General features: G+C 64.9%; 53 protein-coding genes and 5 pseudogenes (1 of these 58 only partly in view). 31 read left to right on the top strand and 27 right to left on the bottom strand.

Annotated features, from left to right (window positions below; all coding sequences use genetic code 11):
• Window positions 1-887 carry the 5' portion of a cyanuric acid amidohydrolase gene (atzD, locus tag IG194_RS32590; protein WP_011117191.1) on the bottom strand. Its footprint begins 205 nt before the window's first position, so the window shows 887 of its 1,092 coding nt (coding positions 1-887); it begins with the start codon at window positions 885-887; the stop codon falls past the left edge of the window.
• Between the two features lie 265 nt (window positions 888-1,152).
• Here atzD and IG194_RS32585 point away from each other — a divergent pair, with 265 nt between their 5' ends.
• The 8 genes from IG194_RS32585 (at window position 1,153) to IG194_RS32550 (ending at window position 11,145) form a co-directional block, all read left to right on the top strand.
• Window positions 1,153-2,055, top strand: a complete 903-nt coding sequence (locus tag IG194_RS32585; protein WP_058487128.1) for a LysR family transcriptional regulator — start codon at window positions 1,153-1,155, stop codon at window positions 2,053-2,055.
• A gap of 326 nt (window positions 2,056-2,381) precedes the next feature.
• Window positions 2,382-3,164 (top strand): hypothetical protein, encoded by a 783-nt coding sequence (locus IG194_RS32580; RefSeq protein ID WP_306106513.1) that lies wholly within the window; start codon window positions 2,382-2,384, stop codon window positions 3,162-3,164.
• Between the two features lie 38 nt (window positions 3,165-3,202).
• Window positions 3,203-4,285, top strand: a complete 1,083-nt coding sequence (locus tag IG194_RS32575) for a BMP family ABC transporter substrate-binding protein (protein ID WP_011117188.1) — start codon at window positions 3,203-3,205, stop codon at window positions 4,283-4,285.
• A gap of 54 nt (window positions 4,286-4,339) precedes the next feature.
• Complete coding sequence (locus IG194_RS32570) at window positions 4,340-5,914, top strand: ABC transporter ATP-binding protein (protein ID WP_058487129.1); 1,575 nt, start codon at window positions 4,340-4,342, stop codon at window positions 5,912-5,914.
• A complete protein-coding gene (locus IG194_RS32565) occupies window positions 5,901-7,022 on the top strand; it encodes an ABC transporter permease (RefSeq protein ID WP_011117186.1) in 1,122 nt (373 codons plus the stop codon). Before IG194_RS32570 ends, IG194_RS32565 begins: the two co-directional genes overlap by 14 nt.
• Entirely contained in the window at window positions 7,012-7,935 is a 924-nt protein-coding gene (locus IG194_RS32560; RefSeq protein ID WP_011117185.1) for an ABC transporter permease, read from the top strand. Before IG194_RS32565 ends, IG194_RS32560 begins: the two co-directional genes overlap by 11 nt.
• 375 nt (window positions 7,936-8,310) lie before the next feature.
• Window positions 8,311-9,450 (top strand): amidohydrolase family protein, encoded by a 1,140-nt coding sequence (locus tag IG194_RS32555; protein ID WP_225617258.1) that lies wholly within the window; start codon window positions 8,311-8,313, stop codon window positions 9,448-9,450.
• Window positions 9,451-9,774: 324 nt separating this feature from the next.
• The gene (locus tag IG194_RS32550) at window positions 9,775-11,145 is read left to right on the top strand and encodes an IS1182-like element ISPsp5 family transposase (RefSeq protein WP_011117183.1); all 1,371 of its coding nucleotides are present in this window, start codon (window positions 9,775-9,777) and stop codon (window positions 11,143-11,145) included.
• Window positions 11,146-11,540: 395 nt separating this feature from the next.
• On the opposite strand, the gene trfA is transcribed toward IG194_RS32550, so the two are convergent.
• Window positions 11,541-12,761 carry a plasmid replication initiator TrfA gene (trfA, locus tag IG194_RS32545; RefSeq protein WP_011114072.1) on the bottom strand — a complete coding sequence of 407 codons (1,221 nt, stop codon included), beginning with the start codon at window positions 12,759-12,761 and terminating at the stop codon, window positions 11,541-11,543.
• A 46-nt stretch (window positions 12,762-12,807) separates the two neighbouring features.
• Window positions 12,808-13,149: a single-stranded DNA-binding protein gene (locus IG194_RS32540; RefSeq protein ID WP_000019167.1), complete on the bottom strand. Its 342-nt coding sequence runs from the start codon at window positions 13,147-13,149 to the stop codon at window positions 12,808-12,810.
• A gap of 113 nt (window positions 13,150-13,262) precedes the next feature.
• Between IG194_RS32540 and IG194_RS32535 the strand changes: the two genes are divergently transcribed.
• The 14 genes from IG194_RS32535 to IG194_RS32470 all read left to right on the top strand — a co-directional run bounded on the left by IG194_RS32535 (window position 13,263) and on the right by IG194_RS32470 (window position 25,866).
• Window positions 13,263-13,625 carry a transcriptional regulator gene (locus IG194_RS32535; RefSeq protein WP_011114045.1) on the top strand — a complete coding sequence of 121 codons (363 nt, stop codon included), beginning with the start codon at window positions 13,263-13,265 and terminating at the stop codon, window positions 13,623-13,625.
• 309 nt (window positions 13,626-13,934) lie between these two features.
• A complete protein-coding gene (gene trbB / locus IG194_RS32530; protein ID WP_000132020.1) occupies window positions 13,935-14,897 on the top strand; it encodes a P-type conjugative transfer ATPase TrbB in 963 nt (320 codons plus the stop codon).
• Between the two features lie 16 nt (window positions 14,898-14,913).
• A complete protein-coding gene (gene trbC, locus IG194_RS32525; protein ID WP_011114046.1) occupies window positions 14,914-15,378 on the top strand; it encodes a conjugal transfer system pilin TrbC in 465 nt (154 codons plus the stop codon).
• Window positions 15,379-15,381: 3 nt separating this feature from the next.
• Window positions 15,382-15,693, top strand: coding sequence for a conjugal transfer protein TrbD (locus IG194_RS32520; RefSeq protein WP_001207961.1), 312 nt, complete (start codon window positions 15,382-15,384; stop codon window positions 15,691-15,693).
• Window positions 15,690-18,248: a VirB4 family type IV secretion/conjugal transfer ATPase gene (locus IG194_RS32515; protein ID WP_011114047.1), complete on the top strand. Its 2,559-nt coding sequence runs from the start codon at window positions 15,690-15,692 to the stop codon at window positions 18,246-18,248. The genes IG194_RS32520 and IG194_RS32515 overlap by 4 nt, the downstream gene beginning before the upstream one ends.
• The gene (locus IG194_RS32510; protein ID WP_011114048.1) at window positions 18,245-19,027 is read left to right on the top strand and encodes a conjugal transfer protein TrbF; all 783 of its coding nucleotides are present in this window, start codon (window positions 18,245-18,247) and stop codon (window positions 19,025-19,027) included. The genes IG194_RS32515 and IG194_RS32510 overlap by 4 nt, the downstream gene beginning before the upstream one ends.
• A gap of 17 nt (window positions 19,028-19,044) precedes the next feature.
• A complete protein-coding gene (gene trbG, locus IG194_RS32505; protein ID WP_006122480.1) occupies window positions 19,045-19,944 on the top strand; it encodes a P-type conjugative transfer protein TrbG in 900 nt (299 codons plus the stop codon).
• 2 nt (window positions 19,945-19,946) lie between these two features.
• The gene (locus IG194_RS32500; protein WP_006122479.1) at window positions 19,947-20,435 is read left to right on the top strand and encodes a conjugal transfer protein TrbH; all 489 of its coding nucleotides are present in this window, start codon (window positions 19,947-19,949) and stop codon (window positions 20,433-20,435) included.
• 4 nt (window positions 20,436-20,439) lie between these two features.
• Window positions 20,440-21,861 carry a TrbI/VirB10 family protein gene (locus tag IG194_RS32495; RefSeq protein WP_011114050.1) on the top strand — a complete coding sequence of 474 codons (1,422 nt, stop codon included), beginning with the start codon at window positions 20,440-20,442 and terminating at the stop codon, window positions 21,859-21,861.
• A gap of 20 nt (window positions 21,862-21,881) precedes the next feature.
• Window positions 21,882-22,646, top strand: a complete 765-nt coding sequence (trbJ, locus tag IG194_RS32490) for a P-type conjugative transfer protein TrbJ (protein WP_010890135.1) — start codon at window positions 21,882-21,884, stop codon at window positions 22,644-22,646.
• Between the two features lie 9 nt (window positions 22,647-22,655).
• Window positions 22,656-22,883 carry an entry exclusion lipoprotein TrbK gene (trbK, locus tag IG194_RS32485; RefSeq protein ID WP_011117181.1) on the top strand — a complete coding sequence of 76 codons (228 nt, stop codon included), beginning with the start codon at window positions 22,656-22,658 and terminating at the stop codon, window positions 22,881-22,883.
• A gap of 10 nt (window positions 22,884-22,893) precedes the next feature.
• Window positions 22,894-24,612, top strand: a complete 1,719-nt coding sequence (trbL, locus tag IG194_RS32480) for a P-type conjugative transfer protein TrbL (RefSeq protein WP_011114051.1) — start codon at window positions 22,894-22,896, stop codon at window positions 24,610-24,612.
• A gap of 17 nt (window positions 24,613-24,629) precedes the next feature.
• Window positions 24,630-25,217, top strand: coding sequence for a TrbM/KikA/MpfK family conjugal transfer protein (locus IG194_RS32475; RefSeq protein ID WP_010890138.1), 588 nt, complete (start codon window positions 24,630-24,632; stop codon window positions 25,215-25,217).
• 13 nt (window positions 25,218-25,230) lie between these two features.
• A complete protein-coding gene (locus IG194_RS32470; RefSeq protein WP_011114052.1) occupies window positions 25,231-25,866 on the top strand; it encodes a transglycosylase SLT domain-containing protein in 636 nt (211 codons plus the stop codon).
• Window positions 25,867-25,908: 42 nt separating this feature from the next.
• Here the strand turns inward: IG194_RS32470 and IG194_RS32465 are convergent.
• Window positions 25,909-26,238, bottom strand: a pseudogene (locus IG194_RS32465) (DUF4158 domain-containing protein); the annotation flags it as partial.
• Window positions 26,239-26,374: 136 nt separating this feature from the next.
• Here IG194_RS32465 and IG194_RS32460 point away from each other — a divergent pair.
• Window positions 26,375-27,355, top strand: a pseudogene (locus IG194_RS32460) (dihydrolipoyl dehydrogenase family protein); the annotation flags it as partial.
• A pseudogene (locus IG194_RS32455) lies at window positions 27,356-28,270 on the top strand (IS91-like element ISPps1 family transposase); the annotation flags it as partial. It abuts the pseudogene before it with no gap.
• 107 nt (window positions 28,271-28,377) lie between these two features.
• On the opposite strand, the gene IG194_RS32450 reads toward IG194_RS32455, so the two are convergent.
• The 3 genes from IG194_RS32450 to IG194_RS32440 all read right to left on the bottom strand — a co-directional run bounded on the left by IG194_RS32450 (window position 28,378) and on the right by IG194_RS32440 (window position 30,352).
• Entirely contained in the window at window positions 28,378-28,758 is a 381-nt protein-coding gene (locus IG194_RS32450) for a ring-opening amidohydrolase (protein ID WP_064987548.1), read from the bottom strand.
• A 261-nt stretch (window positions 28,759-29,019) separates the two neighbouring features.
• Window positions 29,020-29,469, bottom strand: coding sequence for a nucleoside deaminase (locus IG194_RS32445; RefSeq protein ID WP_040435306.1), 450 nt, complete (start codon window positions 29,467-29,469; stop codon window positions 29,020-29,022).
• Window positions 29,470-29,476: 7 nt separating this feature from the next.
• A complete protein-coding gene (locus tag IG194_RS32440; RefSeq protein ID WP_058487124.1) occupies window positions 29,477-30,352 on the bottom strand; it encodes a hypothetical protein in 876 nt (291 codons plus the stop codon).
• Here IG194_RS32440 and IG194_RS32435 point away from each other — a divergent pair.
• Window positions 30,329-30,625, top strand: a pseudogene (locus IG194_RS32435) (IS21 family transposase); the annotation flags it as partial. The gene IG194_RS32440 and the pseudogene IG194_RS32435 overlap by 24 nt on opposite strands.
• Window positions 30,615-31,457 (top strand): IS21-like element ISAav1 family helper ATPase IstB, encoded by an 843-nt coding sequence (istB, locus tag IG194_RS32430; protein WP_019372643.1) that lies wholly within the window; start codon window positions 30,615-30,617, stop codon window positions 31,455-31,457. The pseudogene IG194_RS32435 and the gene istB, both read left to right, overlap by 11 nt.
• A 264-nt stretch (window positions 31,458-31,721) precedes the next feature.
• On the opposite strand, the gene IG194_RS32425 is transcribed toward istB, so the two are convergent.
• The 7 genes from IG194_RS32425 to traJ are packed head-to-tail and all read right to left on the bottom strand — an operon-like array spanning window position 31,722 to window position 43,650.
• A complete protein-coding gene (locus tag IG194_RS32425; protein ID WP_011117147.1) occupies window positions 31,722-36,068 on the bottom strand; it encodes a zincin-like metallopeptidase domain-containing protein in 4,347 nt (1,448 codons plus the stop codon).
• 3 nt (window positions 36,069-36,071) lie between these two features.
• Window positions 36,072-36,461 carry a protein TraD gene (locus IG194_RS32420; protein WP_006122510.1) on the bottom strand — a complete coding sequence of 130 codons (390 nt, stop codon included), beginning with the start codon at window positions 36,459-36,461 and terminating at the stop codon, window positions 36,072-36,074.
• A gap of 21 nt (window positions 36,462-36,482) precedes the next feature.
• The gene (locus tag IG194_RS32415; protein ID WP_011114056.1) at window positions 36,483-38,546 is read right to left on the bottom strand and encodes a DNA topoisomerase III; all 2,064 of its coding nucleotides are present in this window, start codon (window positions 38,544-38,546) and stop codon (window positions 36,483-36,485) included.
• Between the two features lie 11 nt (window positions 38,547-38,557).
• On the bottom strand, window positions 38,558-39,094 hold the full coding sequence (gene traF / locus IG194_RS32410; RefSeq protein WP_006122512.1) for a conjugative transfer signal peptidase TraF: 537 nt from the start codon (window positions 39,092-39,094) through the stop codon (window positions 38,558-38,560).
• On the bottom strand, window positions 39,091-41,004 hold the full coding sequence (locus IG194_RS32405; protein ID WP_000694765.1) for a type IV secretory system conjugative DNA transfer family protein: 1,914 nt from the start codon (window positions 41,002-41,004) through the stop codon (window positions 39,091-39,093). Before IG194_RS32405 ends, traF begins: the two co-directional genes overlap by 4 nt.
• Entirely contained in the window at window positions 41,001-43,241 is a 2,241-nt protein-coding gene (traI, locus tag IG194_RS32400; RefSeq protein ID WP_011117146.1) for a TraI/MobA(P) family conjugative relaxase, read from the bottom strand. The genes IG194_RS32405 and traI overlap by 4 nt, the downstream gene beginning before the upstream one ends.
• A gap of 34 nt (window positions 43,242-43,275) precedes the next feature.
• A complete protein-coding gene (gene traJ, locus IG194_RS32395) occupies window positions 43,276-43,650 on the bottom strand; it encodes a conjugal transfer transcriptional regulator TraJ (RefSeq protein ID WP_000426567.1) in 375 nt (124 codons plus the stop codon).
• 373 nt (window positions 43,651-44,023) lie between these two features.
• On the opposite strand from traJ, the gene IG194_RS32390 reads away from it, so the two are divergent.
• From IG194_RS32390 to IG194_RS32380, 3 genes are read left to right on the top strand one after another with little or no spacing between them, the layout of a single operon-like run.
• Window positions 44,024-44,422 (top strand): TraK family protein, encoded by a 399-nt coding sequence (locus tag IG194_RS32390; RefSeq protein ID WP_001127128.1) that lies wholly within the window; start codon window positions 44,024-44,026, stop codon window positions 44,420-44,422.
• Window positions 44,422-45,147, top strand: coding sequence for an ArsA-related P-loop ATPase (locus tag IG194_RS32385; RefSeq protein ID WP_001062597.1), 726 nt, complete (start codon window positions 44,422-44,424; stop codon window positions 45,145-45,147). The genes IG194_RS32390 and IG194_RS32385 overlap by 1 nt, the downstream gene beginning before the upstream one ends.
• Window positions 45,147-45,587, top strand: coding sequence for a conjugal transfer protein TraM (locus IG194_RS32380; RefSeq protein ID WP_000718516.1), 441 nt, complete (start codon window positions 45,147-45,149; stop codon window positions 45,585-45,587). The genes IG194_RS32385 and IG194_RS32380 overlap by 1 nt, the downstream gene beginning before the upstream one ends.
• A 202-nt stretch (window positions 45,588-45,789) precedes the next feature.
• On the opposite strand, the gene kfrC is transcribed toward IG194_RS32380, so the two are convergent.
• The 13 genes and pseudogenes from kfrC to IG194_RS32315 all read right to left on the bottom strand — a co-directional run bounded on the left by kfrC (window position 45,790) and on the right by IG194_RS32315 (window position 54,060).
• A complete protein-coding gene (gene kfrC, locus IG194_RS32375) occupies window positions 45,790-46,443 on the bottom strand; it encodes an IncP plasmid survival protein KfrC (protein WP_000826922.1) in 654 nt (217 codons plus the stop codon).
• A 28-nt stretch (window positions 46,444-46,471) separates the two neighbouring features.
• Window positions 46,472-46,819 carry an IncP plasmid survival protein KfrB gene (gene kfrB / locus IG194_RS32370; protein ID WP_000664557.1) on the bottom strand — a complete coding sequence of 116 codons (348 nt, stop codon included), beginning with the start codon at window positions 46,817-46,819 and terminating at the stop codon, window positions 46,472-46,474.
• Window positions 46,820-46,989: 170 nt separating this feature from the next.
• The gene (locus tag IG194_RS32365) at window positions 46,990-48,021 is read right to left on the bottom strand and encodes a DNA-binding protein (protein WP_011117145.1); all 1,032 of its coding nucleotides are present in this window, start codon (window positions 48,019-48,021) and stop codon (window positions 46,990-46,992) included.
• Between the two features lie 179 nt (window positions 48,022-48,200).
• Entirely contained in the window at window positions 48,201-49,250 is a 1,050-nt protein-coding gene (locus IG194_RS32360) for a transcriptional repressor gene korB (RefSeq protein WP_011117144.1), read from the bottom strand.
• Window positions 49,247-50,011, bottom strand: a complete 765-nt coding sequence (locus IG194_RS32355; RefSeq protein ID WP_000855329.1) for a ParA family protein — start codon at window positions 50,009-50,011, stop codon at window positions 49,247-49,249. Before IG194_RS32355 ends, IG194_RS32360 begins: the two co-directional genes overlap by 4 nt.
• The gene (locus IG194_RS32350) at window positions 50,008-50,310 is read right to left on the bottom strand and encodes a transcriptional regulator KorA (RefSeq protein ID WP_010890110.1); all 303 of its coding nucleotides are present in this window, start codon (window positions 50,308-50,310) and stop codon (window positions 50,008-50,010) included. The genes IG194_RS32355 and IG194_RS32350 overlap by 4 nt, the downstream gene beginning before the upstream one ends.
• Before the next feature lie 113 nt (window positions 50,311-50,423).
• Window positions 50,424-50,954, bottom strand: coding sequence for a DUF2761 domain-containing protein (locus IG194_RS32345; RefSeq protein WP_011117143.1), 531 nt, complete (start codon window positions 50,952-50,954; stop codon window positions 50,424-50,426).
• A 1-nt stretch (window position 50,955) separates the two neighbouring features.
• Window positions 50,956-51,285 (bottom strand): KleE stable inheritance protein, encoded by a 330-nt coding sequence (gene kleE / locus IG194_RS32340; protein WP_010890113.1) that lies wholly within the window; start codon window positions 51,283-51,285, stop codon window positions 50,956-50,958.
• Between the two features lie 144 nt (window positions 51,286-51,429).
• A complete protein-coding gene (locus IG194_RS32335; protein WP_010890114.1) occupies window positions 51,430-51,645 on the bottom strand; it encodes a DUF2688 domain-containing protein in 216 nt (71 codons plus the stop codon).
• A gap of 58 nt (window positions 51,646-51,703) precedes the next feature.
• Window positions 51,704-51,940, bottom strand: coding sequence for a stable inheritance protein KleA (gene kleA, locus IG194_RS32330; protein WP_000041932.1), 237 nt, complete (start codon window positions 51,938-51,940; stop codon window positions 51,704-51,706).
• A gap of 159 nt (window positions 51,941-52,099) precedes the next feature.
• On the bottom strand, window positions 52,100-52,357 hold the full coding sequence (korC, locus tag IG194_RS32325) for a transcriptional repressor KorC (protein ID WP_011117141.1): 258 nt from the start codon (window positions 52,355-52,357) through the stop codon (window positions 52,100-52,102).
• Window positions 52,358-52,373: 16 nt separating this feature from the next.
• Window positions 52,374-53,580 (bottom strand): annotated as a pseudogene (locus tag IG194_RS32320) (klcB).
• 51 nt (window positions 53,581-53,631) lie between these two features.
• Window positions 53,632-54,060, bottom strand: coding sequence for an antirestriction protein (locus IG194_RS32315; RefSeq protein WP_001095942.1), 429 nt, complete (start codon window positions 54,058-54,060; stop codon window positions 53,632-53,634).
• 168 nt (window positions 54,061-54,228) lie between these two features.
• Between IG194_RS32315 and IG194_RS32310 the strand changes: the two genes are divergently transcribed.
• Both IG194_RS32310 and IG194_RS32305 read left to right on the top strand, forming a co-directional pair.
• Window positions 54,229-54,498: a type II toxin-antitoxin system ParD family antitoxin gene (locus tag IG194_RS32310; protein ID WP_001260984.1), complete on the top strand. Its 270-nt coding sequence runs from the start codon at window positions 54,229-54,231 to the stop codon at window positions 54,496-54,498.
• Window positions 54,495-54,809 (top strand): type II toxin-antitoxin system RelE/ParE family toxin, encoded by a 315-nt coding sequence (locus tag IG194_RS32305; RefSeq protein ID WP_011117139.1) that lies wholly within the window; start codon window positions 54,495-54,497, stop codon window positions 54,807-54,809. The genes IG194_RS32310 and IG194_RS32305 overlap by 4 nt, the downstream gene beginning before the upstream one ends.
• Window positions 54,810-55,677: the final 868 nt, after the last annotated feature.

Here is a 55,677-nt window from a genome sequence, read left to right as displayed (position 1 = left end):
GCTTTGGCGAATACGTTGACGATGCGATCCATCTCGTCATCGCTACGTATGCCCAGCGATTCAATCGTTCGCCGCACCGAGGCCGCGTCGATCGCGTCGCTCATCACGCCGTGGGCAATGACCAGTTCACTGGTGGCCTGCTCGCTCATGCCAATAGCGATCACCACGTTGTGCTCCAGTTCGATGCCTGCAGACGCCGACGCCAGTGACGATGAGAGACTCCAGTCATTCAGCACTGATTCGTCTACGAGCATCGAGGAGGGCACCTCTTCTGTAGCGAGAGCGATGCCCAGGGCCGAAGCGCCGCGCGAATAGCCCATCGATTCATACGTATCCGTCGTGACTGGAGCGCATCCGCGTGATCGCGCCGAGGCGATCTTTGCTGGTGTCAGCAGCGGACACTTCACCTGCACAAAATGCAGATCGTCAATCGAAGCGATCCCGGCATCTCGCATTGCGCGTTTGACGGCGCCGGCTGTCTCCGTTATCTGAGCGTGGCGGCCAATTTCCTCCGGCAGAAAATCACGCGTGAAGGCGATTCCAAGCGTGAGACGTTTGCCAGCGGGACGATGCGCGTCGATTGCCGGACGTCTTGCGAATACCGTGTGGTGGGGGGACAGCACGCCTTCCGTCCCACCTGACATCACAAACGCGACCCGCTTTTCCACCTCATGGGGTGGGAGTTGCAAATGACGCCCAAGGCACGCAGCAAGCATGGCGGTGGCGTATTCACGCGTGTAATCGTTGACGCAGCCATTGCCCTCGGTCTTGCCCATTACCGCGACGATGTCGGCGGGGGCAACGCGGCCTGTTTCAATCAAATCCTCGAGACCCGATGTATCACCAGGGCTGTGGCAAGGGATTCGGAAAACGTCGATGTGATACATGATCTGGCAATTCTCAAAAAGGTTAATAGGACGGATGGCTGTTCCCTGTACATGCACCGAGCGACGTCACTACACGGCCTGGCGCAACTGCGCCCAGGCAGAACATTTCGTTCAAGCTTAACGCCGCCCTGCGCACTTGACTGCCGCCTTTTTCCGACCTAACTGGTGCCGATCCGGCACCGATCTTGCTTTGACTCGCATGCGGGCACAGCGGCCGTCAGCGATACAGGCCATCTCTATTCCATCCTTTTTACTTCGACCACCTATGCAACATTTACGCTTTCTTCATTACATCGATGCCGTGGCTCGCTGCGGCTCCATTCGGGCGGCCGCAGAACAGCTGCACGTCGCCGCATCAGCGGTAAATCGCCGCGTCCAGGATCTGGAATACGAGTTAGGTACGCCGATTTTCGAGCGTCTGCCGCGTGGTGTACGCCTGACTGCGGCAGGCGAACTGTTCGTTGCCTACGCTCGTCGCCGCAATGCCGATCTGGAACAAGTCCAGTCACAGATCCAGGATCTCAGCGGCATGAAACGCGGCCGTGTGACATTGGCAGCCAGCCAGGCGCTGGCTCCGGAATTCCTGCCCCGCGTAATACACGCGTTCCAGGCCCAACGTCCAGGTATTGCCTTCGACGTAAAGGTGCTGGACCGCGAGCGTGCTGTTCTCGCCGTGACGGATTTCGCGGCCGACCTGGCGCTGGTCTTCAATCCCCCGGACCTGCGCGGTTTGACTGTCATTGCACAAGCGCGGCAACGCATCTGTGCCGTCGTTGCTTCCGACCATCCGCTCGCGAAGCGTACGAGTCTGCGTCTGAAAGATTGCCTGGACTACCCCCTTGCGCTACCGGACAGCAGTCTCTCCGGGCGCAACGTGTTGGACGAGTTATTCGACAAATCATCAGCTCGACCGCGGCCTCAACTGGTCTCGAATTCCTACGAAATGATGCGCGGTTTTGCCCGCGAAACCGGTGGGGTGAGCTTTCAGATCGAGATCGGTGCTGGTTCCACGGAGGGTGAGGTTGCAATTCCAATCGACGAGCGCAGCCTGGCTTCCGGACGCGTCGTACTGGTCGCATTGCGTGAGAGGGTGCTGCCTGTGGCATCGGCGGCATTTGCGGAATTCGTCGCCGGCAAGCTCGCTGATACGACCCACAATGCAACGTGACATCACCAGTAAGGTGCGTGTGGCATTTCCCTGCACCATTTTGAGATCCGGTGCCGTTTCGGCACCGGTGTGATTCAAAAAACCTTTTTTATGTGTTCGGTCAACAGGTTCTATTGCTTCGCTTATCGGCTTTGTTGAGGCTGGCCCGCTCTTTGCTAACAAGGCATTTAAAGATTGCATCCGATCGCCCCGCCTTGCGGCTGCAATCTCAACGCAGTGCCTTTCATAACGATAAGCCAAGGAACCCGCATGAAGTCCAAGACGACCGTCCGCACCGCCTGTCTCACCCTGCTCGCCTCCACCGCCTGTGTCGCCCACGCGGCCGATTGGGCGACACCGCGCTCAGCTACCGCTACGGCACCAAGTTCGCCGAGCCCTACATCGACGCCGACATCAGCAAGCAGGTGATCAACTTCAGCAACGTCAGCGGCTACAAGTACGGCAAGAACTTCTTCAGCATCGACTTCCTGCTGTCCGACGACAAGGATCCGTCCGCGGTCGGCGCCCACGGCGGCGCGCACGAAGCCTATGCCGTGTACCGCAACACGGTCGACCTGGGCGCGGTGACCGGCGCCAAGCTCGGCTTCGGGCCGGTGCGCAGCTACGGCGTGACCGTCGGCTTCGACATGAACAGCAAGACCGACGCCGGCTACAACTCCAAGAAGCGCATGCTGGTCGCCGGCCCGACGCTGATGTTCGACGTGCCGGGCTTCCTCGACCTGAGCCTCCTGGCCCTGCGCGAAAGCAACGCGCCGTTCAACGGCTTCACCCAGACCAGCACCGACCGCTACACCTACAAGACGCACGCGATGCTGTCGGCGGCCTGGGGCATCCCGTTCTCGCTCGGCAGCATCCCGCTGTCCTTCGAGGGCTACGCGGACTACATCGGCACCAAGGGCAGGAACGAGTTCGGCGGCCCGACCGCAGTCGAGATCAACGTCGACATGCAGATCATGTACGACCTGAGCCCGGCCATCGGCGCGGCCAAGAACACGCTCAAGCTGGGCGCCGAATACCAGTACTGGAAGAACAAGTTCGGCAACCCGAGCGACACCGTGCCGGGCGCCACCGCCAGGACCCCGATGGTCCGCCTCGAATACCACTTCTGAGCCACGCCATCACTGAACCGTAAAGAAAGAGGAACCCCATGAATCGTCGCAAGCTCATCACCCTGGCCGCGCTGGCCGTCCCGTTCACCTTTAGCGCTGCCCTGCCGGCGCAGGCGCAGGAACCGCTGAAAGTCGCCTTCGTCTACGCCGGTCCGGTCAGTGACGCCGGCTATACCTATGCCCACGATCAGGGGCGCCTGGCGATGGAGAAGAACCTGGGCGCCAAGGTCAAGTCGAGCTATGTCGAGAACGTGCCGGAAGGCGCGGACGCCGAGCGCGTCATCCGCAAGCTGGCCGCCGACGGCAACAAGCTGATCTTCACGACCTCGTTCGGCTTCATGAACCCGACCGAGCGGGTCGCCAAGGCCTTCCCCAATGTCGTCTTCGAACACGCGACCGGCGTCAAGCTGGCGAAGAATCTCGGCGTGTACGAGAGCCGCCAATACGAGGGCACTTACCTGCAAGGCGTGCTCGCCGCGAAGATGACCAAGACCGGTGTGATCGGCTTCGTCGGCTCCTTCCCGGTGCCCGAGGTGATCCGCAACATCAACGCCTACACGCTCGGCGCACAGAGCGTCAACCCAAAGATCAAGACCAAGGTCATCTGGGTGAGCACCTGGTACGACCCGGCCAAGGAACGCCAGGCCGCCGAGACCCTGATTGCGCAGGGTGCCGACGTGCTGACGCAAAATACGAATTCGCCCGCGACCCTGCAGGTGGCGCAGGAAAAAGGCAAGTACGCCTTCGGCTGTGACGCTGACATGAGCAAGTTCGCACCCAAGGCCCACCTGACCGCCAGCATCAGCAACTGGGGCGACTTCTACACGAAAACCGCGCAAGCGGTGATGGCCGGGACCTGGAAGAGCGAAGAAGTGCACTGGGGCATGGCCGAGGGGATGGTCAAGATGGCGCCGCTGAACGCGGCCGTCCCGCCCGACGCCGCCAAACTGTTCGAGGAAAAGAAGGCGGCCATGGTGAGCGGGAAGATCAAGCCATTCCAGGGTCCGCTGAAGGACCAGTCGGGCGCGGTCAAGGTGGCGGCCGGCTCGGACCTGCCACTGGCGAGCCTGAAGGGGATGAACTGGTACGTGCAAGGCGTCGAAGGCACGATCCCGAAGTGATGCGCGATGCGGGACCGGCCGGTCGCCCGTCCCGCATGCGCTTGTGTACAACAGATGGAGCGGGCAAGAATGAACCAACAACCGAGGCTGCAGCTGCTCGGGATCTCGAAGATCTACCCGTCGGTGGTGGCCAACGCCGACGTCGACCTGCGCGTGATGCCGGGCGAGATCCATGCGGTGCTGGGCGAGAACGGGGCCGGCAAGAGCACCCTGATGAAGATGATCTACGGCGTGGTGAAGCCGGACGCCGGCGAGATCATGTGGGAAGGCCGCCAGGTGCGCATCGATTCGCCATCGCACGCGCGCCGGCTCGGCATCGGCATGGTGTTCCAGCACTTCGCGCTGTTCGAAACCTTGACCGTGGCCGAGAACATCGCGCTGGCGCTGGACGAGCGCGTGACCCCGGCGGCGCTGGCGCCGCGCATTCGCGCCGTGTCCGAGCAGTACGGCCTGCCGCTCGATCCGGACCGCCTGGTGCACAGCATGTCGGTCGGTGAGCGCCAGCGGGTCGAGATCGTGCGCTGCCTGCTGCAGTCGCCGCGCCTCCTGATCATGGACGAGCCGACCTCGGTGCTGACACCGGACGCCGTGCAGCGCCTGTTCGTGTCGCTGCGCCGCCTGCGCGATGACGGCGTCAGCATCCTGTACATCAGCCACAAGCTCGACGAGATCCAGGCGCTGTGCGACCGCGCCACGGTGCTGCGCGCCGGACGCGTGGCGGGTGTGGCCAACCCGCGCGAGGAGACCGCGCACTCGCTGGCCGAACTGATGATCGGCGGCGAGCTGCCGGGCTGCAGCCTGAGCCCGCGTGAACCTGGCGAGGTACGGCTCGAACTGCGCGGGCTGGACCTGCCGAGCCCCGATCCGTTCGGCACCCACCTCTCAAGCATCGGACTGACGGTGCGCGCCGGCGAGATCGTCGGCCTGGCCGGCGTGTCCGGCAACGGCCAGCAGGAGCTGCTCAAGGCGATCTCCGGCGAGCAGGCGGCGCCACGGCCGGATTGCGTGCGCATCCTCGGGCGCGACGCCGGCCGGCTCGACGCGGCCGCGCGCCGGCGCCTCGGCCTGGGTTTCGTACCGGAGGAGCGGCTCGGACGCGGTGCGGTGCCGGCGCTGTCGCTGGCCGAGAACGCACTGCTGACCGGCTACCTGGGGCGCGCTGCCGGGATGGTCGAACGCGGCATCGTGCGCGGCAAGGCGGTGACCGGCTTCGCGGCCCGGATCATCGAGCGCTTCAAGGTCAAATGCGGCGGGGCGCAGTCCGCCGCCGGCAGCCTGTCGGGCGGCAACCTGCAGAAGTTCATCGTTGGTCGCGAGATCGGCCTGGCGCCCAAGGTGATGGTGCTGGCCCAGCCGACCTGGGGCGTCGACATCGGCGCGGCGATGCTGATCCGCCAGGCGATCATCGACCTGCGCGACGCCGGCGTGGCGGTGCTGGTCCTGTCGGAGGAACTGGACGAGCTGTTCATGATGTGCGACCGCATCGCGGTGCTGGCCAAGGGCCGGCTGTCGCGCGCGGTGCCGGTGGCGGAAACCTCGGTCAACCAGATCGGCGTATGGATGAGCGGCGACTTCGGCGCCGAACCGACAACACAAGGAAAACAAGGAGCGCACCATGTCCCGGCTTGAAGCCCGTCCCGAACCCTCGCGCGCGATGATGCTCGCCTCGCCGCTGATCGCGGCCGGCGCGATGCTGCTCACGGGGTCCTTGCTGTTCCTGTTCCTCGGCCATGCGCCGCTGCACGCCTTCTACGTGTACTTCATCCAGCCGTGCACCAGCCTGTACGGCATCGGCGAGCTGCTGCTCAAGGCGACCCCGCTGATCCTGTGCGGCGTGGGTCTCGCGATCGGATTCAGGGCCAACGTCCACAACATCGGCGCCGACGGCCAGCTCACCATGGGCGCGGTGGCGGCCGGCTGCGTGGCGCTGTATTTCGACGGCGTGAACGCGCCCTGGCTGCTGCCGTTGATGCTGGTCGCCGGGGCGCTCGGCGGCATGGCCTGGGCCGCCGTGCCGGCGCTGCTGCGCACGCGCTTCAACACCAACGAGATCATGGTCAGCCTGATGCTGGTGTACGTGGCCTACCTGTTCCTCGGCTACCTGGTGCACGGTCCGCTGCGCGATCCGGCCGGCTTCAACTTTCCGCAATCGAAGATGTTCGGCGACGCCGCCATGCTGCCATTGCTCAAGGAAGGGCTGCGCGTGAACGCGGCCTTCCCGCTGTCGCTGGTCGCGGTGGCGGGGGCCTGGTTCTTCTGCCGCCACAGCTTCGCCGGCTACCGCATGCGCGTGAGCGGCATGGCGCCGGCGGCCGCGCTCTACGCCGGCTTTTCCGAGCCGAAGAACGTCTGGATCGCCTTTCTCGCCAGCGGCGGCCTGGCCGGGCTGGCCGGGGTGGGCGAGGTGGCCGGGCCGCTCGGCCAGCTGCAGGCCTCGGTCTCGCCCGGCTACGGCTTCGCCGCCATCATCGTGGCCTACGTCGGCCGCCTGCACCCGGCCGGCGTGCTTCTGGCCTCGCTGCTGATGTCGCTGCTGTACATCGGCGGGGAGACCGCCCAGGTCGAGCTGCAACTGCCGTCCGCGATCACCGGCCTGTTCCAGGGCCTGCTGCTGTTCTACCTGCTCGCCGCCGACCTGTTCATCCATTACCGCATCAAGCCGCGCCATGCGGCGCTGGCTGTCAAGCCGGCGCCCGCCGCATCGACTCTCACGGAGACCGTCCAGCATGAATCCTGATTACCTGATCGCCATCCTGGCCAGCACCGCGGGCGCGGCCACGCCGCTGGTGCTGGCGTCGACCGGCGAACTGGTCGCCGAGCGTTCCGGCGTCCTCAACCTCGGGCTCGAGGGCATCATGCTGGTCGGCGCCGTGGCCGGCTTCTCGACCACGCTGCACAGCGGATCGAGCGTGCTGGGGCTGGGCGCCGCGCTGCTGGCCGGGATGGCGCTGGCCCTGGTATTCGCCTTCCTGGTGCTGACCCTGCAGACCAACCAGGTCGCCACAGGCCTGGCCCTGACCCTGTTCGGCACCGGCCTGTCGGCCTTCCTCGGACGCGACCTGGTCGGGCAGACGGTGGCGCCGCTGCCCGCGCTGCACCTGCCGCTGCTGTCCGACCTGCCGTTCGTGGGCCCGTTGCTGTTCCGCTTCGACGCCATGGTGTACGCCTCGCTGGCGCTGGTCGCCGTGGTCGCCTGGTTGCTGGCGCGCACCCGGGTGGGCCTGCTGATCCGCGCGGTCGGCGAGGCGCCGCACAGCGCCCACGCCATCGGCATGCCGGTCGTGAAGCTGCGCTACGCGGCGGTACTCTCCGGCGGCGCCCTGGCCGGCCTGGGCGGCGCCTACCTGTCGCTGGCGCTGACCCCGATGTGGGTCGAGGGCATGACGGCAGGGCGCGGCTGGATCGCGCTGGCCCAGGTGGTGTTCGCGACCTGGAAGCCGCGTGGGCTGCTGCTCGGCGCCTACCTGTTCGGCGGCGTCACCGTATTGCAGTTTCACGGCCAGGGCCTGGGCGTGCCGATCCCGTCCGAATTCCTGTCGATGCTGCCCTATCTGGCGACCATCCTGGTGCTGGTCATCATCTGCCGCAATCCGCAGACCATCCTGCTGAACAAGCCGATGTCGCTGGGCCAGAACTTCAAGGCTGACTAGGCAAGGCCCGAGCCCTCCATGCGCCATTCGATACCACCCCACATGCCAACGCCTGGCAGGTACACATCAAGTGGCATGTCTGGTAGTTGCTACCTTCCAAAAGATAATCCTCTACGTCGCCGCACTCGTGTTCTTCATGCGCGTAGGCAGAGGTAGCAAGTTGACACAAAGGATTGATAAGCTATGCAGATAACAGGCACCAACCCTCACCACTTGGATGGCATATCCCCGAGCGAGTTACACAATGCACGCCTGCCTCGCTGGCTGCTGCGGCACGATTGGCCGAACCTGCAGGGCGCGCCGGCCCTCGCACGCGTTGTCTTGCGCGCTGGCGTGGTTGATTCGATCGAGCCCATGCCTCCAGAGAACACGCCCATGCCTGCCGACGCATGGGACCTGCGAGGCGCGCCAGTACTGCCGGCCTTCGTTGACGCGCATGTCCACCTTGACAAGACCTTCACCTTGCAGCGGGTGGGACCTATTCCGCCCGGGCTGCTGGCCGCTATCGATGCCGAGCAACGGGACGCGCTGCTGTGGACGGCGGACGACGTCGCCGGGCGCGCAGCGCAGGGGCTGTGCTGGGGGCATGCTGCGGGAACGCGCTACATGCGCAGCCATGTCAATTGGCAGGTGCACGAGCCACCTCTGGCCTGGAGCGTGTTGAACGAATTGGCGGCACGATGGGCCGACCGCGTGACACTGGATCTGGTTGCATTTCCTAGTCTCTCGCTTTTTTCCAGCTTGGAGGACGCCCGACGAATCGCCCAGCACGTCGCTCGGAGCGGGCCACACGCGCGCCTCGGCGGCTTCGTGCACAGCGTAAGCTGGAGCCGAGAGGCATTGCGGAATCTTCTGATGGTTGCGCAGGAATTCGGCTTGGATGTAGATCTTCACGTCGACGAAGAGTTGAACCCGGACGCAGTCGGATTGTTAGCAGTGGCGGAGATCGTGAAAGAGATCAACTTCGCCGGACGTGTGGTGTGCGGTCATGTTTGCGCTCTGGCTGCCAAGCCACCCGCCCAAGCCCTGGCGACGCTCGACGCCGTCGCTGAGTTGCCGATTACGCTCGTTTGCCTGCCCACGACCAATTTGCTGTTGCAAGATGCTGCGGTTGGGCGGACACCGCTGATGCGGGGCATCACGCTGATCAAGGAGGCGCGTGCCCGCGCAATCCCTGTGCTGTTCGGTAGCGACAACGTCCAGGATCCATTCTGCCGAGTCGGGAGCTATGATCCAGTCGACAGCTTCATGGCCGCCGTTTTGGCCGCGCAATTGGATGAACCCTTCGACGATTGGTCCCAATCGATCTGCCGTGGCGACTGGCTCCAGAAGCAGGCGTCCAATCCGGGTAACAAATTCGCTTGGCCAGCCGACCTTGTGATATTCACCGGAGCGGACGCGCAAAGCTGGCCGGCGAGGGCTCATGAGCGGGTCCTGCTGCGACAGGGACGACTGCTTGCCGGTAGGGTTCCAGCGCATTGGTGTGCACCCTGGATGGGGCCGAGTAAGATATAGCGGAACCGGAACGTACGAGCGTAGGAGAGAGATTGCTTGCGAGAGCTGTCCATTTTTTTCGAATCCCATCGATGCTGGAGAGCTGCGCCAAGAAAGGCCGAGTGGGCGTTGCCACAGCCGATGCCGTCGACCGGTTGTCGAAGAGGAACTTACCAAGCGCCAGGCCGACAGGTTGGAAGCTGAAGAGACTCAGCACTGAACTCAGCTTTCTGACACCCGATTCGGAGTGCCACCGTCCGCTTCGGGTCAATTCTGTTGAAAAAGTAGCGACCTCACCATGCCGTTGGCAAAATTGCTCTGTCAGCGAGCGTGGGGGCGAACAGCATGATGGGACAGTTACCGGGAGGACAACAGCGCCTGTTCTACTCGTTCAATCTGGAAGATCACGTCCCGGCCCAACACCTCCTGCGCAGCATCGATCACTGCTTGGATCTCAGTGACCTGCGCGCCTACCTGGCCGATTTCTATAGCCCCATCGGACGCCCCTCGATTGACCCGGAATTGATGGTGCGCATGCTGGTCGTCGGCTACTGCTATGGCATTCGTTCCGAGCGGCGATTGTGCGAAGAGGTACACCTGAATCTGGCCTATCGCTGGTTCTGCCGGCTGGGTCTTGAAGACGAAGTACCCAACCACTCAACCTTCTCGAAGAATCGCCATGGACGTTTTCGTGACAGCGATCTATTCCGCTGGTTGTTCAATGAGGTGCTGCGGCGTTGCATGGCGGCCGGCCTGGTAAAGGGTGAAGGTTTCGCCGTCGACGCCAGCATCATCAAGGCTGATGCCAGCCGGCAACGTGGGGTGGCGGGTGATGAGGTCGATTGGAGCGATCCAAAGTTCAGCAGCCGCGCCGTGCGCGAGTACCTCAAAGCCCTCGATGAAGAGGCGCTGGCTGAAGCTCTCCCCAAGAAAATTTCGCTCACTGATCCTCAGTCCCGTTGGACAGCAGCGCCAGGCGGCCCGGCCTACTTTGCCTACTCCACGAACTACCTGATTGACACTGAGCATGGCGTGATCATGGATGTGGAAGCTACCCCGGCGCACCGTACTGCCGAAGTCGGTTCAACCAGGACGATGGTCGAGCGTGTCGAGGCGCAGTTCGCCCTCACGCCGGAACGCCTCATTGGCGACACCGCCTATGGCACTGCCCCGATGCTGGCCTGGATGGTTGAAGAGAAGAACATCGAGCCGCACGTGCCGGTGTGGGACAAGACTGAGCGCAAGGACGACAGCCTCTCCAGTAACGACTTCCACTGGAATCAGGAAGCCAATGAATATCGCTGCCCAGCCGGCAAACCACTACGCAGTGAATGGCGCGCCTTCACCCAGAAAAGATCGCGGGTGACCAAGGCCAACACCATCATCTACCGCTCCAGCCAAACCGACTGCGCCACCTGTCCGCTGAAAGAAAAGTGCTGCCCCAACACGCCGAACCGGAAGATCGTCCGCAGCATCCATGAGGCTGCCCGCGACGTGGCTCGACGCATCGCCAAGACGCAGGAATACCTAGTCTCTCGTTGCGAACGGAAGAAGGTGGAGATGCTTTTCGCCCACCTCAAACGGATCATGAAACTCGACCGTTTACGACTGCGTGGCCTCATGGGTGCAACTGACGAATTCACCTTGGCCGCGACAGTGCAAAACCTACGCCGCATGGCCAAGCTTTTGCCTCAAGGGCCACCAATCACGGGATAGGTACGCCCGCTGCGAGCAGAAACCCTCAAATTAACCCTAAAACCTGAGCAGGGACGCTCAGTGAAACGCCGAAAGGCAACTCGAAGTGGCTTGCAGCCACTTCGACAGCAGGCACACCTGATCGGCAGGATGCCGCTGAAGCTACTTTTTCAACAGAATCGGTCGAAAGCGGTCTCAACTGAAGGACTGATGGGGCCCTCGGGGCATCGTTGGATGTGGCGATGGTCGACCGTGGCCAGGACGTGGCCAGGACGTGGCCAGCCTCGCCGGAAGTGACGATGCTGCAGCTCGACGTGCGCGAGCTGGTGCGCGGTACTGCCTCGCCGGAAGTGGCGATGCTCGAGAAAAAAAGCCGCCTCGATCTCGGGCGGCTCCAGGGGAGGGCAGGGGGGCGATCACCGCTTGCAATGCACCAGGTCGTCGTTCACCCACGCACTTTCGACCAGGCCGTTTTCGCGCAGCTCGTCGCACGCTTCGCCTACCTGCTCGCGCCACTTCTTCGGCCGGGTGGAATCCGAGCCGCACATCAGCCGGAACGTCTCCAGCTTGAGCGGGTACGGCTCCTTGTGGGTGGCGAAGTAGTCGAACATGCGCCGCGCGGTGGGCGACAGCTTGCGGTACTTCTCCCACACGAATTTCGTGTAGTGGTCGCCGGCGAACAGCACCACGATTTCGGCGTCGATCTCGACCTGGCAGCGCGACGTGCGCTTGCCGCGATCCAGGACGCGGAAGCGCCGGATCAGCGACACCGATTCGAGCCGGCCGATGCGTTGGGATGAGAACTGCATGGCCGACGCCTGGAGCCGCGTCAGGCATTCCTCGGCCCTTGTGTAGTACCGACCGTTGATTGACCAGTCCAAGTCCTGGCAAAGCTCGTAGAACGTGAAGGAAACCGGCTCTCCGAGCGCGGTGCGCTTCGCGTACTCCAGCACCTGGGCGAATACCAGCTCGTCGTCGTCGGCGCGCAGCTCGATCCCGGTGTAGGTGATCTCCACGTCTTTGTTGACGTGGTAGATCGACTGGCCTTGCAGCGCGGCGCGCGGCACCTTCTTGTTGCGGACGGTGAAGATCGCCGACCGCCCGAAGTCGTTGGGCAGTGCCCGCATGTGATCCGGCCAGGGAGCCAGGTCGAACAGCGAGAGCTGCATGTCCTTGATCTGCTGCTTCGTGTGCTTGAGCAAGGCCGTCTGCTTGGCCTCGCTGACCTTCTCGGCCAGCTCACCGCCGGCCGTTCGCTTCTTGGTCGCCATCGCACTACTCCGTTTGTCCTGGGCCAGCGCGCCGATCTGCTCGGCCATCTTGTTCACGGCGGTGCGCGGTTCGGGCGGCAGGCCCATCGTGCGCGCAAGCTCGGCCGATTCCTGCGCCATGCGCTCGGATCGCTCGACGGCGGCACTTGCCGGCGTCGGTAGCTTCGGCGGCAAAGCCGCCTCGTTGTCGCCGGCCGTGGCCGGCAGCTCGAAGAGGGAACCGGCGGGGCGGAAGGCCCCGCCGGCGCTGCCCGAGTCCCTGCGAGCGGCGGCGGTACGGGCGGCAAGGTCGGTGGCGTCGGCTTCGCTAAGCCCGCCCTCGATGAGCTTGCGCCTGTATTCCTGCTCGTTGAACTCGTTCTGCATCTAATCTCCCTCCTAGCATACTGCCCGGCCGTGGCCGGGCCTGGCCTTACTGGCCGCCGCCTGGCGCTTTGGTGTCCAGGTATTCGATTTCCTCGGCGATGAAATCGAACCCGTATTCGGTCTTGCCGTCCTTCTCGTACTTCGTCGGCTCGATGCGGCCCTGGACGAACACCTTGGAGCCTTTGCCCAGGTACTTGCCCGCGTTCTCGGCCAGGCCGCCGAACGACTTGATGCGGAAGAAGTCCGTCTGCTCCTGCTTCGCACCGGCTGCGTTGCGCCACACGCGATTGACAGCCAGGTCGAAAACGGCGCGGGCGCTGTTTTCGCTATGGCGAACGTCGGTATCGCGGGTAAGATTACCGATAAACTGGAACAGGTTGTGGCTCATTCGTCATGCTCCTTTCGCTAATGGAGTCGTCAGTTTAGCTAAACCTGCGTCCGTGGTCAAGAACTTTAGCGGCTAAAATTTTCTGCCGCCCGCACCGAGAAGGCATACGGGCCTTGTACAACTACATCTTCTTCACGAACGTGCTCCGGCTGCTCGATGAGCGGCACATGACGAAAAAGGAGCTATCGGACAGGTCGGGGGTTTCGATCTCCTTCCTGTCCGATCTCACTACTGGCAAAGCCAACCCCTCCCTAAAGGTGATGGAGGACATTGCGCAGGCCCTTGAAACTCCCCTGCCGCTCCTGCTTGAATCGACCGACCTGGACAAAGAAGCCCTTGACACCCTGGCCGGCGGCAAGGCACCCCGAAGCCTGCCGCCAGGCTTCGAGCGCGTGGCGGCCGTGCTGCCAGAACACCAGGCGTTCATCGTCAAGAAGTGGGGCGAAGCGACAAGGAAGAAACTTAGAGGGAGTTGACGCCAGGATGTGAGAAGGGAAGGGAAGCGGCGCGGAACTGAGCCACAAGAGCCAGCCAAGTTTTAGCCGCTAAAGCCCGCCGGGGTGGCTCAACCCCCGGACAACCCATAACGCAAACGCCACGGGTTCGGCGCGAGGGCGCACGGAGCATGCGCCGCGTTGTCGCCTCTTTCGCCCCTGCAATCCGCGATGCAACGTCGCGGCCGAAGTCACCCTTGTGCGCTTCGGTGTTGCGGTCGAAATTAGTTCGGTATATCGTATGAACCTGTGTAGAATGCGCGAAACGCAACGGCATACAGGGCATACGGAATGACCGACCAGAAACCAGAACACAACAGCATCAAGGAACGGGCGAAGAAGAAGCTCGAACGCGACATGGGGCCGGAGCTGCTGGCCGCCCTCAACGATCCCAAGACCGTTGAAATCATGCTCAACGCGGACGGCAAGCTCTGGCTCGAACGCCTGGGCGAGCCGATGAAGTGCATCGGCACGCTGCGCGTCGCGCAGGCGCAAGCCATCATCGAAACCATCGCGGGCTACCACGGCAAGGAAGTCACGCGCTCCAAGCCGATCCTGGAAGGCGAGCTGCCCCTTGATGGCAGTCGCTTCGCCGGCCAGCTCCCGCCGGTTGTGCCCGCACCCACCTTCGCCATTCGGAAGAAGGCCGTCGCCATCTTCACGCTCGATCAGTACGTCGAACGCGGAATCATGACCGCGCCGCAGCGCGAGGCATTGATTGCAGCGGTGCGCGCGCACCGGAACATCCTTGTGATCGGCGGCACCGGCTCGGGCAAGACCACGCTGGTGAACGCGATCATCAACGAGATGGTGATTCAAGACCCGACCGAGCGGGTTTTCATCATCGAGGACACCGGCGAAATCCAGTGCGCCGCCGAGAACTACGTCCAGTACCACACCAGCATCGACGTGAACATGACGGCGCTGCTGAAAACCACCCTCCGCATGCGCCCCGACCGAATCCTGGTCGGCGAGGTGCGCGGCCCCGAAGCCCTTGATCTGTTGATGGCCTGGAACACCGGGCACGAAGGAGGTGCTGCAACCCTGCACGCAAACAACGCCAAAGCTGGATTGGATCGGCTCGCCATGCTCATCAGCATGCACCCCGATTCCCCGAAACCCATTGAACCGCTTATCGGCGAGGCGGTTCACGTGGTTGTTCATATCGCCCGCGTCGAAGGCTCGCGGCGCATCCAGGAAATCTTGGAGGTTTCCGGGTTCGCCAACGGCCAGTACATCACCAAAACCCTCTGACTAGGAGTTACGACCAATGCAAGCAACCTTCCCGGCATTCCGCCTCAACCGCAACGCCCTGTTCTACATGGGCCTCTTCGCCCTCCTGGCGTTCTTCCTGCTGGCCCCCCAGCACGCATTCGCCTCCGAGGGCACCGGCGGCTCTCTGCCGTATGAGAGCTGGCTGACCAACCTCCGCAACTCCGTCACCGGCCCGGTGGCCTTCGCGCTGTCGATCATCGGCATCGTGGTCGCCGGCGGCATCCTGATCTTCGGCGGCGAACTCAACGGCTTCTTCCGCACGTTGATCTTCATCGTCCTGGTCATGGCCCTGCTGGTCGGCGCGCAGAACATGATGAGCACGTTCTTCGGCCGTGGCGCGGAAATCGCCGCCCTGACCGATGGCGCGCTGCACCAGGTCAAGGTCGCCGCGCTGGACGTGGCCGGCTTCCCCGGCGAAGCCGTCATGCGCTGGGCCGAGCGCGGCCACATCGCGGGGTAAGTCATGGCTCTGCGCGCGATCCCCATCCGTAGGGCCGGCAACCGAGAAAACCTGTTCATGGGCGGGGATCGTGAGCTGGTGATGTTCTCGGGCCTGCTGGCCGGCGCGCTGATTTTCAGCGCCCAAGAAGTGAGGGCAACGGTGTTCGGCATCGCCTTGTGGTTCGGCGCGCTCTTCGCGCTGCGCCTCATGGCGAAGGCCGATCCGAAGCTGCGACACGTGTACCTGCGGCACCGCCGGTACAAGCCGTACTACCCGGCTCGCAGCACGCCCTTCCGTGACAACACGCCGAGTCAAGGGAAGCAATACAAATGATCGAAGCAATCGCAATTGCCATTGCTGTGCTCGGTGCGGTTCTGTTGCTCATCCTCTTTGCCCGCATCCGGGCTGTCGATGCCGAGCTGAAGCTCAAGAAGCATCGCGCCAAGGATGCCGGCCTGGCCGATCTGCTCAATTACGCCGCCGTGGTCGATGACGGCGTGATCGTGGGCAAGAACGGCTCCTTTATGGCCGCCTGGCTGTACAAGGGTGATGACAACGCCAGCAGCACCGAGGAACAGCGGGAAATGGTGTCGTTCCGCATCAACCAGGCCCTGGCGGGCCTGGGGAACGGCTGGATGGTGCATGTCGATGCTGTGCGTCGGCCTGCGCCGAACTACTCGGAGCGGGGCGTGTCATCGTTCCCCGACTCCGTTTCCTTCGCCATTGACGAGGAACGCCGGCGCTTGTTCGAGGGCCTGGGCGCGATGTTCGAGGGCTACTTTGTCCTGACCGTCACGTGGTTCCCGCCAGTGCTGGCCCAGCGCAAGTTTGTCGAACTCATGTTCGATGACGATGCGGTGGCTCCCGACCATACGGCGCGCACTACGGGCCTGATTGCGCAGTTCAAGCGCGAGATCACCAGCCTGGAATCGCGCCTGTCCTCGGCGGTCAAGATGACGCGCCTGCGCGGCCAAAAAGTCGTGTCGGAAGAGGGCAGGGAAGTCACGCACGATGACTTCCTGAGCTGGTTGCAGTTCTGCGTGACGGGCCTCCATCACCCGGTCATGCTGCCCAGCAATCCGATGTACCTCGATGCGGTAATCGGCGGGCAAGAGCTGTGGGGCGGCGTCGTGCCCAAGATCGGGCGCAAGTTCATCCAGGTGGTCGCCATCGAAGGCTTCCCCTTGGAGTCAACGCCTGGGGTGCTCTCGGCCCTGGCCGAGCTGCCCAGCGAATACCGCTGGTCGAGCCGCTTCATCTTCATGGATCAGCACGAGTCCTTGAAGCACCTGGACAAGTTCCGCAAGAAGTGGAAGCAGAAGATTCGCGGCTTCTTCGATCAGGTGTTCAACACGAATACCGGCTCGATCAACCAGGACGCGGCCGCGATGGTCGGCGACGCCGAGGCGGCCATCGCCGAGGTCAACAGCGGCTTGGTGGCGGCCGGCTACTACACCAGCGTAGTCGTGCTGATGGACGAGGATCGGGAGCGCCTGGCGGCCTCCGCGCTCCTGGTCGAGAAGGCCGTCAACCGCCTGGCCTTCGCGGCCCGTATCGAGACGATCAACACGCTCGATGCGTACCTGGGCAGCTTGCCCGGCCACGGCGTCGAGAACGTGCGCCGGCCGCTCATCAACACGATGAACCTGGCCGACCTGCTGCCGACAAGCTCGATCTGGACGGGCAGCGCCACGGCTCCGTGCCCGATGTACCCGCCGCTGTCGCCGGCGCTCATGCACTGCGTGACGGTGGGCGCTACGCCGTTCCGCCTGAACCTGCACGTGCGCGACCTGGGCCACACCTTCATGTTCGGCCCGACCGGCGCAGGCAAATCGACGCACCTGGGCATCATCGCCGCGCAGCTCCGTCGCTACGCCGGCATGTCGATCTACGCCTTCGACAAGGGCATGTCGATGTACCCACTCGCGGCCGGCATCCGCGCGGCCACGAAGGGCAAGAGCGGCCTGCATTTCACGGTGGCCGCCGACGATGACCGCCTGGCGTTCTGCCCGCTCCAGTTCCTCGAAACGAAGGGGGATAGGGCCTGGGCGATGGAGTGGATCGACACCATCCTGGCGTTGAACGGCGTCAACACCACGCCGGCGCAGCGCAACGAGATCGGCAACGCGATCATGAGCATGCACGCCAGCGGCGCGCGCACGCTCTCCGAGTTCTCGGTGACGATTCAGGACGAGGCGATCCGCGAGGCCATCAAGCAGTACACGGTGGACGGCTCGATGGGCCACCTGCTCGACGCCGAAGAGGACGGCCTGTCGCTGTCCGACTTCACGGTGTTCGAGATCGAAGAGCTGATGAACCTGGGCGAGAAGTTCGCGCTGCCGGTGCTGCTCTACCTGTTCCGCCGCATCGAGCGCGCACTGAAAGGCCAGCCCTCCGTCATCATCCTGGACGAAGCCTGGTTGATGCTGGGCCACCCCGCGTTCCGCGCCAAGATCAGGGAATGGCTCAAGGTGCTGCGCAAGGCCAACTGCCTTGTGCTGATGGCGACGCAAAGCCTCTCCGACGCGGCCAACTCGGGCATCTTGGACGTGATCGTGGAATCGACCGCGACCAAGATTTTCCTGCCTAACGTCTACGCCAGGGATGAGGACACATCGGCGCTCTATCGCCGTATGGGCCTCAACGCGCGTCAGATCGAAATCCTGGCGACTGCCATTCCGAAGCGTCAGTACTACTACGTCTCGGAGAACGGCCGCCGTCTCTATGACCTTGCCCTGGGGCCGATGGCCCTGGCCTTCGTCGGTGCGTCCGACAAGGAATCGGTCGCCACCATCAAGAGCCTCGAAGCCAAGTTCGGCCACGAATGGGTGCATGAGTGGCTGGCCGGCCGTGGGCTGAATCTCAACGACTACCTGGAGGCCGCATGAGCATCGCCGACACCCTCAAGGGCTTGATCTTCAAGAAGCCCGCCAACTCCGCCGAGCCGCGCGATCCGCGCCGCTCGAAGGAACCGCTCGCCGGCGGCCGCCGTGCGGGCGAGGCCGAGAACCCCTACCTGGCCGCGCGCCGCACCTGGAACGATCACGTGGGCAGCGTCGTCTCGCAGCGCCAAACCTGGCAGGTGATAGGCATCCTGTCGCTGTTGATCGCGCTGGCCGGCGTGGGTGGCGTGATCCACATCGGCAGCCAGTCGAAGTTCATCCCCTACGTGGTCGAGGTGGACAAGCTGGGCCAGACGGTGGCCGCCGGCCCGGTGCAGGCCGCAGGGAAGGCCGATCCGCGTGTCATCCACGCCGCCGTTGCGGACTGGATGAGCTGCGCGCGCATGGTGTCGCCTGACGTGGCCTTGCAGCGCAAGTGCGTGTTCAAGGCGTACTCGATGCTCGCCCCCAACGATCCGGCGACGCCAAAGATGAACGAGTGGTTGAACGGCACGCCCGATTCCAGCCCGTTCAAGCGCGCCGAGAAGGAAATGGTCAGCGTCGAGATCAAGACCGTCATCCCGCAAACGCCCGACACCTGGCAAGTCGAGTGGGTGGAAACCACGCGCGACCGCCAAGGCACGCTGAAAGGTCAGCCCGTCACCTGGCGCGCGCTCGTGACTACCTACATCGCCGAGGTCACGCCCAACACCACCGATGAGCAACTGCGGAACAACCCGTTGAGCATCTACGTGCGTGATTACTCCTGGTCCCGCATCCAATGAATTCGAGGTCATCCACCATGAAGAAAACCCTCTCCGCTTTGATCGTGGGCGCTGCTGTGGCGGTGCCCTCCCTGGCTCTGGCCGCCCCTGGCGACGACATTGCCGACAAGTATTTCAACAAGACCAACCCGACGCTGACCGCTCAAGAGCGCGCGGCGCTCGCCATCGCCAAACGGTGGGAAGCGGGGTCGGCGACCGGCATCAAGCCGGTGGCCGGCTCGGGCGGTGCCATCAAGTTCGTGTACGGCGCGCAGCAGCCGAGCATCGTTTGCGCGGTGCTCCAGGTGTGCGACGTGGCCTTGCAGCCCGGCGAACAAGTGAACTCGATCAACCTGGGCGACACGGCCAGGTGGACGGTGGAACCGGCCATCACCGGCAGCGGCGCGACCGAGGTTCAGCACCTCATCATCAAGCCGATGGACGTGGGCCTCGAAACCAGCCTGGTTGTGACCACGAACCGCCGCAGCTACCACTTCCGCCTGCGCTCGCATCGCACCGAGTACATGCCGCAAGTCTCGTTCACGTACCCCGAGGAAGCGCAAGCCAAGTGGGACGCGATCCAGCGCCGCGAGAAGCAGGAACGCACCGACAACACCCTGCCGGCGACGGGCGAGTACCTGGGCGATCTCTCGTTCGACTATGAGCTGTCCGGGTCGGCGAGCTGGAAGCCTGTGCGCGTCTACAACGATGGCCGCAAGACCATCATCGAAATGCCCGGCACGATGCAGCAGACCGAAGCGCCGACGCTCCTGGTCGTGCGCAAAGAGGGCGGCTTGTTCACCGACGACGAAACGGTGCTGGTCAATTACCGCGTGCAGGGCAATCGCTACATCGTGGACACGGTGTTTGACCGCGCGATCCTGATTGCCGGTGTTGGCAGTAGCCAAGACCGCGTGACCATCAGCCGGAGGAAGTGACCATGCGCAAGATCGTCTCTCTCGCGCTGCTCGCCCTCGCCCTGGGCCTCGGCGGCTGCGCAACCACCAGCCAGTACGGCAACTTCGTCCAGTCGGCCGCGCTCGATCAGCAGAAGCTCGCCACCGACGCGGTGCAGCAGCTCGCCACGCTGTACGCGCCGGCGCGCACGCGCCTGGAGCTGCAACAGCCGACGCCCGATCCGTTCGGCCAGGCGCTCGTCAAGTCGCTGCGCGACAAGGGCTATGCCCTCCTGGAGTACGCCCCGGCCGGCGCTTCCACGCAGGCCCCGGCCTCGGCGGCATCGCAGGCGAGCGCACCGGCCACCACGGCCGCGTCGGGCGGCCTGCCGTTGCGCTACGTGCTCGACCAGGCTGGCGACTCGAACCTGTACCGCCTGACCTTGATGGTCGGCAATCAATCCATCACCCGCCCTTACCTGGCGCAAAACGGCACGTTCGCGCCGGCCGGGTACTGGGTGCGCAAGGAGTGACGCCATGACAGAAAACGCCGATCAGATGGCACCTGACGCTTCGCCTGGCGAAGTGTCCAAGAAGGCGGGCGTCCGTCGCGTCAACAACATGCCCATGTACATCCTCGGCGGCGTCCTGCTGTCGTTCGTGCTGGTCATGGCCCTGGTCGCGGCGGATCGCGCGGCCAAGCAGAACGCGCCGGCGGACGGCCCCAAGGAGAAGGCCGGCAACACGTCGATGTTCGCCAAGGAGATCGCAGGCGACAAGACCGGCGGCTTGATCGAGCCGGCAAGCCCGCTCAAGGTGCCCGACATGCCGACCGGCCCGGCGTCGGCTCCGCTGGAGATCGCGCGGCCGTCCAACCCGGACGCGCCGCCGGCCCCGCCGGCCAACCCCGGCAACCCGGGCCAGCCGGTGAACGACGACGAGGCCCAGCGCATCCGCATGGCGAAGATGCAGATGTTCGGCGAAGCCGTGAAGGCCAAGACCACCGTGCGCGTGGATGCCCCGCGTAGCAACGGCTCCGCGCCGGGTGGCCCGAGCACCTACACCGGCACGCCGCAGACGCGCGATGAAATGCTGAACCGCATCGCAGCGGTGCAGCAGCAAATCGACGCGCAGCGCAGCAACGATCCGACCGCCGCCTATCAAGCACGCCTGGCGCAGATTCGCGGCATGGGCGTCGGTGGTGGCGGCGCGGCTCCGGCCGCCGGCGGCATGGGCGCGGGCGGTGCGCCGCAGCTCCTGCAAACCTCGACCAGCGGCGGCGGGCGCAACAGCATGGCGCAGTTCGGCCAAGGTGGGCAGGGCGACCGCTGGAAGCTGGATTCGCAGCCGGAAGCGCCGCGCACACCGTTCGAGCTGCGCGCGGGCTTCGTCGTGCCGGCCACGCTCATTTCGGGCATCAACTCCGATCTGCCGGGCCAAATCATGGCCCAGGTCGCGCAGGACGTGTACGACACACCGACCGGCAAGCACCTGTTGATCCCGCAGGGATCGCGCCTCGTCGGCTCGTATTCGAGCGACGTGGCCTACGGCCAAGCGCGCGTGCTGGTTGCGTGGCAACGCATCGTGTTCCCCGATGGCAAGGCGATGGACATTGGCGCGATGCCAGGCGCGGACAGCGCGGGATACGCGGGCTTCCACGACCAGGTGAACAACCACTATGTGCGCCTGTTCGGCTCGGCCTTCCTCATGTCCGGCGTGACAGCAGGCATCACCTACAGCCAACGCCAGAACCAGGCCACAAACACCTATGGCGCACCGAGCGCCAGCAGTGCCCTAAGCGAAGCCCTCGGCCAGCAGCTCGGCCAGGTTACGGCGCAACTCATCGCCAAGAACCTGAGCATTTCGCCGACGCTGGAAATTCGGCCGGGGTATCGCTTCAACGTCGTGGTCACGAAGGACATGACGTTTTCCAAGCCGTACCGTTCCTTCGATTACTAACGCCATAGGAGAAAAGCACCATGAAGCCGAAGTTTTTAGCCGCTAAATTGGCCCTCGTCATTGCTGTTTCGAGCACGCTGGCGGTCACACCTGTGCAGGCTGGCATCCCCGTCATCGACGGCACCAACCTGTCGCAGAACATCATGACGGCCATCGAATCGGTGGCCCAGACGCTCAAGCAAATTGAGCAGTACAGCACCCAGCTCCAGCAGTATCAAAACCAACTCCAGAACACGATGGCCCCGGCCGCGTATATCTGGGATCAGGCGCAATCGACCATCAACGGGTTGATGAACGCGGTCAACACGCTGGATTACTACAAGACCCAACTCGGCAGCCTGGACAGCTACATCGGCAAGTTCCAGGACGTGAACTACTACAAGAACTCGCCGTGCTTTACGGCGGCAGGGTGCTCCGACGCGGAACGCGCAGCACTTCGGAATGTGGCCCAGCTCGCGAGCGAGTCGCAGAAGAAGGCCAACGATGCCTTGTTCAAGGGCCTCGATAGGCAGCAAACGAATCTCACGGCCGATGCAGCGACGTTGCAGCGTCTTCAATCGGCAGCGCAGGGCGCGCAGGGCCAAATGCAGGCCATCGGCTACGCCAACCAGCTCGCCAGCCAGCAGGCCAACCAGCTCTTGCAGATTCGTGGCCTGCTGATCGCGCAGCAGAACGCGATGGCAACCAAGATGCAGGCCGACGCCGACAAGGAAGCCCAGCAGGCGGCAGCGGCCGCACAACTGCGCCAGGGCAGCTACCGGGCCAGCCCGGCGCGCACCTGGTAAGGGGGATTCATGAAAGCAATCAAGGCTCTGTCCTTGGCCTCGGCCGCCCTCGTGGCGGCCTTGGTCGCCGGCTGCGACAACAAGCCGGCCACGGCCCCCATGCCGGAAGTGAACGACGAGAACTGCAAGCCCGAGAACATCGCCAAGATCAAGGACAAGGGCGTCCAGCAGGCTTTTTCGTCGCTGTGCTTGCGTCGTGGTGGGGATTTCAAGCCCAGCCCGAAACGCGAATGGTGAGGTGCTGACGATGAGAATGCCAGCCAATCTAAAAACCCTCGCCCTGCCGCTGTTCGTCTGGCTGGCGTTCTTCGCGGTCGATGCCCACGCGGCCATCGACAACGCCGGCGTGTTCGATAGCGTGCTGGATCGCTACCAGGCCGCCGCGAGCGGCTGGGCCGGTGTCATCACCACGGCCGCAACCTGGCTCTTCTGGACGCTGGTTGTGATCTCGATGGTCTGGACGTTCGGCATGATGGCCTTGCGCAAGGCCGACATTGGCGAGTTCTTCGCGGAGTTCGTCCGCTTCACGATCTTTACCGGCTTCTTCTGGTGGGCGCTAACCAACGGCCCTAACTTCGCCTCGTCCATCTATGCGTCGTTGCGGCAGCTCGCCGGCAACGCGACGGGCCTGGGCAATGCTCTGTCGCCCTCGGGCATCGTGGACGTGGGCTTTGCGATCTTCGACAAGGTGATGGATCAGTCCTCGGTGTGGTCGCCGGTGGACAGCATGGCCGGCATCCTCATGGCCGTGGCGATCCTGGTCATCCTGGCCCTGGTCGGTGTGAATATGCTTCTGCTGCTCGCGTCGGGCTGGGTGCTCGCCTACGGCGGCGTGTTCTTCCTCGGCTTCGGTGGTTCGCGCTGGACTTCCGACATGGCGATCAACTACTACAAGGTCGTCCTGGGCGTGGCCGCGCAGCTCTTCGCAATGGTGCTCCTGGTGGGCATCGGCAAGACCTTCCTCGATGACTACTACTCGCGCATGAGCGCCGGCATCAGCCTCAAGGAAATGGGCGTGATGCTGATCGTCGTCATCATCCTCTTGGCGTTGGTCAACAAGATTCCGCCGCTCATCGCCGGGATCATCACCGGCGCGAGCGTGGGCGGTGCCGGCATCGGCCAGTTCGGTGCAGGTGCTGCGTTGGGTGCCGCAGGCATGGCAGCAGCAGCGGCCGCGACCGGCGGCGCCGCTCTGGCCGCCGGCGCAGCCTCGGCCGCCGGTGGTGCCTCTGCCGTCATGGCCGCCTTCTCGAAGGCCAATGAGAACGTGTCGGCAGGCACGGACGTTATGTCGGCCTTCTCGGGCGGCGGCAGCTCGGGCGGCGGTGCGGGCGGCGGCGGCGACGCCGGCACCGGCAGCACGCCCTTCGCTCAGGCTGCGGGCTTTAGCGGCAGCTCCGGCGGTGGCTCTTCGTCGGGTGGCGGCAGCCCCTCGACCGGCAGCAGCTCGGGCAGCTCGAAGGGCGGCGATAAGGGCGGCGGCAAAGCCGACGCCGGCGGCCAGGGCAGCAGCTCGACGGCCAGCACCGGCAGCAGTGCCGACAAGGCCGCCAAGAACGAACCCAAGCCCGCCGGCGGGGCAGGGCAAGGGCAGCAGGCCGCACCGGGCAGCACCGGCCCCGGCTTGCTCGCATCGGCCGCATCGGCCCTCGGCACGGCCGGCCGCATCGCCGCCGACGCCGGCGCGAACTTGGCGAAGGGAACCGCCGATGTTGCCAAGGCCAAAGCCGCGAGCCTGCGCGAAGCCGCAGCCGAGCGGATCGCCGACACCACTGGCGGAAAGATCGCCGCCGCGATCAAGGCGCAAGGAAGCGGCACGGCCGAGAACATCGACGTGCCCGACCAGCAGCCCGCGCCGAGCTTCGGCGACAACAGCCTGGCAGGCGGCCCTGCCGATGCCGATCCCGAGTCCGAAGTAGCTGCGTTCGCCAACCGCGAGCAAGGCCGCGACGGCACAACTGCGTAACCAAGGAGAGTCCAACCATGAAGAAGAAACTGTTTGCCCTGGCCGCCCTCGTGGCAGCCCTCGGATCGACCGCCGGCACGGCCAGCGCGCAAGACGTGCTGACCGGCGACACGCGCCTGGCCTGCGAGGCGATCCTGTGCCTGTCGTCGGGCACGCGCCCGAGCGAATGCACGCCGTCGCTGTCGCGGTACTTCAACATCACGAAGCGCAAGCTGTCGGACACGATCCGCGCCCGCCTGAACTTCCTCCAGCTTTGCCCGGTGGCGAGCCAGACGCCGGAAATGCAGTCGCTCGTGTCGGCGATCTCGCGCGGCGCTGGCCGGTGCGACGCGCAGTCGCTGAACTCGACGTTGGTGATGTGGACGGGCGGCTACGACGATGGGCGCACGTACATCAGCAACCAGTTGCCTGACTACTGCGGGGCCTACACCGGCCACGCCTACACCGACTTCGCCAGCAGCGGCACGCTGCCGCGCTATGTCGGGACGCCAGAGCGGGGCGGGTATTGGGTCGAAGCGCGCGACTATGACCGCGCCTTGGCCGAGTACAACGAACGCATCCGGCGCGAGGACGAAGAGCGCCGCCGCCAGTCCTGGCTGAACTGAGGGAGGGGAGGGCATGCCGTTCTTCGCCGATCTGCCGCCGCAGCTCCAGGAGCGCGTCGTCTGCTCGATCTCGGCCGCCGTCAAGTACGAGGTGCCGGTCAACATCGTGTTGGCCGTCGCCGAGAAAGAGGGCGGCAAGCCGGGCCAGTGGGTGCGCAACTCGAATGGCACGCATGACGTTGGCCCGATGCAGTTCAACACCGCGTACCTGGGCGACCTGGCCCGATACGGCATCACGGCGAACGATGTGGCGGCTGCCGGCTGCTACTCGTTCGACCTGGCCGCCTGGCGGCTGCGGATGCACATCCGCAACGACAAGGGCGACCTCTGGACGAAGGCGGCGAACTACCACTCGCGCACGCCGCAGTACAACGCGGTGTACCGGGCCGACTTGATGCGCAAGGCGTCGAAGTGGGCCGATTGGCTCGAAGCTCGGTTCGTCACGCTTGACGTGACGAAGGCCGGGGCCACGCCCTCGACGCCCAGCCAGCCCGCGACGGTGGCCCAGCGGGCGACGCCGGCGGCCAGGCCGGCACCAGCACCCCAGCAGGCCGCCCCAGCGGCCGCAGCAGCTCGCAGCGTGTCGGTGGCCGGCTACGTGCCCCGCACGGTGTCTTTCAACACTTCACGCGAGGGGTCGGCCGAGTAGGCCGGCTCTTCCGATTTAGCGGCTAAACATGGACAAATTCCCCGTGCAGGCTACTTGTTGGTGATCGAATAGCGTGCGCCCGCGTTCATACATGGCTCTCAGCGAGGCGACTTCTGGTGCTGCAATGCCAAGCTCGTTGCCAAGGTGGCGCCACAAGGCTACTGGAATTACCCGAAAGGCACCGAGCAAACGCCCACTCATGCGCAGGAAACCAATATGGAGCGCCAGACCAAGCTTGTGGGAATCACCTCGGCGTGCATTGATTGCGTCGCGCTCGGCACCATCGAAGGTGAAAAATGCCTTCATCTCGAAGTCGCTGATATCGCGGGGGAGCCCACGCATCCCCAAAAACGTTGTGTGCCAACCCTGCATCGTGAACCTCAAAAGTGGGAGGCCACCATACCCGTTTACAAAGCGAACAGGAAAGTCAATGAAATCAACGGTCTACCCAGACCACCCCCGCGCCAGTGCTAGCTTTGCGTACCGTCACTTATTGCACTGAAAACGAGGAGACCCCGCCATGGCCAAAATGCGCAAGGTCACCACCGTTCGCGGCTACGGTGCCTTTGTCGGCGCCAACCACCTCGAAGTGGAAGAAACCACCGGCACGGGCCAGGAGAAGACGGGCACCAAGAAGGTCATCGCCTTCAAGCGCGCCATCATCGCCGCTGGCAGCCAGGCCGTGCGCCTGCCGTTCATGCCCAACGACCCGCGCGTGGTCGATTCCACCGGCGCGCTGGCGCTCAGCGGCGTGCCCAAACGCATGCTCATCCTGGGCGGCGGCATCATCGGCCTGGAAATGGGCACGGTGTACAGCACCCTGGGCGCACGCCTGGATGTGGTGGAAATGATGGACGGCCTGATGCAGGGCGCCGACCGCGACCTGGTCAAGATCTGGCAGAAGATGAACGCCAAGCGCTTCGACAACATCATGTTGAAGACGAAAACCGTGGGTGCCGAGGCCACACCTGAAGGCATCAAGGTCACATTCGCGCCAGCGGAAGAGGGCGGCACCACCCCCGAACCCCAGGTGTACGACCTGGTGCTGCAGGCCGTGGGCCGCACGCCCAACGGCAAGAAGATTGCCGCTGAAAAGGCTGGCGTGGCCGTCACGGACCGTGGCTTCATCAACGTCGATATCCAGATGCGCACCAACGTGCCGCACATCTTTGCCATCGGCGACATCGTGGGCCAGCCCATGCTGGCGCACAAGGCGGTGCATGAGGCACACGTGGCGGCAGAAGTGATTGCCGGTGAACTGCAAGGCAACAAAGAGCTGGCAAGCGCCGCCTTCAACGCCCGCGTGATCCCAAGCGTGGCCTACACCGACCCTGAAGTGGCTTGGGTGGGCCTGACGGAAGACCAGGCCAAGGCCCAAGGCATCAAGGTCAAGAAGGGCCTGTTCCCCTGGACGGCCTCGGGCCGCGCCATTGCCAACGGCCGCGACGAAGGCTTCACCAAGCTGCTGTTCGACGACAGCCCCGAAGCAGCGACCCCTCGAATCTCATCGCCGGGTGTCATCTTTCACGCGGCCACCGGCATCGATGCGGCTACCGTGGCCCCAGTGCAGACCACACTGCAAAAACGCATCCTGCGCGCCTTCGTTGCTCGGGGCCTGCTGGAGAACTGTGACGCCAAAGACATGCTGGGCTACAAACACAGCGGCTTCTCGGTGGACGCCGGTGTCTGCATCGAAGCCCACGACCGCGCTGCGCTGGAGCGGCTGCTGCGCTATTGCGCGCGTCCACCGTTTTCCATGGAGCGCCTACGCAAAGAGGGAAGCAAACTGGTGTACCGCTGTGCCAAACAGCGCAGCGAGCCCACCAGTGACAAGCGTGGTGCCAAGGCAGATGAGCTGCACCTCACACCGCTGGAACTGATCGACCGCATCGCCGCGCTGGTGCCACCGCCACGCACCCACCGGCACCGCTACTTTGGTGTGCTGGCACCAAACTCGCCGCTGAGAGCGGCGGTAACGGCGCTGGCCCAGCCTGCTGCGTCGCAACCAGCCACGGTGGAGACTGCACAACCTGGCGCGGGCGTACCTGGGGTGGCGGCGCCGGGCAACGCGGCCACACCCACACCCGAACCTGAAGCACGCCCGAAGCGAGCGGCGCATTACTTGTGGGCGGTGCTGATTGCCCGCATCTACGAGGCATTTCCGCTGCTGTGCCCCATGTGCGGTGGGCAGATGCGCATCATTGCCTTCATCACCCACAGCGCCGAAATCCGCCACATCCTGAACCACATCGGGGTGGAGTCTGCCCCCCCGCACATCACCCCGGCACGCGGGCCACCGCTGTGGGAGGGCTGCGACGCGCCGGTGGATGATGGTGCGCAAGGCGAGCCGGATTGGGATCTGGCAGCTCAACCCGACGAGGTAGACCAGCGCGTCAATTGGTGACCCAGTGAAGCGGCGGTATCCATCGCTGCGGGGAAGCAGCTGCACGCGCGCCAGGCCCAAATGCATACTGCCTCCCAAGCTCTTGCCATTGAGCGGCAAGCGAGCGCTCAACCTTCCTTGGCCGAACGTGTTTCGAGGCCCAAAACTCGTGCCATACTTGGCCTCATGCGGTTGAATTTCCTATCCGTGGGCACATCAACGTCAAAGAATACAGTGAGATGAGGAGAAATCACTCCTTCACAGCCACCCGACATGATGATCGGCACAGCATCCACCGCAGTCATCTCCATGAATTGCTGCAGATAGTGCCGCAGGGCTGCTGTGGCGAATCCGCGTGTGTAGTCGTTGACGCAGCCGTTACCCTCCGTCTTCCCGAGAATACCCGTGATCTTCCTGTGAGGGATACCCGCCGCCGCAAGCGCTCGGTCGAGCGCCCCTACATCGTCCGGCCCAGACTGCGCCACTTTTATAAGCGATGACGTATCCATAGGTGAATCAGATTAAATTCCGCAAAGCTAGCCGCCCAGTACTCGTTTTCTAGCCGTGGCCCGATCAGTCATGGGCGAAAGACAGAAGCTGGTTCAATCGTCAAATCAAGTCGATGGCACGCGACACTCGCGTGTTGCGCGGCGAGCCTCCGCGAGCTGCCCTTACCCGCTCAATAAGATCCTCATCGAAAGGAATTTTCTGAAGCCTCGTAAGACCGTGGACCGCTTCACTACCGAGTTTGGCCGCATTGTACATGGCGGTCACACCCCTGCTTGCGCAAAAAAATTGCCACCATCTTCCCGGATCAGCTCACGCTGCTGCGTGATCATACGGGAGAGCAGTTCCGCGCAGGCCTCACTGCGGGTGTGCACGACCTCGACTCCTAGCTCCCGCAGACGATCTTCACCCCACTCGCGAACGGTTGGGGTGCCGATCACGACCTTGGGAATACCATATAGGATCATCGCTCCTGTGCACATTGGACAGGGCGAAAGCGTCGTGTAGAGCACAGTTTCTCGATAAAATTCCGGCGGTTGCCGACCGGCGTTGGCGAGCGCAGTCATTTCTGCGTGATGGAGAGTGCTGCCGGTCTGCGCCCGGAGATTGCGTCCGCGTGAGACCAGCTTGCCGCGGTGGACGAGTACCGATCCGATGGGAAGGCCTCCCTCTAGGAAACTTGCTTCCGCCTCCTCGATTGCGATCTGCAGCATGCTTGATTCAAATTTCGTGTGTTCCATAGGTTATTTTTAGACCTGTCAGGCAAAGAATAGATACGAACACCGCATTGAGCACAGAGTAACCCACTCGCGACCCAATCGCCTTCCAACCCGGGTGCCCGATGTAGATGCTCGTCGGAAACGGGCTGCCGAACGCGCCCGTGAGAATCGACGATACGCCATTATAAAGCATTGAAGGCAGCATCGGGTAGCGATCCCCGGCGGCCGTCGCAGATTCAATGTTTTGCAGGGAGATGATCACACTGATGCATCCGATGGGGAGAATTACAGGCAGAAACAGGGGAAGCATCGAGAACGAAGCGACCAGATCGCCCAACACAGGAACTGGCGGATAGAAAGCGAGGCGGGCATCAGCGAGGTTTCCGACCGGGACTACCTGCGCGCCTTGGACAAAATGGAGCATCCACGCTAGGCCAGTGCCGGTCACCAGGATGATCAGGCCGGAAGGGATCCCACCCTTGATGCGAAGCCGTCCAAAATAGAACAGAAATGTGACACCGAGTGTGACGAGCCCGAGAAGCGGAGAGGCGTAGGCACGAAAGAAAAAGTCCATCGAAAGGAAACAGAGGCCAATGCCTCCAACGGGTGCGAGCAGCGCAGCCCGTGGCGTAAATCGACGGATACTCTCCGCCACGAAACTGCCGAAGAACTCGATGAGCCCCGAGACGAAACAAGCCAGTATACCGGCCCGCCAAGCAAAGATAGCGACATCATCCCCGGTCAATCCCTGTGCCTCGCCGATGAATTTCGCTGGGTAAAGTACGAGGAAAACAAAGGCGATTAAGGTGATGATGTTGATGCCGAACGGCAGTGCACAGACGTCGCTTCGCCCCTGCAAGCGCACCTGCTTCGCCACCCTGGCGGCGACCGGGTGATGGCCCAGGTGCTCATGGCCATCACCCTGCACGGGCTCGATGACGTGCTGGTGGCCGTGGAGTTGGCGCTGCAATCGGGCCGCGTGAGTGCCGACCATGTGCTCAACGTGCTGGCCAGGCTCAAGGAGCCCCAAGCCGTGCAAAGCCTGCCTGAAGCAGCCTTGCCTTCACTGACGCTGCACGAGCCGCCTCAGGCCGACGTGTCGCGCTACGACAGCCTGCGCCAGTCCCAGGAGGATGACCATGTCCAATGACATCGCAGCAAGCCTCAAGGGCTTGAGCCTGCACGGCATGGCCAGTGCCTGGCCGGAACTGCTGGGCATCGCCCGGCTCAAATCGCTCGACCACGAAGCCCTTCTGCATCAGCTCATCAAGGCCGAGGGCGCGCACCGGGAAGTGCGCTCCATGGCCTACCAGATGCGGGTGGCCCGATTCCCTCACCACCGCGATCTGGCTGGCTTTGCCTTTGATCAGGCCCAAGTGGACGAGGCGCTGGTGCGTCAGCTGCACGAGTTCAAGTTCATCGACTCAGCCCACAACGTGGTCTTCGTGGGCGGCCCAGGCACGGGCAAAACACACCTTGCCACAAGCCTGGGCGTTCATGCCATCCGTGCACATGGTAAGCGGGTGCGCTTCTTCTCGACCGTCGAGCTGGTCAATCTGCTGGAGGCCGAGAAAGCTCAAGGTAAGGCCGGGCAACTGGCACATCGGCTCATGTACGTGGATCTCGTCATCCTCGACGAGATGGGCTATTTGCCCTTCAGTCAAGCCGGTGGGGCCTTGCTGTTCCACCTGCTGTCCAAGCTGTACGAGCGCACCAGCGTGGTCGTCACCACCAACCTGTCGTTCTCGGAGTGGGCCAGCGTGTTCGGCGACGCCAAGATGACCACCGCGCTACTCGACCGACTCACCCATCACTGCCACATCGTCGAAACCGGCAACCAGAGCTGGCGCTTCAGGCACTCGACTGCACAACCGTCTTCGATCATCAGAGCCACACGAACCAAAACGGCCAAAGGAGCACCCCAGACAGATCACGCAGTAGACTTATCCACATCCGAACAGTCCATTTCTTCGTCAACTTAGTGGCTCAGTTTTGGACGTGACGCCTGGCTCAGTTTTGCTCGTGATTCAACACAGACCACCCCCGCGCCAGTGCTAGCTTTGCGTACCGTCACTTATTGCACTGAAAACGAGGAGACCCCGAGCGAGGCGAAAAAAAACCGCCTCGGGGTGTCCGAGGCGGCAAGTCTGCATGCGGTTCAGGGAGGAAGAAACCGCGCCGGCGATCAGGGAGGAAAACCGCGCGGCCTGATGTGCAGCTCGGCCACTTTAGCCGGATTTTTCGACTTATCCGATGCGAGCGGCCCGCCGTGGGCGCTGCTCGATCTGCTGTTGCTTTTTCTCGACGTGCTTCTGCTCCTGGTGCTGCTGCTCGTCGCGCTGCACCTGGCTGATGGCCGCGCCGATCTGCCGCTTCACGCCCTCGATGCCCAGCTCGCTCTTGTGCGCCAAGTCGTTGAAGTCGGTGTGCTGCTTCATCGTGGACAGCGCCGCGATCTGCGCGCCGCTCAACATCGACGCCTTGAGCTTGGCCGCCTCGTCGCCGGCCAGCTCGACCTTGCCGGCGGCGGCGTCGGCAAGGCGCTGCTCGGCGCGCAGGTGGGTCTTGAAGCTGTCGGGCGTGATGGCGGGCAAGTCGCGCGGGTAGGTGTTCTCGGCCGGCGCGAAGATCGGGAAGATCGCCTTGCCGCCCACGGCCTGGGCGGCCGCCTCGGCCTTCTCCCGGCCGGGGTTGTTGCCGTGGGTCATGACCAGGTGCCGGTCGTCGTCGCCGGCGATGATGACCGGCTTGTCCGGGAACTTGGCGTGCAGCGCCTTCGCCACGGCCTCAAGGTTGCCGCTGTCGAAGGCGGCGACCGTGGCGTGGCCCACGGCCTCGGCCACCTGGGCCGCCGTGGCGTAGCCCTCCGAGATCACCAGCGCCGGCGCGGCCGCCAGGGCGTCCATGCCGCCGACCGGGTGGAAGCATCCTTCCTTCTTCGAGTCCTTGGCGAACCGCTTAGTGCCGTCCTCCTGGATGTATTGCATCGTCCATTGCTTGCCCTCTGCGTCGAAGGCCGGGATGTAGGTCTTCTGGCCTTCGCGGTCGGTCATCACGCCGGCCTGCGCCTGGATGCCTTTGGCTTGCAGGTAGGGCGTCGGCTGCTCGATGGGCACGAGGTCGGCCATCTGCCGACCGACGCGCTGCGCGGTGGCCTCCTGGGCCTTGTCCTGCTCGACGGCTCGCTGTGCCAGCTTCTCGGCCGCCTCGGCCTGGAGCTTGGCCTTCTCCTGGTCGCTCAAGGCGTAGCCCTTGCTCTTCCAGGTAATGTCCGTGCCGGTCTTGTTGTTGATGATCCGCCCGGCCGGGTGCCCGTCCAGGTGGCCCACGTAGAAGCCATCGAGCGCGCCCTTCTTGCCGCCCTCGACCGGCACGCGGTGCCGCTTGCCATCCATGATCGGGTGATCGCCCTGGGCGTTGCTGCCGGTGAACAGGCCGGCGCTGCGCATGGCCTCGGCGAACTCTTCCCTTGGCGTCATCGCTGGCCCTTGCTGGGCCTGCACGTTCTCGGGCTTCCAGCGTTCGAGCTTCGCCGCGTCGGCGCGCGGGCCGACATACCAGGACTTCGCGGCCTTGTCCCAAAGCGCGCCGGCGGCCTTGGCCGCGTTGCGCTGCTCGTAGGGCACGGCCAGGTACTGGCGGGCCTGCTGGGCCTGCTGCGCGGGCTTCTGCGCCTCGCCCTGGGCTTCGGGTGCCGGCTGGGCCGAACGCGGCTCTACGGCCGCTGTAGCGGCTCCCTGCGCCCATTTGGCGAAGGGAGCGGCATCGGTGCCCGGCGGCACGTACCAGGACTGTTGCTGCCGATCCCAACGCGCCCCGAGGCTCTTGGCCTCGTCCTTCTCCTTGTACGGCACGTTGATGTACTGCCGTTCGGGCTTCTCGGCCTGCGGCTGCGCCTGCTGCCGCTCGCGTTCCTGGCGCTCCAGCTCGGCCGCGCGGCGCTGCGCGTCGCTGTCGTTGAGCATGGCCGACGCCTCGGCGGTCTTGCGTGCCTCTTTAGCGGCTGAAATGTCCTCTTCGGTCGCGTTGGGGTCGCGCCGTACACGCTCTTCCTGCACGCGGGCCAGCTTGGCGGCGCGCTCGTGCTGGTTGTCGGTGCCCAGCGCATCGACCAGGTGCAGGCGCTCGGCCAGAGCCTCGGCCTGGCCCTCGGTGCGGGTGCCGGCGACGAAGGCAAAGGCGTCCTCGCCGAACTGCGCATCGGCCTTGCGCGCGTAGACCTGGAACGCCTGCGGCTCGATGCCGGCCTGGGCGGCATCGACGGTCTGGCCGTCCTGCTCGGCCACGCCGACGATGCGCAGCTCTCCGCTCCAGTCGGGCGGCAGCTCAACGCCAAGGTGTTGACGGGTCGCGTCGGCGAACGCCTGGCCGTCGATCTCGCCGGCGGCGAGCTGCCGGCGCGCGGCGGCGGCCTGCTCGATGCCCTGCACCGCGTCGGCAGGATGGGCGGCCAGCAGGGCGGCCGCCTGGTCGTTGGTCGGTGGGGTCATGTTCGCCTCCTGGTCTGCGACGGCCGCTTGCTGCTGGGTCAGCGCCGGCAGGGCCATCAACTGGTCGGGCGCGTAGTTGTTCAGCTCGTCCAGGCTGCGAACCTGGTGGGGTTCACCGTCCTGGTCGTGGAACGCAAAGATGCGCTGGCCGTCGCTCCACCTGGCTTCGGCGTCGATGCTCGACACGATCTGTTCGCCGTGCTGCTGGAGCTGCTGCGCGAGGTGGAGCTGTTCGGCCATGTTGGCGAACTCTTGCGCCAAGCCCTTGCGCTCCAGGTAGGCGTTGTCGGTGTCGGTGTGGCTCGGGTCGATGCCGAACACCGGCGACAGCCGGTCATGCGCGACCGCGTAGAACTGCTCGGGATCGGTGCCGGTGATGCTGCCCACGGTTTCGAGGCCACGGCTGCGCAAGGCGTCTTCCAGGGTGTCGCCCTGGAATGCCTGGTAGTGGCTGAAAGACACGTCCGGGTTGTCCAGGACTTCGGCAATGTCCACGGCCAGGGCCTGGGCCACGGCTTCGTCCTGGGCCTGGCTCTGCTGCTGGTCTTGCTCCTGAACCTGCTTCTGCTCGAAGGCCAGCACGTAGTCGTGAATCTTCTCGGCATCGGCGGCCGCGCGGAACACCTCCAGCGGCTCGTCTTGCAGCGCCTTGATCCACGAACCCACATAGGCGGCGTGCTGGCCCGGATCGTGGCCGATGCCCAGCTCGTCGCCGACGATCATGGAAGCGATCTCGGCGCGCAGCTCTTCCTTGGCGTACCCCTCGCTCCCGAACGGGTGCGCCAGGTCGCGGTCAAGGCGCGAAGCGTGGCCCGTCCAGTGGCCCAGCTCGTGCAGCGCGGTCGCGTAGTAGCGGTCGGAGCTGGGGAACTGGCCGCGCTCCGGCAGGGTGATGCTGTCGGTCGAAGGGCGGTAGAACGCCCGATCACCGGCGGCGTGGGTGATCGTCGCGCCCGAGGCTTTCAGGATGTGCTCGGCGCGCTCGACGGCGTTCCAAGTCTGTTCCTTCTTCGGCTGGAGCGGCGGCAGGCCGTCGATCTGCTCGCCGTTGAACACGGTCGCAAAGAACACGCGCGGCCGCTCCAGCATGACGGTTTCCTTGACCGGCTGGCCCTTCGCATCGAGGACGGGCCGGCCGCTGTCGTCCAGCTTGTCTTGCTCTTCGCTGAACTTCCAGTATTGAACCGGCGTGCCTTTCTCGCCCTTGCGAACCTGCGCGCCCACGGCGGCGGCCTGCTTGTAGGTCATCCAGCGCGCATCGCTGCGGCCCTGGGCCATCAGGTGGATGGCGTTGATCCCTTTGTACCGCTTGCCGGTGGTCGGGTTCATCGGCAGGTAGGCGTTGGGTTCGCCCGGCTCCCACGGCTTTTGCCACGGTGCGGTGCCGGCCTTGAGCTGCTCGATCAGCTTTTCGGCCACGACTTCGTGAAACGGCTTCTTCGGCTCCATGTTCTCGTCCCTTCGGAATAGCTCGTTGAACTGAGGGAAGTTCTGCTGTGTCCGGGAACGGTCGCGCAGGCCCTGGGCGACCATGCACACGATGTTGTGCAGGTCGTCGGCCTGCATGGGCCGCACGCGGGCGATGCAGGTTTCCGTGAATGACTGTTGGCCGCGCTGCTGCACCTGGTCGGCGACCTGGTGCTGGCTCGGCTCGATGCCCTCGCAGTGCAGGGCAAACACTTCCTCGGCGCGCACGTCCAGGGACTGGCCGGCATAGCGCCGGTTCACGTCATCCCATAGCGGCTTGAGGGTGGGTTCGTTGCGGGCGGCCGCCAGGCCGTCCAGCAAGGCGCGCTTCTCGCCCGGCGCGAAGGTGTTGGCCCCGTAGTGGCCTAGCACCTCGTGCCGCAGCGTCATCAGTAGGTCGCTGGCGCTCTCGACGTTCTGCAAGGGCACGTCCACGCGGCCACGGTAGGCGCGGCCGGCGTGCAGCGTCTCCTTGGGCACGTAGCCGCCCTTCATGTCGGCCGGCACCTCGGCCGCTCGCGGCCCGTACAGCTCGGCCGCGTCCTCGCGGAACTTGTAGGCCAGCTCCAGCGCGCCGGGGTAGTCGCGGACGAAAGCCCGCGTCACCCCTTGCGCCTCGGCTTTCGTGATCGGCATGGGTCAGCCCTCCGACGCCTTGCGCGCGGCGGCCTGGGCAACCGTCTCGCCGGGCCGCAGGTCGTACAGCTCGCGGGCGTTCGTGGTGGTGATGAACGGCGGGATGTCGGCGCTCGGGCCTTCGTCGTCCAGGAATGCCGGCTCCAGCGCGCCATCGACTTCCACCAGGTCGTCGCCGCTCGCGGCGGCGTCCTGCTCGGACAGCGCGTCCTCCACGAACGCGCCCACGCGCTCGGCTTCGTCGGGGTCGAACTCGACCTGGAAGCCGGGCGTCAGCGCGTCGGCCATCTTCTCGCGCACGGCCTCGCGGCCGGCGGCGTCGTCGTCAACCGGCGGCAGGACGGCCAGCGGCTCGTCGTGGGCGGCGGTGTTGGTGGTGGTTTGCTCGTTCATGGTCGATCTCCTTCGCTGTGGTCATTCGGATGCCGGGCCGTTGCGGCCCTTGCTGTAGTCGGGCCGACCCTTGAGGTCGGGGTAGGTCTGCTTGCATGTGGGGAAGTTGCTGCAACCCCACCAGAATTGCCCCTTCTTCTTGCTCGGCCGGCGCGACAAGCCGCTGCCGCAGGCCATGCACTTGTGAAGGGATGACACCGGCGCGGCTTCCTTGCCGCCGGCGATGGTCACGGCTCCGCTGTTGGCCTTCGCCACCTGGTCGCGGATGAACGTCTCTTGCTTCGTGATGAAGGCGTCCAGGGCGGCCGTGCCCTGCTCGACGCCTTTCAGCATCCGCTCGTAGAGCGCGGTCAGCACCGGGCTTTTCACAACCTCGGGCAGCGCGTCGATGACGCTGCGGCCGAGGGTCGTGCTGATGATCTGCTTGCCTTTGACGGCCAGGAACTCGCGCCGCTTCAACTCGGAAATGATCGACGCGCGGGTGGCCGACGTGCCGATGCCGTCGCCCTCGCGCAGCATCTTCTTGTGCTCGGCATCGCTGACGAACTTGTGGATGTTCTCCATCGCGCGGATCAGCGTGCCCTCGGTAAAGCGCGCTGGCGGCTTCGTCTTGGCGTCCTTGCGGGTGGCGTCCGTGCAGGTCACGGCGTCGCCCTGGGCCATCGACGGCAGGGCCTGCGTGCCGCTGTCGTCGTCCTCGTCCTTCTCGCCTTCCTCGTCGGCCTGGCTGTACACGTCACGCCAGCCGTTGCGCGTGACTACCTTGCCGCTCGCGGCGAAGTTCTCGCCCGCGATCTCGACGCCCACGGTGGTCTGCATGTACTCGTGCAGCGGGTAGAACTGCGCCAGGTAGGCGCGCACGATCAGGTCGTAGATGTTGCGCTCGCGCTCGCTGAGGGCGGCCTTGCTGCCCTTCTGCATGGTCGGCACGATGCCGTGGTGCGCGGTGATCTTCGAGTCGTCCCACGTCTTGGACTTGATACGCGGATCGGCACCATCGACCAGGCCGGCCAGTTCGGGGTTGACGTGCTTGATCGCCTCCAGCACGCGCGGCGCGTCGGCGTGCTGCGACTCCGGCAGGTAGGCGCAGTCGGTGCGCGGGTACGAGGTCAGCTTGTGCGTCTCGTAGAGCGCCTGGCAGGTGTTCAGCACGTCCTCGGCGCTGTAGCCGAACTTGGCCGAGGCCAGTGCCGTAATGTCGGACAGGGCGAAGGCCAGCGGCTGGTTCTGCTTCTTGGCCTCCTGTTTGTACGCGGCGATGGTGCCCGGCTGGCCCTTGACGGCGGCCACCAGGGCGTCGGCGACGGCGGTATCGACAAGGCGGCCTTCGCTGTCCAGGCCGGCTTGATCCTCCTTCGCCTTCCATGCGGCGGCGAAGCTGCCGCCGGCGTGCTGCACCACCGCCCGGATGGTGTGGTACGGCACGGCCTTGAATGCCTCGATCTCGCGGTCGCGGGCGACCACGAGGGCCAGCGTCGGCGTCTGCACGCGGCCCACGGTCAGCAGGGCGCGCGAGCCGCCGCGCTGCGCGCGCAGCGTGTACGCGCGGCTGAGGTTCATGCCGATCAGCCAGTCGGCGCGCTGCCGCCCGCGTGCAGCGTCGGCCCAGCCTGCATAGGTGGTGTTCTCCTTCAACGCGGCCAGGCCGCGCTTGACGGAAACGGAGTCCTGCGCGCTCACCCAAAAGCGGCGCACCGGCTTGCTGTTGCGGAAGTGCTCCAGCACTTCGTCAACCAGCAACTGGCCTTCGCGGTCGGGGTCGCCGGCGTTGACGATCTCCTTGGCCTCCTTGAGCAGCTTGCCGATCACGGCGAGCTGCTTCTTCGCGTCGTCCTTGGGCTTGAGAATCCAGCTCTCGGGGATGATGGGCAGCTCATCGACGCGCCAGACCTTCTTGCCGGACTGGCCGCGCGGCACGTCATCGGGCGTGTACTCGTCGGGGTCGGCCTGTTCGAGCATGTGCCCGAAGCACCAGGTCACTTTGTCGGTGCCGCACTCGATGAAGCCGTCGCCCTTGCCGGTCGCGCCCAGCTCGCCGGCGATGGCCTTGGCGACGGACGGCTTTTCTGCGATGAAAAGGCGCATGGTGTGTCTCCCTACCAGGTGATGACCGGACGGATCACGGTCTTGATTTGCGAACGATTGATCGGGCCGAAGTAGCGGCCGTCGAAGGATGTGGCGCTCACGTCCGACATAAGCAGCACCTCGGAATTGCCGAGCGTGTAGCTGTTGGACTGATAGCGCGGCAGCGGCCGACCGGCCTTGTCGGCCTTGATCGGCGCGCTGAGGGGCAGCAGCTCGCCGTTGACGCGCACGCCGTCATCGGCGACGGCGACGGCATCGTCTTTAGCGGCTAAAACGCGCTTCATCATGTAGCCGTAGCCGCCCTGGCAGAAGCCGGCCCCGATGTAGCCCCTCTCCTTGGCGTCATCGAACACGCCGAGCTGCGGCGGGCAGAAGAGGACGTAGGCCCCCTTCTCCACCGGCGCGCTGCTCGTCCAGTACAGGCCGACCGGAATGCTCTTGGTGGTGTTCACGCGGGCACCGGCGGCATAGCCGCCGGCGGCCAGCAGCAGGGCGGCCACGCCCGCGATGACGACGCCTGCCGCGATGCGTTTCAGGATGCGGCTCATATCGTGATGCCCTCCCCTTCCGTCTCGGCCTGTGCGACGGCGCGCAGGCGGTCGCTGACCTTGGGCGCAGGGATCGCGGCGCGTGCCGAGAACACTGGGTCTTTGAAGTACAGGGGTTGCTTGCCGTAGATCGCCGGGTAGCCCGCGACGTAGATCACCATGTCGCCGGCTTCTTCGATCTCGCCCTGGGCGTTCTTCTTTGGCCCCGGCATGCGCAGGCATTCGTCGGGCGTCAGCAAGGGCCGCTGCACTTCCTGGTAAGTGCGCGACACCTGGCCCAGCATCGCCGCCGTGCGGCGGCCGCTGGTCGTGATCTGCTCCTTCACCACGGTGGTCTGCCCGGTGAGGCGGGACAGGTGTTCGGCCGTCTCGACGCGGTTGGGCGGGTAGGCGTTCTGCACGTGGCAGTTCGACGTGATGCTTTCGTCGTGGCCGTAGCCCGTCTCGCGGCTCTTGAGCTGGTTAATGTCCTGGCAGATGAGGTAGCACTTGATGCCGTAGCCGGCCACGAAGGCCAGCGACTCTTGCATGATCTCCAGCTTCCCGAGGCTCGGGAACTCGTCCAGCATCATCAAGAGCCGGTGCTTGTAGTGCGCCACCGGCCGGCCGCCCTCGAAGTCCATCTTGTCGGCCAGCAGGCGCACGATCATGTTCACCATGACGCGCACCAGCGGCCGCAGGCGGGCCTTATCGTTGGGCTGGGTGACGATGTAGAGGCTTACCGGGTCGTCCTCGTGCATCAACTGCTTGATGCGGAAGTCCGACCGGCTGACGTTGCGGGCCACCACGGGGTCGCGGTACAGGGCCAGGTACGACTTGGCCGTGGACAGCACCGATCCGGCTTCTTCCTCGGGCCGATCCATCATGTCGCGGGCCGCCGAGCCGATGGCGTGATGGTTCTGGCCGTCTACGTGCCCGTAGGTCGCCATTTCCATCCAAAGCTCGCCAATGTCCCGGTTCGGGTCGGCCAGCATCGCATCGACGGACGGCAGCGTGGCGGTGCCGCCATCGTCCTTGGCCTTGTACAGCGCGTGCAGGATCACGCCGACCAGGAGCGCGAAGGCGGTCTTCTGCCAGTGCGAGTCCAGGCCCTTGCCGTCCGGGTCAACGATCAGCGTGGCAAGGTTCTGCACGTCACCCACCTCGTATTCGGTGCCGAGGCGGATTTCGTCCAGCGGATTCCAGCAGACGCCGCCCGAGGTGCTGGCCGGCTCGAAGCGCAGCACCTTGTTCTTGGCGTGCTTCTGCCGCCAGCCGGCGGTCAAGGCCCACAACTCGCCCTTCAAGTCGGTGATGACGCTGCTCGCGCCCCACGACAGCAGCGTGGGCACCACCAGGCCGACGCCCTTGCCCGAGCGCGTGGGCGCGTAGGTCAGCACGTGCTCGGGGCCGCTGTGCCGCAGGTAGAAGAAATTGCCGTCCTTGTCCTGCCAGCCGCCCACGTACACGCCGGTAGCCGTGGGTGCGGCCTTGCCGGTGACGATCTCCAGGACGTTGCGCTCGCGTGGCAGCAGGCCGGCCGCCTGAATGTCCTTCTTCTCGGCCCAGCGGGCCGAGCCGTGCAGGTACTCGTTCGCCTTCGAGCTGTTGGACGTGACGACCTTCGCCACGGCCACGCCCAGCAGGCCCACGGTCGAAACCAGCATCCCCATGCTGCCGGCCTTCATGATCTCGTCCGGGTACTGGCTGTACCACTTGTACGTCCAGTGCAGGATCGACCAGGGCGCGTACACGTGGCCCACGTTGGGGCCGAGGGTCGCGTGATAGGCGAACGTGTGGGCGAAGAACTGCGTCGCGGCCTGGAGGCCGCCGACCATCGAGGCCGCGCCCAGCACCGGCAGCAGCTTGCTCGGCTTCGGTTTGGCGGTTCGGACTTGCGGCCCTACCGCGTTGTTCATCTTGATCTTCATCTACTCCTTCCTTTCGACGTTTTGATGGAGCCTTTCGCGGTGATCGAGACGGCATCGCCGACCGCGATGCGCGTCAAGCGCCGGGCCGTGGCCTGGTCGATGGGCATAACCATGACCTCATCACCTCGTTTCAAGAGGGCCAGCGCCTGGCCCTCGATAGTCCTGGTGCCCTGGAACGTGAGCGCACCATCACCGGCAGTATATCGGGAATGCTTCGGTATATCGAAACCTTTTAGGCGCTTTGCCTCGCGTTCGGCGATGTACTTGTCGGCGGCGGCGACGCCCGGCGGCGTCTGGCCTACTCCTGTTCCTGGCCGAGAAATTCCCCGTCGCAGTGCGTGATCTGGTTGGGTTCCTTGCTGCTCCACGTGACGAGGAACATCACGCGGCAATAGCACTTCACTTCCGCCGGCGATGCGAACCACACCGAGTTCGGACAGTGCTCGCAAACGGTGCTGGCTTTGGGGCGGCGGTTTTCTTCCAAGGCGTCCAACGTCGGGCTTCCGGTGGACGGTGGCGGCGTGAAGGCCGGCGTCGGCGCGGTCGCCTCGGCCGGCGGCTGGCCGGCCGTCGCCTGCTCGGGCGACGGCTGCGGCTCCGGTAGCGTGCTGGTCGGCAGCGGGCCGCTGTCCAGGGCCGCCAGCGCCGCGTCCAGTTCGTCCTCGATGCTCTGGTCTTTCGGTTCGCTCATGGGTGTTCTCCTTGTTCAAAAGCGCCTGCCGCCGGCTCTCAAGAGCCGGATCGGTGAAGGTGATGGGTAGCTGGGAATCGACGGCGGCGCGGATCATCTGCGCCTTGAACTCCACCGTGCCGTTGACGGTGATGCGGTTGCCGTAGCGTTGCATCGCCAGGCGCAGGGCTTCTTGCAGCCCTTCGCGCGTGGCCTCGCGGGAGACTTGCAGGCGGTCACCGTCATCGCGCACGGCGCTCATGCCGGCGCGGAAGATGATCGTCCCCTTCTTCGTGATGTTGTCCACCGCCGGCGCGTGGCCGGGCTTCGCCTGGCCCTCGCCCCGGATGGTGTTGCCCTTGAGGCCCTGGGCCGCCTCGCGGGCGCGCAGGGCGGCCAGGGCGTCGGCGCCGCCGTGCTGCGCCTCCTTCTTGAGCCAGTCGGCCCACGTGCGCCGGCGGTGCTCGGCGTAGAGGGCCGTGCGCTCCTGCTGGAACTGCTTGTTGATCGCCTGGATTTCGCTGCGCAGGGCCTTGCTCGCCTGGGCGTACAGCAGCTTCTTGTTCGCGCGGCCCTCGCCGACCACCTTAATCGTGGCGCGGCGCAGGCGGTTCGACCTCTTGGCCGCCTCGATCAGCCGATCCTTGCGATGCCGGGCGCGCTCCAGGGCCTGGGCGCGCGCCGTGGTCAAGTTCTGCTGCTCGGCCTTGTACTTCGCGTACAGCTCCACGGTGTTGACGCGAAGGCGGATGGGGTCTTTGCGGTACTGCCGCTTCGCGGTGGTTTGCGCCTGCCGTTCGGGCGAAGCCTCGAACGGGCCAAGCCGCGCCTCCAGGCTCGGCTTGGAAAGGTCGCGGGCTACTGTGCTCGCCTTCACCATCGTTCCGTCGCCGGCCTCGAACACGAGGCCATTGGCGCGGACGCGCAGCTCCATTCCGTTGTCGCGCATGACCTGGTGCAGTTCCTGCCAGGACTGCGCGCCCTTGATCTCGTCCAGGCACTCGCGCTTGACCCAGCCGACCAGGCTTTCAACGCCGGCATGCCGCTCCATGTCGGCGGCCCGGCCCTCCGCGCCGCGCTTGCGCGGCTCGTGGTTGTCGCGCTCCAGGCCGTAGTCGCGCTCCAGGGCCGTGCAGAGTTCCGCCAGCGCCCGGTGCGGGTAGTACGGCTCGTGCATCGTGTGCCGCGTCGGGTGAATCTTGTTGATGGCGATGTGGATGTGCAGGTTGTCGGTGTCGTTGTGGACGGCACTGATTCGCTGATGCTCGCCATAACCCAGCCCGACGCAGATGCGTTCCTCAATCGCGCGCAAGGTGTCGGCGCTGGGCTGCTCGCCGGCCCGGAAGCTGACGATCAGGTGGTAGGTCTTGTCGCCCTTCGCGCGGGTGTTCGTGTGCTGGGTCGCCAGCACCTCCGTGATGGCGTCCTGGATGGAACCGGCTTCGCAGTTCGTCGCCTGCACGTGGCCCAGCCGGTGGTCTTTGCTTTGGGCGTCGGTGATGTAGTTCGCCAGGCCCGCGAAGTCGCTCTTGCCAAGCGAGCGCATCGGCACGTGCTTGGCGATCATGGCCGCCCCTCCGGCTTTTTAGCCGCTAAAGAAGTCAAGGCTCGGCCCTCGGCTGAACCACGGCCTTCATGATCCGGCTCATTTCGTCCTGGGTGGCCTCGATCCGGCCCAGCAGGGCCAGGATGGTCGCCTCGCCGAACTGGAGCGTTCGCACGTCATCGGTCAGCCAGAGCTTGAGCAGGCCGCCAAGGCGGCCAAGGTCGCCGTTGACGCGCACCAGCTCGCGCACGTGCTGGTAGTCCATGACGCCCTTGATCTGGTAGCCCTGGCCCACGTCGCGCAGATAGCGCGCCACGCTGACGCCCGCCCTCTTGGCGTTCGCCTCGATCTCGTCTTTCTCTTCGGGGAACACCGGCACCCGCAGGTGCTGCCGCCGCCGGCGGCCGTGTTCCTTTTCGTCGTTCTCCATGCCTCGCCTCGTCTCTCATGCCGGCGGTAGCCGGCTGCCTCGCAGAGCAGGATGACCCGTTGAGCGCCCCCGGCGCGAATAAGGGACAGTGAAGATAGATAACCGGCTCGCCGGTTAGCTAACTTCACACATCCTGCCCGCCTTACGGCGTTAATAACACCAAGGAAAGTCTACACCAGCCATTACGATTTATCCGCAACTATCGCGCTATCAGGCCGCAAAAGCAGCAACGGATATAGCGAAACCCGCCACAATGGCCCATAATGCCGCTATCGAAGCGTGCCAATGCACGCCGATAGCGGACTTTTTGCGTTTCCGTAGCGCCGCTTAGTAGCGTTACATTTGCGATGAGAGGATTAGATGGACGAACACGATGCCAAAGACCTACCCCGAAGAGCTGGCTGAATGGGTGAAGGGACGGGAAGCCAAGAAGCCGCGCCAGGACAAGCACGTGGTCGCGTTCCTGGCCGTCAAGAGCGACGTTCAAGCGGCGCTCGATGCGGGCTATGCGATGAAAACGATCTGGGAGCACATGAAGGAAACCGGCCGGCTGCGCTGTCGGTACGAAACCTTCACCCAGCACGTGAAGCGGTACATCAAGGCCGCGCCGGTAGCTTCCCCGCCGCCTCCCGCCACTCCCCCGGACAGCCAGCCCAAGGGCGCGAAGCCCGAGCCGAAGGCCGCCCCGCCGGCCTCGGAATCCAAGAGTGAGCCGCCCAAGATCGGCGGCTTCACGTTTGATGCGACTCCAAAGAAAGAGGATTTACTGTAATGGCGAAAATTCACATGGTTCTGCAAGGCAAGGGCGGCGTCGGCAAGTCGATGATCGCGGCCACCATCGCGCAGTACAAAGCCGGCAAGGGACAGAAGCCGCTTTGCATCGACACCGATCCGGTGAACGCGACGTTCGAGGGCTACAAAGCCCTCAACGTGCGCCGGCTCAACATCATGGACGGCGACGAGATCAACACCCGGAATTTCGACGCCCTGGTCGAGATGATCGCGTCGGCCGAGGGCGACGTCATCATCGACAACGGGGCCAGCTCGTTCGTGCCGCTGTCGCACTACCTCATCAGCAACCAGGTGCCGGCGCTGCTCCAGGACATGGGCCACGAACTCGTGGTGCATACGGTCGTCACCGGCGGCCAGGCCCTGGTGGACACGGTGAGCGGCTTCGCCCAGCTCGCCAGCCAGTTCCCGGCCGAATGCCTGTTCGTGGTCTGGCTGAACCCGTATTGGGGGCCAATCGAGCACGAGGGCAAGGGGTTCGAGCAGTTGAAGGCGTACACGGCCAACAAGGGCCGTGTGTCCGCCATCATCCAGATTCCGGCGCTGAAAGAGGAAACCTACGGCCGCGACTTCGCCGAAATGCTCCAGGATCGGCGCACCTTCGATGAGGCCCTGGCCGATTCGGCGCTCACGATCATGACGCGGCAGCGGCTCAAGATCGTGAAAACCCAGCTCTTCGCCCAGCTCGAAAACGCGGCGGTGCTCTGATGGCGGCCGACGACAAGATCGAGGAGCTGATACGGGAGATCGCGGCCAAGCACGGCATCGCCGTGGGCCGCGACGATCCGATCTTGATCCTCCAGACCATCAACATGAAGCTGATGCAGGACAGCGCATCGGCCCAGCAGGAAATCTTGGACGCCTTCAAGTCGGAACTGGAGTCCATCGCCCACCGATGGGGTGATGACGCCAAGGGAAAGGCGGAAAGGACGCTCAACGCGGCGTTGGCGGCCAGCAAGGACGCCATGACGCGGGGAATGCAGGAGGGCGCGAAGGCGGCCGCCGAGGCCGTGCGGCGTGAGGTTGAGGCGGTGACGGCGCAGCTCGTCGCGCCGATCCGCGAGGCGCGGCGCGTCGCCATGATGAACATGGTCGCGGCCGGCATGGCGGTCGTGGCCGCCGGCCTGGCCCTGTGGGCCTCGCTGTAGATGGCGATGCGGGATCTCATCGTCAGAACTGGCGATGGTCGACCGCGCCGGCGGCATCGCCAGGTTCGGCGATGCTGGCCAGCTCCCGGCATCGTCGCTTGTGACGATGCTGCAGGATGATTCCGCCAGGCCCTCGGCGGGCCTCCCTCGCCAGAAATGGCGATGCTCGAGAAAAAAGCCCGGCGACCGCCGGGCTTCGTTTTTATGCGGGCCTGGCTGACAGGCCCAAGGACTGCGATCTCCCTGGCCGCTCCTGGGCCTGGGATTGCTTGCGCTCCTGCTCCTGCTTGCGCATCAGCAGCTCATGCCGGCGGGCGGCCTCGCGCATGGCATCCCAATCGGAAGCCAGCTCGGGGTTCTCGGCGCGCATCTTGCGCGTCGCCAGCTCTTCGATCTTCGGCGAGTGCAGGCCCATGCCTTCCTTGATCTCGCGGACGGCCTCCAGGCGCGCGTGAAGCGTCTGCAAGCGGGCCTGCTGCTGCGCCTGCTGGTTCTGCCAGGCTCGCTTAGAGCCGGGCAAGGAAAGCCGGCCAGGCGCGGACGCCTGGGTCTGCTGCAAGCGGGCCTGCTGCCGGTCGATCAGGTTTTCTAGCCTGTCCTCGATGTGCTCCACCTGGTCGTGCTTGGCCTGCACGTAGAGCGCCAGGGTTTCGGGGTAGGACTGCTCGACCGGGGCCGCCTCTAGGGTGGCCTGCTGCTCGATCTCGGCCGCCTGGGCGGCCTCCAGCAAGTCGGCTCCGGTGTCCTCGCGCGAAGCGCCGAAGGCGGCACCGCCGAGGGTGGCCGGCGCGCTGACGCGGGCCGGCTTGGTGGCGCGGCTCTCGGTGCCGCTGCCGGGGATGGTGAGTCGTTTCAAGGGCGTGCCTCCTTTTTAGCCGCTAAAGCTACATGGAGCGCCCCCGCGTCAGTTTCGGGGCCTCTGCGGCGACTGCCGCCTTGCCCTGGGCGTTGTAGCTGATGCTCTTTGCGCTCCCAATTTCAGGTACTTTATCGAAATCTGACCGAGCGTGCATGACAAAGTTCTTGCCGATCTGCTGGTACACGTTGGTGGCGTCGGCATGAACGATCACGCCGGCGTGGGTCTGCTTCTTGTCGGCCGCTTGGGCCGTGTACAGGTTGTAGATGCCGGGCTTCAACGCGCCCGCCTTGTCTACTTTCTGATTCGTCCAAGCGCCGTCCTTTTCGGCCTGAACGATGCGTTGACCGTTCATGACCAAGAGGCGTTCTTTCATCGGGCACTCCTATGGTTGCCGTGGTTCTCAAAAGGGTGATGGTGGCCCCATGCAAGCCGCGCTCCAACAAAAAAGCCGACCTCGGCAAAGCGAGGCCGGCTCTTCCCAGCGGCCGGGTTGTGCGTTTTGTCAGGGTTCCAGGGTAATTTTAAGGAAAACCAACCGATTTATCAGGTCTTTTTGCGTCCGCCGCTGGTCGGATCGGCCGCCCGGCCTTGCGCCATGACGGTTTCCAGGGCCTCCAGCCGGCCGCGAAGCCCGGCCGCTTCCTCGCGGGCCTGGGCAGCGTCGCGCTTCGCCTGGTCGCGCTCGCCCTGGGCGGCGGTCAGCCGCTCGGCCTGGCGGTGTGCCTCGGCCGCCATCGCCTTGCGCTGCTCCTGGTGGGCCTGCTCGGCCGCCTCGGCCTTGGCCTGCACCTTCACCAGCTCCGCGCGCACCTGGTCGCGCTCGGCGGCGGCCGCCTCGGTGGCCTTCCGCTGCTCGGCCTGAGCGGCGCGCGCCTGGTCGGTCGCCTGGTTCGCCCGCTCCAGGTCGGCACGCAGCTCGCCGGCGCGGCGCTCGATCTCGGCGGTACGGCTGTTCGCGGCCGCGAGGTCGGCCCGCAGGGCCTCCACCTGGTCGGCGCTGGCCGTGGCCCTCTCCTGGGCCTTGTCGCGCTCTGCGCGCGCCTGGCGGGCTTCCTGATGGGCGTGATCCAGCTCCGTGCGCAGCTCGCCGGCCCTGGCCTCGGCCGTGGCCGCGCGCTCGCTGGTCGCCGCGAGCTTGCCGCGCAGCTCGTCGGCCTCGCCCTTGGCGGCCGCCTCGACGGCCTCCAGGGCCGCGACGCGGGCCTTGGCCTCGTCCAGCTCGCCGGTGAGCTGGTCGGCCAGCTCTGCGGCTTCCTGGCGCGCTGCTTCCGTCTCCTGGCGCACGGCCTCCAGCGCCTCGCGCTCGGCGGCCAGGCGGTTGTTCGCCATTTCCAGCGCCACGGCCCACAAGTCGCCGCCCAGCTCGGCCAGCTTGTCGGTGATCGCCTGCGGTGCCGGCTCGCGGATCGGGGCGGCCTGGCTGGCCTTGCGTGCGCGCCACTCGTTCATCGCCTCGCTGATGGTGGTGAAGCTGCCGCTGCCGAGCTGCTTGCGCACGTTCGCCAGCGTGGGGTTCTGGCCGGCCGCGTCCAGTTCGTCGGCCACCGCAAATATCTGCTCCTTCGAGATCGCCATGTCGGGCCTCCTTTGGCCGGTTGTATGTTGTAGCGTGTAGCATACTACAACATACAACACTACGCAAGCGGTTTAGCTGAACTTTTTTTAGCGGCTAAAACGCGGGCAAAAAAAAGCCCCGCTCGATGGCGGGGCGATGGGTGGGGGTCGGTGGTCGGCGATGCCCGGCGCTGGGCGTGTCAGCCCTCCAGCAGCGCGACAAGCTGCACGGTGCCAAGGTCGGCCTCGAACTCCTGGCCGTCATCCTCGTATTTGAGCCAGGCCCAGCCCTCGGCCGGGGGCCGGCGGTTGAGGATCAGCCGTGCCGGCCGGTCGTCGTGCTTGACCTGGATGATGGCCTTCTTGAGCTTGTCGGGGTCGGCCTCCTTCGGCTCCTTCTTCCCCTTGGCGTCATCATCCTGCGGCCCCTGCTCGCCGTCGCCGGCCTCGGCGTCGGTCTTGCCGGTCAGCGCATCGACGGTGTTGGGATCACGGTCGCCGTCCTCGTGACTGCGCTTGTCCTCCAGGAACTCGCGCAGCAGCTTCACCGAGCCGCGCGTCAGCTCCTGGCTGTCGTCGGCCAGCCAGGCGGCCACCTCGTCGGGGTTCTTCTTGTAGGCCGTCACCAGCTCGTTGATGACAGTCACGTCCTTGCCCCGGCCGCTATTGAACGCCTCGGCAATGGGTTCGGGCAAGTCCAGCAGCGTGACGTGCTGCGTGACGAAGGCCGGCGACTTGCCGATCTCCTTGGCGATCTCGCCCTTCTTCTTGCCCTTCGCCAGCTCGCGGCCGATGAAGTCGACGATCTCACGCGCCGTCAGCTCATTGCGTTGCAGGTTCTCGATAACCTGGTCGGCCTCGTTGTAGTCGTTGTCGATGAAGGCCGGGATCGTGGTCTTGTGCGCCCACTTCGAGCCGCGATAGCGCCGCGCGCCGTGGTTGATGAGGTAGCGCCCCGGTGCGTCCGGGTTCTCGCGCACGCTGATGGGCGACTTCACGCCGCGCGCTTTGATCGTCTCGCCGATCTCCGCGATGCTCTCCGGCGAGAAGCCGGGGTTGTCGGCCGTGCGCGGCTGGTGCGGGTCTTCGTCGATCAGGTCAAGCGGCAGCTCCTGCGGGCCTGCGCCGCCGGCGTTGGCCGCCGGCTGCTCGTTCAGCAGGCCGGCCAGGTCGCCCAGCCCGTCCAGGCCCAGCCCGGACGATTGCGGCTTGTCCTGCTCCTTCTTCTTGGCGTTGGTCTTGGCGCTCATTGCGCGATCTCCATCTTCGTGAACACGTAATCCGCCAGCGCACGCACCTCCTGGGTGGCCTTCCGCGCGGCGGTCTTCTTGATCTTCCACACCGGCATCTGCTCGCCCAGCGCCTCGGCGATGCTGTCACGCGCGCCGATGCTGAACGGCAAGATGAGCTGCGGGTATGCCTGCTGCAACGTCGCCAGGTTGTTGACGTGGCGCGGCTTCCGCGCGTCCACCTTGTTCGGCACCATGCCGAGGAAGCGCAGCTTGGGGTTCTGCTTGCGCAGGTTGCTGATGACCGCGACCATCTTCTTCATGCCCTGCAAGCTGTACGCCTCCATTTCGATGGGCGACAGCATGTAGTCGGCCGTCAGCACGGCCGCCGTCATGGCGACGCCAAGGGAGGGGGCCGTGTCGATCAGGCACACGTCGAAGAACTCGCCCAGCGCGGCCACACTGGCCCGCAGCGCGGCGGCCGCCTGGGAAAGCTCCATCTTGTCCAGGTTCGCCAGGTTGGCGTCTGCCGCGATCAGCGCCAGGCTCTCGCCCTCGCGCTTGCCGAACCAATACCGCAGGTCATCGGTGTCGCCGGTGAACAACTGGCTGGCGAGGTAGCCCGATTGGTACGCCGACAGCGTGAACGATGCGTTGCCCTGGGTGTCCAGGTCGATCACGGCCACGCGAAGGCCGCGCTCCAGGAAGTCGAATGCCAGGTGGCAGGTGGCGAACGTCTTGCCTTGACCGCCCTTCTGAATTGCCGTGACCAGTGTTTTCATGACTTGGGTTCCTGTTTCCTCTTGGCGTCTGCTTCCCACTTCTTGACGATGAACGCTTGATGCTCCGGCAGTACCGCCGTCACTCGCTCGAAGCCCTCGGGGAGCTGTTCCCCTGCTGCTGCCCATACGCGACTGACCGCCTGCGACACCGCCCCCTTGGTCAGCCCCAGCGAAGTGACAAACTCCGCCTGGGGCCGGCCATCGACCAGCACGCCGCGCGCTATGTCGATGGTCTGCTGCCCGATCTCCAGCCCCTTGATGGCCGTCTGGAATTGGGCTTCGGTTAGCCGTTTCTTCATGGATTGCACCCATAACACTCCACACCCGGTTTGTTGAACAAATGGCGGTGCCAGCCGCCGACCATGTGCAGAAGTTTAGCTAAACCATGCGAAGCCGTCAAGCGTTTTAGCGGCTAAAAATTTGTTCGCGCCTTGTCGATGGCCGATGCCGTTGCGGCCGTCGCCCGCGCCTGTCGCCAGTGGTCGGAATCCACCGCGCACGCGCAAAGCGTGGCCCCGTCCTGGTCGTAGAACACGGCCGGCCGGCCCTCCACCTTCGCCTCGATGCGCAGCGCCTTGGCAGGCAGGCCCAGCCCGTCCGCGATGACGGCCAGGGTGGCGCGCTGCAAGGCCAACTCTTCCCCCTTGGCGTCAATGAGCTGTGCCGCATGGGCGGCACTCAGGAAGAACGTCATCAGCGGGCCTACGGTGCGCGTGCCGCCGCTGGCAAAGCACACGTCGAAGGAACCGCCGCCCACGTGCGGATCGACGCCCTCCACGAGACGCCAGGGGTCAAGGCCCCATTCTTCGGATTGCGCGCTGTACCAGTAGGCCGGCGCGTCGCCGTTCAAGTCGCTGTCCGCGTACTCGCGCACCAGGACGGCCACGCGGCCAGTGGTCGGCTCCACGAAGCCAGGCGGGTAGGGGAGGGTCTGCTTTGCCATGTCAAAGCCCTTTCGGTTTGTAGATCGAAACGAAGTAGGTGATCGCGGTCAGTGCCGCGAAGTACGCCAGGAACGACCAGCCGGCATACACGCCAGGCGTGTTCCAGTGGTAGAGCATCCGCACGAACTGGAAGAAGGTGATGATCGCCAGCACCCACTTGAGCACCGGCCAGACCAGCACGGTCGCCACCCATACGAACTTGACCAGGCCGGCCACCAGGCCCCGGCCTTCGGCCTTGGGTGCGGCAGGCGCAGCAGCGGGCGCGGCAGGCTGCACCGGCTCGGGAGCCGGCGGCTTGCTCGCCCTGGGGAACTTGACGATGTTGGACATGGCTTGACCCTCCACGCGGTTACGTGTTGAATGCTGGATGCTCCCACTCGGAAGCATGGTTACGGTGTGCCAGCACCAGGCCAAGCGCCCCGGATCACTCCGGGGCGTTCCTCCACCTGGGGCCGTCGAACGTGTGGAATGCCGTCATTGCAGCGTCGCTCCGCTCATGCGTCGCACGGCCGCCGCCAGCAGCATTTCCGTCAGCTCGTTATCTTCCTCCGGCGTGATGCAGCCGCCGCAGATGCTGCCGAACTTCTCGCGGGCATCATCGGCGCCGATGATGGTGTGGCTCAAGGTTCGGATGCTCTTGCCGCAGCGCCGGCAGCACGTCTCGATGATCTCGATCTTGCCTTTGCTCATGGGACTGTTTCCTCTTGGCGTTCCGTTGATGACCCGGCCGAAGCCGGGCCGCCTTCCCTTACCAGCCGACGCTGCGCTTGGCCTGCTCGACCGCTTGGCTCGACCATTCGCCCTTGGCACTGGCCTCCAGGCTCAAGGCGGCGAAATAGGCTTTGCCGCGCAGCTCTTCCGCCTGCTTCACCAGCTCGGCCGCCTCGGCCATCGTGGCCTCGATCTGGTCGCGGCGGGCTTGGAAGTCGGTGGCTTCCACATTCGGCAGGGCGTCAACCCAAGGCATGATCTTGTTCTTGCTCATCGGAACCTCTCCGGTAATCGACCTGGGCGGAATGCCCGGCCTTCAAGTGCTATATTAGGACAAAATGTCCTAGCCTGTCAAGCACTTTAGCTAAACTATTTTCGCTTTACCGTAGTCCGATGCCTAGCACTTTAGCCGCTAAAGCCTCTTTCCCTGGCGTCAAGCCTCTTTCCAGATCAGCCCGAGGCCGGCGTAGTCGCACAGCAGCGCCCACGCGGCATAAGGGATCGGCGTGTCCTCGCCCACCCATCGCCGGATCGTCCGGTCGCCCTTCGGGCCGAGGCCCAGCACCTTCGCGGCTTTGCCGCCGGTGAGGCCCGCCAGGCGCAGCACCTCGCGCACCTCTTCGCCGCTCGGCTGCGCCCACCGCTCGGCCGGCTTCAAGCACTCCAGCCGGATATTGGCGTCGTTCGTCATTCGTTTCTTCTCCTGGTCACGTGATAAGCCGCAGTTGGTCGAATCCGTAGATCGACTGAATGCAGCTCGGGTCTGAATCCACCACACGGCGGCCCCGCGCGGTTGGTCTTGTATGTCACCGGCCGGTCGTCATGCGCCCACACCTGGCGGGTGTCTGGATGCACCTTCACGATGATGACGCGCTTGCCGATCTCCTTGGCGAACACCGGATGGTGGACGCTCACGATCTCGCACCGTTGGCCTGGTGCGGGCGTGAACTCCACCAGGTCGGCCGGGCCTGCATCGCCATTCCTGGCGGTGCTGCAGGATGCTTCGCCTGCGCCCGGCATCGTCGCTTCTGGCGATACAGGCCCAGCCTCGGCCTTGCAATCGTCAGCTTTGGCGGTGCTGCAGCGCATCGCCGTTTCCGCCGATGCGGGATCTCGCTCGCGGCCCCCGGCCTTTCCCTTGGCGTTCGACCTGGCGGCCCTGGCCGCCTTGACCTTGCCCGCCGCCTCGGCCGCCCAGCGCCGCGCGATGAACGCCTTGTGCGCCGGCAGCACCACATCGACCAAGACGAAGCCCGGCGGGATCGTCACGGTCGCCGGCTCGCGCCGCGCCGGCGGCACCAGGCCGGCCAGCCAATCGGGCAGGGGAGCGTCGGCCAAGCGGTCGCGGTAGTTGGCCTCGATCAACACCGGCCGCTTCTTCTCGGCCAGCATGGCCGTCAGGATGCCGCGCGCAACCTCGTCCACGGTCATGCAGCCCCGCGCCGTGTCGAAGTGCGAGCGATAGCCCGTCGCCGAGATAAACGGCCTGTCCAGGTCAACCGCGTGGAACTGAAAATGCGCGTTGAGCGGCCCGCCATAACCGGCCTCGTACTCCACCAGGGCGCGCACGTCGCCCGCCACGGCCAGGAACTGGCCGCGCTGGCCCCACAAGGGCACGTCCCCCGGCACCGCAGCGCAATGCCGCTCGATGACGCGGCCGGCGGCCTCGTCGTCGGCCATGCACCCGAAGTTCGTGCCGCCGTTCAGCTTCCAGATGATCGCCTCGTATCGGTCGCCGGCCAGCTCGGCCGCCGCCCCGTCGCCGCGCATGACAGCCGCGTCGATCTCCACCACGGCCGCAACGGCCGCAGCCAGCAGGCCGTCACGGTCTGCCGGCAGCTCGGCCAGCAGCTCGGCCGCCGGCGCGCTCCAGTCCTGGCCCGCCTGGGCCGGTTGCTTTGTTTGCTTCGCCATCGCTTGACGTGCTCCTGGTGCAGCCCCGGCCGGAGCCGGGGCCGCCCCTCATCAGTCAATAGCCCGGTAGATCGCAGCGGCCTCGGGGTGGCCGGCCGCGAAGCCGCGCAGGAAGTGATAGCGGTCGATCAGGGCGTCGGCCGCGTCCGTGCCGGCGATCTCGGCCGCGAGCTGGCCGAGCGCGAACAGGGTTGCGACAATGCCGGCGGCGTCGGCCGACAGTTCGCCCCGGAAGCCGTTGCCGTCTACCTCGATCTCCAGGCGCTCGGCCAGGTCGGGGGCCAGGTAGAAACCGCCGTCCGACAGGGTGTAGTAGTGCCAATACGCGCCGTTGTAGCGTTCGCAGAGCCGGCGCAGCCAGGCGTACACAAGGGCCTCGCCGCGCATCATCAGGCGCGGGCCGAAGTAGGTAGGCAAGAAGTCGAGGCGCTGGGCCTCGGCGACCAGGGAAGCGGTGACGGGTTGGTCTTGGGTGTTCATCGGAACTCTCCGGTAGTTGACCTGGGCGACATGCCCGGCCTTCAAGACGTATATTAGGACAAAATGTCCTAACCTGTCAAGCACTTTAGCTAAACTTTAGCCGCTAAACTGGACTTCGTCCCCTTGGAGTGATAGGATTGAATCCTATTGAACCGAATGGAGGCCGCCATGCGAACCACCCAGCAACTGAGCATCACCCTGCCGAACGACATGGCCGACGTGGTGAAAACGAAGGTCAAGACCGGGGAGTACGCGAGCGAAAGCGAGGTCATCCGCGACGGCCTGCGTGCGCTACTCGCGCGTGATCGCGCCGTCGAGTCCTGGCTTCACAACCAGGTCGGCCCGGCGTATGACGCCCTGAAAGCCGATCCCTCCCGAGCCGTCACCGCCGACCAGGTGCGCGCCCGCCTGGCCGCCGAGCATGCGAAGGCGCAATGAGCTACGCGGTCGTCTTCTCGCCCGAGGCCGAAGAGCAGCTTGCCGAGCTGTACCGCTACATCGCGGCGGCGGCGTCGCCTGACGTTGCCGCTCGCTACACCGAGGCAATCGTCACCTATTGCGAAAGCCTGCGCACGTTTCCACTGCGCGGCACCATGCGCGACGATGTGCGGCCCGGCCTGCGCATCACGAACTACCGCAAGCGCGCCGTGATCGCCTTCGATGTGGCCGGCGATCTGGTTTCCATCATCGGCGTGTTCTACGGCGGGCAGGACTACGAGTCGATCCTGCACGACGACGCGGACGACTGAATTCCCCCGCTTCTTGACACTTGAGGGGCGCAATCACGCCCTGGGCCTGGCAGGCCGACCCCTCCCTTGGCGTTCAACCTTGCGGCCTTCGAGCTGGAGCCATCTTCCGACTTGGCGACGGCGCAGGAGTCACCGCGGCCTTGACAGTTGGGGAGTCCAGAGGGGGCCTTGGCCCCCTTTGGAAGAGCACGAACTTCTGCCAGGCGCTTGCGCCTGGCTATGGTCAGCCGTAGCGCCGTAGGCGCTCCATTCTTGGGGTGAAGGCCGTAGGCCGAGGGGCAACGCCCCTGGGGGGATGGGAGGCCGCTTTAGCGGCCGGGTGGGATCGAGAAGGGGGGGCACCCCCCTTCGGCGGCCGATTATTCTGCGGGGCACCTTGGGCCGGTTTGCCGCTTTTTTCGACACCCGGTTATAACAACTAGGTTTAATATAAAGGTTATGAAGGGTTAAAAGCCGGTTAGCTTGACCGGAAAACGCGCGCAAGCCGTTGATACGCCAAGGAAAAGGCTCGAAGGGCCGCCCCTCAAGTGTCAATGGATAAGCCCCTCAAGGGTCAATAGTCTGCCCGTCAAGTGTCAAGGATCGCGCCCCTCATCTGTCAGCACCCCCGCCCCTCAAGTGTCAGTACGGCAAGGGCCTTGCCAACAGGCTTATCCACAACTTCTGTGGATAAAGCCAGCCCGATCAAGCACATAGGCCGCCTCGACGGCCTCCGGCGCGGCTCCAGCCGGCCGATTTCGAGGCCGGCCCCTCATCTGTCAGCATCGCGCCGGGGTGCGCTGCCCCCCAAGTGTCAAGAAACGCCCCTCAACTGTCACCAGCCGGCGTTTTGTCCCCAAACGATCCACAAGGCCGACCAGGCAGCGCC

Origin of the sequence: Pseudomonas sp. ADPe (genome assembly GCF_014843515.1) — a bacterium.
GTDB lineage: Bacteria > Pseudomonadota > Gammaproteobacteria > Pseudomonadales > Pseudomonadaceae > Pseudomonas > Pseudomonas citronellolis.
The sequence above is the reverse complement of the archived record's forward strand: the minus strand, read 5'-3'. Positions and strand labels throughout refer to the sequence as shown.

Bases quoted from the DNA above. Each gene is read 5' to 3' on its own strand.
- IG194_RS32585 (WP_058487128.1), top strand. From the start codon at position 1,153: ATGCAACATTTACGCTTTCTTCATTACATCGATGCCGTGGCTCGCTGC.
- IG194_RS32575 (WP_011117188.1), top strand. From the start codon at position 3,203: ATGAATCGTCGCAAGCTCATCACCCTGGCCGCGCTGGCCGTCCCGTTC.
- IG194_RS32570 (WP_058487129.1), top strand. From the start codon at position 4,340: ATGGAGCGGGCAAGAATGAACCAACAACCGAGGCTGCAGCTGCTCGGG.
- IG194_RS32565 (WP_011117186.1), top strand. From the start codon at position 5,901: ATGTCCCGGCTTGAAGCCCGTCCCGAACCCTCGCGCGCGATGATGCTC.
- IG194_RS32560 (WP_011117185.1), top strand. From the start codon at position 7,012: ATGAATCCTGATTACCTGATCGCCATCCTGGCCAGCACCGCGGGCGCG.
- IG194_RS32555 (WP_225617258.1), top strand. From the start codon at position 8,311: ATGCCTGCCGACGCATGGGACCTGCGAGGCGCGCCAGTACTGCCGGCC.
- IG194_RS32550 (WP_011117183.1), top strand. From the start codon at position 9,775: ATGATGGGACAGTTACCGGGAGGACAACAGCGCCTGTTCTACTCGTTC.
- trfA (WP_011114072.1), bottom strand. From the start codon at position 12,761: ATGCAGAACGAGTTCAACGAGCAGGAATACAGGCGCAAGCTCATCGAG.
- IG194_RS32540 (WP_000019167.1), bottom strand. From the start codon at position 13,149: ATGAGCCACAACCTGTTCCAGTTTATCGGTAATCTTACCCGCGATACC.
- trbB (WP_000132020.1), top strand. From the start codon at position 13,935: ATGACCGACCAGAAACCAGAACACAACAGCATCAAGGAACGGGCGAAG.
- trbC (WP_011114046.1), top strand. From the start codon at position 14,914: ATGCAAGCAACCTTCCCGGCATTCCGCCTCAACCGCAACGCCCTGTTC.
- IG194_RS32520 (WP_001207961.1), top strand. From the start codon at position 15,382: ATGGCTCTGCGCGCGATCCCCATCCGTAGGGCCGGCAACCGAGAAAAC.
- IG194_RS32515 (WP_011114047.1), top strand. From the start codon at position 15,690: ATGATCGAAGCAATCGCAATTGCCATTGCTGTGCTCGGTGCGGTTCTG.
- IG194_RS32510 (WP_011114048.1), top strand. From the start codon at position 18,245: ATGAGCATCGCCGACACCCTCAAGGGCTTGATCTTCAAGAAGCCCGCC.
- trbG (WP_006122480.1), top strand. From the start codon at position 19,045: ATGAAGAAAACCCTCTCCGCTTTGATCGTGGGCGCTGCTGTGGCGGTG.
- IG194_RS32500 (WP_006122479.1), top strand. From the start codon at position 19,947: ATGCGCAAGATCGTCTCTCTCGCGCTGCTCGCCCTCGCCCTGGGCCTC.
- IG194_RS32495 (WP_011114050.1), top strand. From the start codon at position 20,440: ATGACAGAAAACGCCGATCAGATGGCACCTGACGCTTCGCCTGGCGAA.
- trbJ (WP_010890135.1), top strand. From the start codon at position 21,882: ATGAAGCCGAAGTTTTTAGCCGCTAAATTGGCCCTCGTCATTGCTGTT.
- trbK (WP_011117181.1), top strand. From the start codon at position 22,656: ATGAAAGCAATCAAGGCTCTGTCCTTGGCCTCGGCCGCCCTCGTGGCG.
- trbL (WP_011114051.1), top strand. From the start codon at position 22,894: ATGAGAATGCCAGCCAATCTAAAAACCCTCGCCCTGCCGCTGTTCGTC.
- IG194_RS32475 (WP_010890138.1), top strand. From the start codon at position 24,630: ATGAAGAAGAAACTGTTTGCCCTGGCCGCCCTCGTGGCAGCCCTCGGA.
- IG194_RS32470 (WP_011114052.1), top strand. From the start codon at position 25,231: ATGCCGTTCTTCGCCGATCTGCCGCCGCAGCTCCAGGAGCGCGTCGTC.
- IG194_RS32450 (WP_064987548.1), bottom strand. From the start codon at position 28,758: ATGGATACGTCATCGCTTATAAAAGTGGCGCAGTCTGGGCCGGACGAT.
- IG194_RS32445 (WP_040435306.1), bottom strand. From the start codon at position 29,469: ATGCTGCAGATCGCAATCGAGGAGGCGGAAGCAAGTTTCCTAGAGGGA.
- istB (WP_019372643.1), top strand. From the start codon at position 30,615: ATGTCCAATGACATCGCAGCAAGCCTCAAGGGCTTGAGCCTGCACGGC.
- IG194_RS32425 (WP_011117147.1), bottom strand. From the start codon at position 36,068: ATGCCGATCACGAAAGCCGAGGCGCAAGGGGTGACGCGGGCTTTCGTC.
- IG194_RS32420 (WP_006122510.1), bottom strand. From the start codon at position 36,461: ATGAACGAGCAAACCACCACCAACACCGCCGCCCACGACGAGCCGCTG.
- IG194_RS32415 (WP_011114056.1), bottom strand. From the start codon at position 38,546: ATGCGCCTTTTCATCGCAGAAAAGCCGTCCGTCGCCAAGGCCATCGCC.
- traF (WP_006122512.1), bottom strand. From the start codon at position 39,094: ATGAGCCGCATCCTGAAACGCATCGCGGCAGGCGTCGTCATCGCGGGC.
- IG194_RS32405 (WP_000694765.1), bottom strand. From the start codon at position 41,004: ATGAAGATCAAGATGAACAACGCGGTAGGGCCGCAAGTCCGAACCGCC.
- traI (WP_011117146.1), bottom strand. From the start codon at position 43,241: ATGATCGCCAAGCACGTGCCGATGCGCTCGCTTGGCAAGAGCGACTTC.
- traJ (WP_000426567.1), bottom strand. From the start codon at position 43,650: ATGGAGAACGACGAAAAGGAACACGGCCGCCGGCGGCGGCAGCACCTG.
- IG194_RS32390 (WP_001127128.1), top strand. From the start codon at position 44,024: ATGCCAAAGACCTACCCCGAAGAGCTGGCTGAATGGGTGAAGGGACGG.
- IG194_RS32385 (WP_001062597.1), top strand. From the start codon at position 44,422: ATGGCGAAAATTCACATGGTTCTGCAAGGCAAGGGCGGCGTCGGCAAG.
- IG194_RS32380 (WP_000718516.1), top strand. From the start codon at position 45,147: ATGGCGGCCGACGACAAGATCGAGGAGCTGATACGGGAGATCGCGGCC.
- kfrB (WP_000664557.1), bottom strand. From the start codon at position 46,819: ATGAAAGAACGCCTCTTGGTCATGAACGGTCAACGCATCGTTCAGGCC.
- IG194_RS32365 (WP_011117145.1), bottom strand. From the start codon at position 48,021: ATGGCGATCTCGAAGGAGCAGATATTTGCGGTGGCCGACGAACTGGAC.
- IG194_RS32360 (WP_011117144.1), bottom strand. From the start codon at position 49,250: ATGAGCGCCAAGACCAACGCCAAGAAGAAGGAGCAGGACAAGCCGCAA.
- IG194_RS32355 (WP_000855329.1), bottom strand. From the start codon at position 50,011: ATGAAAACACTGGTCACGGCAATTCAGAAGGGCGGTCAAGGCAAGACG.
- IG194_RS32350 (WP_010890110.1), bottom strand. From the start codon at position 50,310: ATGAAGAAACGGCTAACCGAAGCCCAATTCCAGACGGCCATCAAGGGG.
- IG194_RS32345 (WP_011117143.1), bottom strand. From the start codon at position 50,954: ATGGCAAAGCAGACCCTCCCCTACCCGCCTGGCTTCGTGGAGCCGACC.
- kleE (WP_010890113.1), bottom strand. From the start codon at position 51,285: ATGTCCAACATCGTCAAGTTCCCCAGGGCGAGCAAGCCGCCGGCTCCC.
- IG194_RS32335 (WP_010890114.1), bottom strand. From the start codon at position 51,645: ATGAGCAAAGGCAAGATCGAGATCATCGAGACGTGCTGCCGGCGCTGC.
- kleA (WP_000041932.1), bottom strand. From the start codon at position 51,940: ATGAGCAAGAACAAGATCATGCCTTGGGTTGACGCCCTGCCGAATGTG.
- korC (WP_011117141.1), bottom strand. From the start codon at position 52,357: ATGACGAACGACGCCAATATCCGGCTGGAGTGCTTGAAGCCGGCCGAG.
- IG194_RS32315 (WP_001095942.1), bottom strand. From the start codon at position 54,060: ATGAACACCCAAGACCAACCCGTCACCGCTTCCCTGGTCGCCGAGGCC.
- IG194_RS32310 (WP_001260984.1), top strand. From the start codon at position 54,229: ATGCGAACCACCCAGCAACTGAGCATCACCCTGCCGAACGACATGGCC.
- IG194_RS32305 (WP_011117139.1), top strand. From the start codon at position 54,495: ATGAGCTACGCGGTCGTCTTCTCGCCCGAGGCCGAAGAGCAGCTTGCC.